This window comes from Methylobacterium sp. D54C (genome assembly GCF_053345595.1).
The window spans coordinates 55485-103651 of sequence record NZ_JBKFAK010000018.1; the positions used below are offsets into that span (position 1 = coordinate 55485).

Sequence of the window (48167 nt, forward strand, 5' to 3'; positions counted from 1 at the left end):
GACGTCGCGGGTGCGGCTCGTGACGAACTCGGCGCGGCTCGCCTTGGTCCGACCGGAGAAGCGCCCGTCGATACCGGCCGGGCCGGGCACTGGGGCCTCGAGATTGCCCGCCATCTCGGGGATGGTCTCGTCGGAGAGCTGGGCCGACCACATGGAGGCGGCCTTGCGGTCGGCGAGCGCCGGCGCCAGCGCCTGGGCGGCCGCCATCATCACCGAGGACCGGCCGACCCAGACCTCCCGGCGCGGGTGCTCGACCGCGTACAGGATCGCGTCGGCGCAGAGCCGCGGGTCGAAGACCGGGTCCGGCGCGTACTGGCGGTGGCCGGTGCGGTTGCGCGCCCAGTTGAATTGCGGCGTGTTGACCGCCGGCAGGTAGATCACGCTGAGGCTGACATTGACCCGGTCGTGCAGCAGCTCGCAGCGCAGGGCGTCGGTGAAGCCCGAGACCGCGAACTTGGCCGCGCAGTAGGGCGCCTGCAGGGGCGCCGCCCGGATCGCGAGGCCCGACGAGACCTGGATGATCGCGCCGCGGTCGCGCCGCTTCATGTAGCGCAGGGCGGCGAGCGTCCCGTAGACCTGGCTGAGATAGGTGGTCTCGGTCACCCGCCGGTACTCGTCCGGGGTGATTCGGTCGGCCGGGTTCACCACCGTCGACATGGCATTGTTCACCCACGCGCGGATCGGGCCGAGCTCGCGCTCGACCCGCTCGGCGGCCGCGTCCACGGCCTCCGGGTCGGCGACGTCGGCGCCGATCGCCAGCACCGGCTGGCCGTAGGCGGCGAGCGCCCGCTCGGCCGCGGAGAGACGGCCGGGATCCCGCGAGATCACCGCGACCGACCAGCCGCGCGCGGCAAATTGATGCGCGGTGGCGAGCCCGATTCCGGCCGTGCCCCCCGTAACGACCGCAACCCGTGCCATACCGACCTCATCCGCGACAGACCGAACCGGCAACACGGTGCGGCGCGCTCGGTTGCGCCGCCCGATTGGGCCGGAACGTCACGGGGATACCGATCGCGATACCGATTTCGCGGACCGGGACGCAACGTCCGACCGCGGCCGCTGTTGACTGCCTGTACCGCGTCATGCCGAACCATCGAGGGTCGCAGCCATGCGCACTGGACGACGCTTCTCCCTCTTCTCGCTCCCGATTGATCCCTGGCCGCAGGCGTCCCTGGCCGAGCGGACCGCCGTCGGGATGGTCCTGACCGGCCTGCTGCTCGTGCCGGCCTGCGCGGTCGGGGCCGCGCTCCTCGTGTTCACGACGCTCGCGGCCCACGTGTACTGGTCCTACGATCTCGGCGCCTCCCTGCACGCGTTCATCGCCCGGCATGCCGGGGCCGCCGTCGCGCGGCGCGGCCGGCTCGTCCCCAAGGCCTGACGCGCGGGAGCGGATCGACGGCCGGGCGGCGTTGAGCCGTGCCGGTTCACACGGCCCGGCCGCGCGGCCCCCGCGATCCCTGTGCGTTCGCCTCGGTCCGATTTGACCTGACGGTCTCTCGTGGGCCAGTCAGGTTCGGAACCGAGAGATCGCCATGTTCCGTACCCTGATGTCTGCGCGGCGCTTCGCGCCGCTGTTCTGGTGCCAGTTCTTCTCGGCGTTCAACGACAATTTCCTGAAGAACGCGCTCGCCTTCCTGATCCTGTTCGGGATCGGCGGCCAGGCGGACGCCCATGCCGGCGTCCTCGTGACGCTCGCGAGCGCCGTGTTCATCGGGCCGTTCTTCATCCTGTCGGGTCTCGGCGGCCAGTGGGCCGACCGCTACGACAAGGCGCTGATGGCGCGGCGGCTCAAGTTCGCCGAGATCTTCGCGGCCGGCACCGCCGTGCTCGGCTTCCTCCTGCACTCGATCCCGGTTCTGTTCGTGGCGCTCGGCCTGTTCGGGACGATCGCGGCGCTGTTCGGCCCGATCAAGTACGGGATCCTGCCGGACCATCTCCGGCGCGAGGAGCTGCCCGCCGGCAACGCCCTCGTGGAGGCGGCGACCTTCCTGGCGATCCTGCTCGGCACGATCGCGGCCGGCGCGGCCTCGGCGATGGGCGGCTCGGGACTCGTGTTCGGCGTCTTGGTGATGGGCTTCGCCGTCCTGTGCTGGCTCTCGGCCCGGATGATCCCGGCGACCGGCGAGGGCGCCCCGGACCTGCGCGTCGACCCGAACGTCGCCCGCTCGACCTACGCGCTGCTGCGCGACCTCTGGGCCGACACGCGGCTGTGGCGCGGCTCGCTCACGGTGAGCTGGTTCTGGCTGGTCGGCGTGGTGGTGCTGTCGCTGCTGCCGGTGCTGGTGCGGGGCGCCTTCAACGGCACCGAGACGGTGATCACGCTGCTGCTCGCGCTGTTCTCGATCGGCATCGCGGTCGGCTCCGGCCTCGCCTCGTGGCTCGCCAGCGGCCGGATCGTGCTGCTGCCGACGCCGGTCGGCGCGGTGCTGATGGGCCTGTTCGGCCTCGACCTCGCCTGGACGGTCGGCCACCTGCCGGCGCCGCCCGCGGAGCCGATCGGCCCCCTCGGCTTCCTGCAGACCGGCCACGGCCTGCGCACCGGGATCGACTTCCTCGGTCTCGCGATCTCCGGCGGCCTCTACATCGTCCCGTCCTTCGCGGCCGTGCAGGCCTGGGCCGAGAAGGCGATGCGCGCCCGGATCATCGGCGCGGTCAACGTCATGACGGCGGCCTTCATGGTCGCCGGCACCCTGGCGCTCGCGGCTCTGCAGGGCGCGGGCCTCACCATCGCGAGCCTCCTCGCGGTGGTGGCGGTGCTGAACCTGATCGTCGGCGCGCTCGTGTTCGCGACCCTGCCGACGAGCCCGTTCCGCGATTTCCTGTCGATCCTGTTCCGGGCCTTCTACCGGCTGGAGGTCCGCGGCTTCGACAACCTCGCGGCGGCCGGCCCGAACGCCATCATCGCCCTCAACCACGTCTCGTTCCTCGACGCGCCGCTCGCGCTGTCGCTCCTCGAGCAGGAGCCGGTCTTCGCCATCGACAGCGGGATCGCGCAGCGCTGGTGGGTGCGCCCGTTCCTGCGCATCACCAAGGCGATGCCGCTCGACCCGACCCGGCCGCTCGCCACCCGGACGCTGATCAACGCGGTCAAGAGCGGCGAGACCCTGATCATCTTCCCCGAGGGCCGGCTCACGGTCACCGGCAGCCTGATGAAGGTCTACGACGGCGCCGGGCTGATCGCCGACAAGTCGGGCGCGATGGTCGTCCCGGTGAAGCTCGACGGCCTGGAGCGCACCGTCTTCTCGCGGCTGTCGCGCGGGCAGGTGCGCCGCCGCTGGTGGCCCAAGGTGACCGTGACGGTGATGCCGCCGGTGCGGCTGACCGTGGACCCCGCGCTCAAGGGCAAGGCGCGGCGGCAGGCGGCGGGCGCCGCCCTCTACGGGATCATGTCGGACCTCGTGTTCCGCACCGCCGACATCGACCGCGGCCTGATGGCGGCGCTGATCGAGGCGGGCGAGCGCCACGGCTGGAGCCGCAACGCCCTGGAGGATCCGGTCGGCGGCCGCCTCAGCTACAGCCGGCTCGTGATGGGCGCCAACATCCTCGGCCGCAAGCTGATGCCGCTGGCGCCCGTGGGCGGCCGGATCGGCGTCATGCTGCCGAACGCCAACGGCGCCGCGGTGACGCTGTTCGCCCTCGCCTCCGCGGGCCGGGTGCCGGCGATGATCAATTTCTCCGCTGGCCCCGCCAACGTGCTCTCGGCCTGCCGGGCCGCGGAGGTCAGCAAGATCCTGACCTCCCGGGCCTTCATCGAGAAGGGGCGGCTGGGGTCGCTCGTGGAGGCGATCCGCGGCTCGGTCGAGTTGATCTACCTGGAGGACGTGCGGGCCGGCATCACGACGGGGGACAAGATCCGCGGCCTCCTGGCGCCGCGCCGCCCCCTGGTGGCGCGCGCCGGCGAGGATCCGGGGGCGGTGCTGTTCACCTCGGGCAGCGAGGGCACGCCGAAGGGCGTGGTGCTCGCCAACCGCTGCATGCTCGCCAACGTGGCGCAGGTGGCGGCCCGGATCGATTTCGGCCCGATGGACAAGGTGTTCAACGTCCTGCCGGTGTTCCACGCCTTCGGGCTCACGGCCGGGCTGGTCCTGCCCCTGGTCTCGGGGGTGCCGGTCTACCTCTACCCGTCGCCGCTGCACTACCGGATCGTGCCGGAGCTGATCTACGGGTCGAACAGCACCGTCCTGTTCGGGACCGACACGTTCCTCACGGGCTACGCCCGGTCGGCCCATTCCTACGACCTGCGCTCCCTGCGCTACGTCGTGGCCGGCGCCGAGGCCGTGAAGGAGACCACCCGGAAGACCTGGGCGGAGAAGTTCGGGCTGCGCATCCTGGAGGGCTACGGCGTCACCGAGTGCGGGCCGGTCGTCGCCCTCAACACGCCGATGTTCAACCGGTTCGGCACGGTCGGGCGGATCCTGCCCGGCATCGAGACCCGCCTCGAGCCGGTGCCGGGAATCGACGAAGGCGGCCGCCTGTCCCTGCGCGGGCCGAACATCATGCTGGGCTACCTGCGCGCCGAGAAGCCCGGCGTGCTGGAGCCGCCGCCGGGCGGCTGGCACGACACCGGCGACATCGTGGCGATCGACCCGATGGGCTTCGTCACCATCAAGGGTCGGGCCAAGCGCTTCGCGAAGATCGCCGGCGAGATGGTGTCGCTCGCCGGCATCGAGACGCTGGCCGCCGAGCTCTGGCCCGACCGTCCGAGCGCGGTGGCGGCGGTGCCGGACGCGCGCAAGGGCGAGCGGCTGATCCTGTTCACGCAGGAGAAGGGCGCGACCCGGGCCGCCTACCAGAGCTTCGCCAAGGGCCGCGGCGCCTCCGACGTCGCGATCCCCGCCGAGGTGGTGGTGCTGGACGCGATCCCGATGCTCGGCACCGGCAAGGTCGACCAAGTGGCCGTCACGAAGCTCGCGCTGGAGCGGGCGAAGGAGAACGCGGCGGCCTGACGGTCGCGGCCGGGCCTCCCGCGTCACCCAAACGGGGGATGCGGGGCTCCCCGGGATCCGCTCGTATCGTGAATACAGCCGTGATTCGAACCGCTTGACGCGTTCGGGGCGCGGGTCTGAGGGGGACTCGGTACGCAACGGCGAGGGACAGATCATGCGGAAGGGCAGGCGAGTTCCGGCTTGGCTGGCGAGGCGGACCTACTTCAAGCGGATCGAGCGCTGGGCGAAGCCCGGCAAGGCGCGCAAGGCGGCGCAGCCCCCCGAGACACCGGCCGCCGCGATGCCCTCCAACGTCGTGCCGTTCCCGATCCGGATGAATCGGCCGGATCGGCCCGCCTTCGAGGACCTGCGGGGCGTCGGCACGGCCTAGAGGCCGGCTCCGCCGGGGGCTTGCCGGGCGCGCGGGAACACGGGATCCTGCGCCGTCGGAGCCGAGACCGGGAGGATGCGTGCCGCACGACGGGTCGGATCCGCGCGCGTCGGCGCCTCCCCGGAAGCGGGCGAGGGGCCTGCGCGCGGCGCTCGGGGCGACGGCGCTCGGTCTCGGCCTCCTGGGGGCCGGCACCGCCGCGCTCTGGCGCTACGCTGACGCGCTGCCGCCCCTCGACCTGGCCGCGGCCGAATCACGCTCGACGGTGGTGCTGGATCGGTCCGGCACGCTGCTGCGCCCCTTCGCGACCGCGGACGGGCGCTGGCGCCTGCCGGTCACCGCGGAGGCGGTCGATCCGCGCTACCGGGCGATGCTGCTCGCCTACGAGGATCGCCGCTTCGCCGCGCATCCCGGCATCGACCCGGCCGCGGTGCTGCGCGCCGCCGGCCAGTGGCTGACGCGCGGCCGCATCGTGTCCGGCGCCTCCACCCTGTCGATGCAGGTGGCGCGCCTCGTCGAGCCGCGGCGCGAGCGGTCGCTCGAGGCCAAGCTCCGCCAGATGGTGCGGGCGGTCGCGCTGGAGCGGCGCCTCGGCAAGGCCGGGTTGCTCGACCTCTACCTGGCGCTGGCCCCCTACGGCGGCCCGCTGGAGGGCGTGCGCGCGGCGAGCGTCGCGTATTTCGGGCGCGAGCCGGTCCGGCTGACCGCCGCGCAGGCGGCCCTGCTCGTCGCCCTGCCGCAATCGCCCGAGACCCGCCGTCCGGACCGGTTCCCCGAGCGCGCCCGCGCCGCCCGCGACCGGGTCCTGGCGGTGGCCGTCGCGCGGGGCATCCTCACGGCGGCGGAGGCCGAGGCCGCCCGGGCCGAGCCGGTGCCGACGACGCGCAAGCCGTTCCCGATGCTCGCGGCGCACGCCGCCGAGGAGGCGGTGGCGGCCGATCCCGGTGCCGCCACGATCCGCCTCGCGATCGACGGGCGCCTGCAGGAGCGGCTGGAAACCCTGGCGGCCGAGCGCGCCGCCGCCGCCGGCCCCGACCTCTCAACCGCGATCCTCGTCCTCGACAACCGCGACGGCCGGGTGCTCGCCCAGGTCGGCAGCGCCGGCTACCTGGACCCCGCCCGGCGCGGCGCCATCGACATGACCCTGGCGGTGCGCTCGCCCGGCTCCGCGCTGAAGCCCTTCGTCTACGCCATGGCCTTCGCGGACGGTCTCGCGCATCCCGAGACCCTGCTGGAGGATCGCCCGGCGCGCTTCTCGGCGAGCTACGCGCCGGAGAATTTCGACCTGACCTTCCAGGGCACGGTCACGGCCCGGCGGGCCCTGCAGCTCTCGCTGAACGTGCCGGCGGTCGAGCTGATGGACGCGGTCGGTCCCGCCCGCTTCATCGCCCGGCTGCGCGCCGCCGGGGCCGGGATCCAGCTCCCGCGGGAGGCGGCCCCGGGGCTGCCGGTCGCGCTGGGCGGTCTCGGCATCACGGTCACCGACCTCGCCCGGCTCTACGCGGGGCTCGCCCGCGGCGGCGCGGTTCCGGACCTGCTGCGCCGCGCCGACGGGGTCGCGGCCGAATCCCGGCACCGCGTCGCCGAGCCCGTGGCGTCCTGGTACGTCGCCGACATCCTGCGCGGGACACCGCCGCCGGAGAACGCCCTGCCGAACCGCATCGCCTACAAGACCGGCACCTCCTACGGGTACCGCGACGCCTGGGCCGCCGGCTTCGACCGCCACGCGACGATCGTCGTCTGGGCCGGGCGCCCGGACGGTGCCGCGGTGCCGGGGCTCGTGGGCCGCACCGTCGCGGCGCCGATCCTGTTCGACGCCTTCGCGCGCCTCGGGATCGAGACCGAGCCGGTCCCCCAGCCGCGGGACGCGCTGGTGGTCGGGACGGCGGGCCTGCCGCCGCCGCTGCGGCACCTGCGGCGCGAGGCGGCCGAGGCGGCGGGACCGGCGCTGCGGATCGCCTATCCGCCGGACGGGGCGCGGATCGATCTCGGCCTCGCGGCGGACCGGCACGGCGCCGCGGCGGGCGGCCCGGGCCTCGCCCTCAAGGCCCTGGGCGGCGTGCCGCCGCTCACCTGGCTGGTCGACGGTCAGCCGGTCGTGCAGACGCCGCGGCGGAAGGCCGAGTGGGCCCCGGGGGGCGCGGGCTTCGCGCGGATCTCGGTCCTGGACGCGACCGGCGCCAGCGACAGCGTGTCCGTCCGCCTCGAGTGAGCCGACGGCGGGTTCCCTCGACTCAGCGGCCGATCCCGAGGCCGCGCTGGGCGCCGGCCGGGCCGCGCACCTCGCAGGATTCCAGCGCCGCGGCGAGGCGCGCCGCGCTGGCCGCGGACCCGTAAGACAGGTTGAGGACAGTGGAGAGGATCCCGACGCTCACGAGCACGCCGAGGGCGGCCGCGCCGAGCAGAACGGCGGTGATCAGCCTGTTGCGCCGCAGGTCCGCCGTCAGCGCCCCGATGAGGTCCCGGTTGTGTTCGGCGAGACCGTTCCGCGCCGCCACCAGCTCGTTGTACATGTTCGTGATGGCGTTGGTGGACATGTACACCAGCAGCAGGTGGACGACGAAGTCGTCGTCCGTCGTGGTGTTGAGGGCGGCCGCGATCCGCACGGCGAGCTGACGCTCCCAGGGCTGGAGATCGCGGCCGTGGACCGACCGGTAGAACCGCTCGAGGTTGGTCACGGCCGGAGGGCATCCCGCCACGCCGTGTGGAAGTTGCGCCGCAGGCGGCGGCCCTCGACCCGCAGGCGCATCGGCGCGCTGTTCGCCAAGGCCTGCCAGGTCGTGTTCTGCACCCGCAGGGCCTCGATCAGCCGCTCGCCGATCCGCTCGATCTCGATGACGCGAAAGTTCGACTGCTTCCGCAGGGATCGCACGAGGTCGGACGATTCGAGATAGTCGAAATTGGTCGCCTGGGCGGTGTTCTTCGCCAGGATCGCCCGGTCGCACTCGATCAGCATGGGCCGGAGCTCGCGCAGGACCTCCAGGGCTGTGGGATCCACCGCGCCGGCCGCGACGACCACGGCGAGGCGGACATTCGCCTCCCGGCAGCTCTCCACGATGATCTCGGTGCAGCGGCGGGTCGTCTCGGTGTCGCCGGCCGGGAAGTCGACTACGACGAGGCGCTCGGCCGCCTCGGTCACGCGCTCGATCAGGTCCTGGCACAGGGTCGGGTCGACGCGGCCCGTGCTGTCCTCGGCGCGCAGCCGCTGCCGGATGGCGGTGATGCCGGGACGGCGCGGGACGAAGTTGTCGCTGCCGGGCGTGGTCTCCTGCATGAGTGCCGTGTGGAAGTGCCGGTTGGCCGGGTCGGTGTCGATCGCCAGGACCGGACCGACCTCCGCGCAGAGATCGGCCACCTGGAGGGCGATGGTTGTCTTGCCGACGCCGCCCTTGCCGCCGAGGCAGAGCACGAGAACCTTCGCGGCGGCGCCCAGGAGATCGCGCTGGATGTCCTGGATCTCGTCCGGGCTGTACCAAGCCGGAACCTTGCTCTGCGTCGTGTCGGTCATGCGGTGTCTCCTTGCTGATACGCGCGGGGTGGGCGCCGGACGCGCGCGCTCCGCGCGCGGCACCGGGCTGCGGGATCTCAGGGGTTCACGGGCTCGGGCCGGGCCGCACGGCCCGCGTGGGCGGGACGCGGCGCGCGCGGGCTCGACGGCGCGCCCGGGATGCCGGTCGCATCACGCGCGGGATCCGGTCGCGCACGGGTCGGCAGAGGCGCGGCCACTCCGTGCTCGAGGCCCGGATGTGGACGGCCGACGCTCGGGTTCCGCGATGACGTCCGTCGCCACGATCTGCACTCCGTTGCTGATCCGCTTCGCCGACGGCCCCGGCCGCAAGTCTTCATCGCCGCGGCCGAGGGCCATGCATGATCATACTCGGACCTAGGGAGGACGCAAGCCGCGAAAAATCGGATCTTTTCTCGACGAATGCTCTAGAATGAGATCGTTAATGAAGATTTATATTTATATAAGGTGCAATTATGAGCGAAGTACGACTATTATATCTGGATGAATACACAACATCCTGGACATCGTCCGCAATTCGATCGATTCGGCCGGCCGGAATCCGCGCGGGTCATCTGGGATGCGGGCCTTGCCCGGCCCTGTCGGCGGTGACCCGGTCGTCACCGCACCGCGGCGAGGGGCGCGAACACGTCGATGAGGCCGTTCACCAGGATCTGGGTCCCGACGCACAGGAGCAGGAAGGCGAAGAGGCGGCCCATCACCCGGGCGCGGGCCGGGCCGATGAAGGCGACGACCCGGTCGGCGGAGGCGTAGAGAACCGCGACCGTGGCGGCGACCGCGAGGGCCGCCAGCGTGACGCCGATGTAGAAGCCGAAGCGCTCCGCGTAGGCCTCCGGCCGGTTGGCCCCCAGGGTGATGGCGACCGCGATCGTCCCCGGCCCGGTGGTGAACGGGAGCGTCAGGGGGAAGAAGGCGATGTCGGAGAGGGGGCCGGGCGCCGGGTCGCCCGGCGGCTCCGCGGGGGCCGGGCCGCGGCCCGCCGACCCGGAGGCCTCGGCCTGCTTGCGCGCCTCCCGGGCCTCGGGCCGGTTCAGCTGGGTCCAGGCCGACGACATGACCACGAGGCCGCCGGCGATGCGCAGCGCGCCCAGGGTGACGCCGAAGAAGTTCAGGATCGGCGTGCCGGCCCAGAGGGCGCCGAGCATCACCAGGGCGGCGTAGACGCCGATCCGGCGCGACAGCAGCACGCGCTCGGCGTGGCTGAAGGCGCCCGCCACCTGCGCGAAGATGAAGGCGCCCCCGACCGGGTTCACGATCGAGAACAGCGCCGACAGGGCGAGCAGGAACTGCTGGGTGGTGAAGTCGAGGCTCATCGGGGTCAGCCCGGGGAGGGGGCCGGCACCAGCACCCGGGCCGGCGCGAGGCGGCGGGCGCGCCGCACCTGCTGGACGGCCACCGGCCGGTACAGCTGCTTCGTCGCGTCGACCACGTGCAGGCCCGCGAAGGGCAGGGACAGGCCGGTGCCGAGCCACTCCCAGGCGGGCCCGGTGCGCAGCATCAGGCGCGAGCGGGCCGGCGGCATGTACAGGGTCTCGGCCCAGCTCACCGGCGAGAACAGCGTGTCGCGCATGAGCCGCCCGAGCTGCGAGCGGCTGTAGGGCTGGCCGTGGCCGAAGGGCGTCGCCTCCCGGCGGGCCCAGACGCCCCGGCGGTTGGGCACCACGAGGATCATGCGGCCGCCCGGCGTCAGGGTGCGCCAGACCTCCTGCAGCAGCTCCGTCGGGCTCTCCACCGATTCGAGGGCGTGGACCAGGATGACCCGGTCGATGGCGGCCTCCGGCAGCGGCATCATGGTGGGGTCGGCGAGCGCCGCGCAGGAGCGCCCGGTGCCCGGCCAGTTCACCACGCCCTGCGAGGCCGGCATGAAGGCGAGGGTGCGCTCGGCGATGCAGTGGACCGGCCCGAGATACGGCGTCGCGTAGCCGATCCCGAGGACGCGCAGCCCCGAGACCGAGCCGAGGAAGTCGTGGAGCGCGCGGCCGACCACGCGGTGCGTCGTGCGGCCCAGAGGGCTGGCGTAGAAGGCCCGCAAGCCGTTGACGTCGAGGCGCATGGAGGGACAGGAGATCGCGGACGGAACGGTCGTCGTAACCAATGGTGAGCCGCGCGCCGCGCGGCAAGCGCCGGAGGAACCTCGCCGGACCATCACCTGTTCACGGCAACAGTTTTCGCGCCGCTTCGCGCCCGTTCGCGTTCTTGGGAGACTCCGTCCGATGGCCGCCGAGACCGAGATTCGCACCTTCCTCTGCCGCAGCGACAACATCGGCGTGCTGATCCGCGATCCGCAGACCGGCGCCTGCGCGGCGATCGACGTGCCGGAGGCCGGACCGGTCCTCCGGGCCCTCGACGAGACCGGCTGGCGGCTGACCGACATCCTCGTGACCCACCGGCACGCCGACCATGTCGAGGGTATCCCGGAGGTGAAGCGGGCGACCGGTGCCCGGGTGGTCGCCCCCGCCAGGGCCGGCGACGCGGTCCCGCAGGTGGACGTGACCGTGCGGGAGGGCGACACGGTCACGGTCGGCAGCCTCGGGGCGCAGGTCTGGGAGACGCCGGGCCACTGCGCCGACCACGTGACCTACTGGTTCGCGGAAGCCGGCCTCGTCTGCGCCGGCGACACCCTGTTCACCCTCGGCTGTGGGCGCGTGATGGAGAGCCCGCCCGAGACCCTCTACCGCTCCCTGCGGCGCTTCGACGACCTGCCCGACGCGACGCGGGTCTTCAGCGGCCACGACTACGTACTCTCCAACGCGCGCTTCGCCCTGGCGGCCGATCCGGACAACCCGGAGCTGAGGAAGCGCCTCGCCGAGGCCGAGCGCGCCCAGGCGGAGGGGCGGTTCCTCATCCCTTCGACCATGGGTGCGGAGCGGGCGACCAACCCGTTCCTGCGCAGCGGGCAGCCGGCCCTGGCGCGATCCGTCGACCTTCCGCCGGAAAGCGATCCCGAGGCGGTGTTCGTCGCCTTACGGGCGTGGAAGAACCGCTTCTGACGCAGGTGATAACGAGAAAAATTTGTTGCCTTCTCAAGGCAAACTGACACATAGGGGTGTTTAAGCGGTCCTAATCCGCTCAGGTAACCGGGCTCCCGGGGGGAAGCCGTAACGTCAACGCGAAGCGCCGGGACGCTTCAGCCGGTATGATGGGGGTCCGTCTCGCCCTACCACCTGTCCACTTCCCGCCTTCCGCTTCCTTTCCTCAAGCCAGAGTCCGACGGGTCCAAGGAGGAGGCGCTCAGCGCCAAGGCCAAGATCACCGTCGCCGACGCCGAATCCGGCACACTCCGCGAGAGCGGTGAGGCGGCCAGTCCCGCCCGCCCGCGGGCGCCGGTCGCGGCCGACGTGCGGCTCCTCGGGATCGCCACCGAGCACCTCTCGCGGCTCGGGCCCAAGCGCGTGACGGTCGTGGCCGTCGCCGCCGAGGCCGGCATGACGCACGCGAACGTGTACCGCTACTTCCCGTCGAAGGACGCGCTCCTCGACGCGGTGGCGGGCCGCTGGCTGCGCGAGGTCGAAGCCCGGCTCGCCGGCATCGCCGACGCGCCCGATCCCGCCGACGACAAGATCGAGCGCCTCCTGACCGCCCTCGCGACGGTCCAGCGGGACGCCCTGTTCGACGAGCCGAACCTGTTCGCGGTCCATCTCGACGCCACCGTCTCGGCACGGCCGATCGCCCGGCGGCACCGCGTGCGGCTGCGCAGCCTCGTCGAGCGCGTGGTCGAGGAGGGCATCACCTCCGGGATCTTCTCGGCCCGGGACCGGGAACGGGCGATCGCCTACATCTTCGACGCGAGCTACCGCTTCACGCATCCGCTAGCGATCCAGCACGATGCCGAGGTGCCGCGCGACCTGATCGAGGCCCGGTTCGGGGCCGTCATCCACGCGATCCAGCGGGTCCTGCGCTCCGGCATCCTCTGATCCGGCGCGCACCCACAGGCTCTCTCGAAGGCCCGGACAGACCGTCCGGGCCTTCGTCGTTCGTGCGCCCTCCCGCGCCGCACGCCGCCCGCCGCGACCCGAAATGACAGGATTTCAGATCTGTCATCACGGCTTCGCGGCCGTCCGGCGCCAGGGTGCACTGCACCTAAAACACTCGCGACGTTGACGTTTCGGAGGCACCGTCGGGACGCCCGAGGGCGATCCGACGGCCCGGACGCGCCGCCCGCGCGGCCCTCATCGGGTTGAAGCCACGGTGCTTTTCGGCCACACAGCCGCGCAGATTTCAGAGTGGCGAATCCGGCCTCGAACCCTGACGGACGAGCGGCTCCGGCCTCGCGCAACGCATCACCAAAGTCGAACGCAGCGGAGACACATCCGACATGGCTCGCAACAAGATCGCGCTCATCGGCGCCGGCCAGATCGGCGGCACCCTGGCCCTTCTGGCCGGCCTCAAGGATCTGGGGGACGTGGTGCTGTTCGACATCGTCGACGGCGTGCCGCAGGGCAAGGCGCTGGACATCGCCGAGGCCGCCCCGGTCGAGGGCTTCGACGCGACCTACGCGGGTGCCAGCGACTACGCCGCCATCAAGGGCGCCGACGTGGTGATCGTGACCGCCGGCGTGCCGCGCAAGCCCGGCATGAGCCGCGACGACCTGATCGGCATCAACCTCAAGGTCATGCAGGCCGTCGGCGAGGGCATCAAGACCCACGCGCCGGACGCCTTCGTGATCTGCATCACCAACCCGCTCGACGCCATGGTGTGGGCGCTGCAGAAGTTCTCGGGCGTCCCGACCAACAAGATCGTCGGCATGGCCGGCGTGCTCGATTCGGCGCGCTTCCGCCACTTCCTCGCCGAGGAGTTCAAGGTGTCGGTGGAGGACGTCACGGCCTTCGTGCTCGGCGGCCACGGCGACGACATGGTGCCGCTGACCCGCTACTCGACGGTGGCGGGCGTGCCGCTGACCGACCTCGTCAAGCTCGGCTGGACCACCCAGGAGAAGCTCGACGCCATGGTCGACCGCACCCGCAAGGGCGGCGGCGAGATCGTCAACCTGCTCAAGACCGGCTCGGCCTTCTACGCGCCCGCCGCCTCCGCCATCGCCATGGCCGAGAGCTACCTGCGCGACAAGAAGCGGGTCCTGCCCTGCGCCGCCTACCTCGACGGCCAGTACGGCGTGAAGGGCATGTTCATCGGCGTGCCGATCGTGATCGGTGCCAACGGCGTGGAGCGCGTGCTCGAGGTGACCTTCGACGCGGCCGAGAAGACCATGTTCGACAAGTCGGTCGCCTCGGTGACGGGACTCATCGAGGCCTGCAAGGGCGTCGACAGCAGCCTCGCCTGACCGGTAAGCGGATACCGGGCAGCGCGTAGCGGTCGGAGATTCGAATCTCGATCACTCGATTTCTCTACGCGCCGCCCGCTGCCACCTATTCGCTCCTCCTTACGAGGCTCCGATGAATATCCACGAATATCAGGCCAAGGCCGTGCTGAAGGAGTTCGGCCTGCCCGTCTCCCGCGGCGTGGCCATCTTCAACCCGTCGGAGGCCGAGGCCGCCGCCAAGGAGCTCGGCGGCCCCGTCTGGGTCGTGAAGAGCCAGATCCACGCGGGCGGCCGCGGCAAGGGCACCTTCAAGGGCGCGCCCGAGGGCGCCAAGGGCGGCGTGCGCGTCACCAAGTCGATCGACGAGGTCAAGCAGTTCGCCGGCGAGATGCTCGGCCAGACGCTGGTGACCATCCAGACCGGCCCGGCCGGCAAGCAGGTCAACCGCCTCTACATCGAGGAGGGCGCCCAGATCGCCGAGGAGTTCTACCTCTCGATGCTGGTCGACCGCGCCACGGGCGGCGTCGCCTTCGTGGTCTCCACCGAGGGTGGCATGGACATCGAGGCGGTCGCCCACGACACGCCCGAGAAGATCCACACGATCGCGGTCGACCCGGCCACCGGCGTGATGCCCCACCACGGCCGCGCCGTCGCCAAGGCGCTGGGCCTGTCGGGCGCCCAGGCCAAGGAAGCGGCCGCGCTGACCGAGAAGCTCTACGCGGCCTTCGTGGCCAAGGACATGAGCCTCCTGGAGATCAACCCGCTGGTGCTGACCGCCGACGGGCACCTCAAGTGCCTCGACGCCAAGATGGCCTTCGATTCGAACGCCCTCTACCGGCACGCGGACATCATGGCGCTCCGCGACGAGACCGAGGAGGACGCCAAGGAGATCGAGGCGTCCAAGTACGACCTCGCCTACATCGCGCTCGACGGCACGATCGGCTGCATGGTCAACGGCGCCGGCCTCGCCATGGCGACGCTCGACATCATCAAGCTCTACGGCGAGGAGCCGGCGAACTTCCTCGATGTCGGCGGCGGCGCCTCGGAGGAGAAGGTCACAGCGGCGTTCAAGATCATCACCGCCGACCCGAACGTGAAGGGGATCCTCGTCAACATCTTCGGCGGGATCATGAAGTGCGACGTGATCGCCAACGGCGTGATCGCGGCCGTGAAGGCGGTGGGCCTGCAGGTGCCGCTGGTGGTGCGCCTCGAGGGCACCAACGTCGAGCAGGGCAAGGCCATCATCCGCAATTCCGGCCTCAACGTCATCCCGGCGGACGACCTCGACGACGCCGCCCAGAAGATCGTCGCCGCCGTGAAGGGAGCCTGATCATGTCGGTGATGATCGACGCCAACACCAAGGTCATCTGCCAGGGCTTCACCGGCAAGAACGGGACCTTCCACTCCGAGCAGGCCATCGCCTACGGCACCAAGATGGTCGGCGGCACGAGCCCAGGTAAGGGCGGCTCCAGCCATCTCGGCCTGCCGGTCTTCGACACGGTCGCGGAGGCGCGCGAGGCCACCGGCGCCGAGGCCTCGGTGGTCTACGTGCCGCCGCCCGGTGCCGCCGACGCGATCTGCGAGGCGATCAGCGCCGAGGTGCCGCTGATCGTCTGCATCACGGAGGGCATCCCGGTGCTCGACATGGTGCGGGTGAAGCGGGCGCTGACGGGCTCGAAGTCGCGCCTCGTCGGGCCGAACTGCCCCGGCATCGTCACCGCCGGCGAGTCGAAGATCGGCATCATGCCGGCCAACATCTTCCGGCCCGGCTCGGTCGGCATCGTGTCCCGCTCGGGCACGCTGACCTACGAGGCGGTGTTCCAGACCTCCAATGCCGGCCTCGGCCAGACCACGGCGGTGGGCATCGGCGGCGACCCGGTGAAGGGCACTGAGTTCATCGACGTGCTGGAGCTGTTCCTCGCCGACCCGAAGACCGAGTCGATCGTGATGATCGGCGAGATCGGCGGCTCGGCCGAGGAGGAGGCGGCCCAGTTCCTCAAGGACGAGGCCAAGCGCGGGCGCAAGAAGCCGATGGTCGGCTTCATCGCCGGCCGCACGGCGCCTCCGGGCCGCCGCATGGGCCATGCCGGCGCGATCATCTCGGGCGGCAAGGGCGGCGCCGAGGACAAGATCGCCGCCATGGAGGCCGCGGGCATCCGCGTGTCGCCGTCGCCGGCCCGGCTGGGCTCGACGCTCGTCGAGGTGCTGAAGGGCTAAAGGCCCGCGCGCCTGCGTCGCGGCCATCGCAGGGCTGCGACGCCCATATCGGGCGTGCAGACGATCTCAGCGGGGCGGTCACCCGCCCCGTTTCGGTTCGAGGGCGCTCCGCCGCGCTGACGGGGAGCCCGGAGGGCAGGGGAGCCTGCCCGCGCGATCAGGATGGACGCACCATGGCACGCCAGGACGTGAACGAAGCGCTCCTCGAAACCTCGTTCCTGTACGGCGCCAACGCCGCCTACATCGAGGAATTGCAGGCGGCCTACGCCCGCAACCCGTCCTCGGTGGATCCGGAGTGGCAGACCTTCTTCAAGGGGCTCGGCGAGGACGAGACCCTGGTCGAGAAGAACGCCGCCGGCGCCTCCTGGGAGAAGCCGCACTGGCCGGTGCCGCTCAACGGCGAGCTGGTCTCGGCGCTCGACGGCAACTGGGGCGCCCTGGAGAAGGCGATCGGCGACAAGATCGTCGCGCGGGAAGCCAAGGAGCCCAAGCCCGGCAAGCCGCAGGACAGCGTCACCGCCACCACCGGCGTGTCGGTGGAGCAGGCGACCAAGGATTCGGTGCGGGCGATCATGCTGATCCGCTCCTACCGGATGCGCGGCCACCTGCACGCCAAGCTGGACCCGCTGGGGCTCGCGCCGCGGGGCGACCACGAGGAGCTGCACCCGCAGCATTACGGCTTCACCGAGGAGGCCGACTGGGACCGTCCGATCTTCCTCGACAACGTCCTCGGCCTGCAGTTCGGCACGGTCCGCGAGATCGTCGGCATCCTGGAGCGGACCTACTGCCAGACGCTCGGCGTCGAGTTCATGCACATCTCGGATCCCGCCGAGAAGGCGTGGATCCAGGAGCGCATCGAGGGCAAGGACAAGGAGATCTCCTTCACCCCCGAGGGGCGCCGCGCGATCCTCAACAAGCTGATCGAGGCCGAGGGCTTCGAGAAGTTCCTCGACCTCAAGTACACCGGCACCAAGCGCTTCGGCCTCGACGGCAGCGAGGCGATGATCCCGGCGCTGGAGCAGATCATCAAGCGCGGCGGCGCGCTCGGCGTGCGCGAGATCGTGCTCGGCATGGCCCATCGCGGCCGGCTCAACGTGCTCACCAACGTGATGGCCAAGCCCTTCCGGGCGGTGTTCCACGAGTTCAAGGGCGGCTCGGCCTCCCCGGCCGAGGTCGAGGGCTCGGGCGACGTGAAGTACCACCTGGGCGCGTCCTCGGACCGCGCCTTCGACGGCAACAACGTCCACCTGTCGCTCACCGCCAACCCGTCCCACCTCGAGATCGTCGACCCGGTGGTGCTCGGAAAGGTCCGCGCCAAGCAGGACCAGTGGGCCAAGCCCAACATCGAGCGCCGCACGGTGCTGCCGCTCCTGATCCACGGCGACGCCGCCTTCGCGGGCCAGGGCGTGGTGGCGGAGTGCTTCGGCCTGTCGGGCCTGAAGGGCCACCGCACCGGCGGCTCGGTCCACTTCATCATCAACAACCAGATCGGCTTCACGACCGATCCGCGCTTCTCCCGCTCCTCGCCCTACCCGTCCGACGTCGCCAAGATGGTCGAGGCGCCGATCTTCCACTGCAACGGCGACGATCCGGAAGCCGTCACCTTCGCCGCCAAGGTCGCGGTGGAGTACCGGCAGAAGTTCGGCAAGCCGGTCGTGATCGACATGCTGTGCTACCGCCGCTTCGGCCACAACGAGGGCGACGAGCCGGCCTTCACCCAGCCGAAGATGTACCAGCGGATCCGCAAGCATCCCTCGGTGCTGGAGAGCTACGGCCGCAAGCTCGTCGAGAACGGCTCGGTGACCCAGGAGGCGCTCGACGCCCGCAAGGCCGAGTTCCGCGGGATGCTCGACAGCGAACTCGACGTCGCCAACAACTACAAGGCGAACAAGGCCGACTGGCTCGACGGCCGCTGGTCCGGCGTGAAGGCCGTGCACGAGGACGTGGACGACCCGCGCCGCGGCCGCACCGCCGTGCCGGCCGGGACCCTGCAGGAGATCGGGCGCAGGATCACGCAGGCGCCGCCCGGCTTCCACCTGCACCGCACGATCCAGCGCTTCATGGACAACCGCGCCAAGGCGGTGGAGACGGGGGTCGGCATCGACTGGGCGACCGCCGAGGCCCTGGCCTTCGGGGCGACGCTCCTCGACGGCAACCGGGTCCGCCTGTCGGGTCAGGACGTGGAGCGCGGCACGTTCTCGCAGCGCCACGCGGTGGTGATCGACCAGGAGAACGAGCAGCGCTTCACGCCGCTCAACGCCATCCGCGAGGGGCAGGCCGCGATCGAGATCATCAACTCGATGCTCTCCGAGGAAGCGGTGCTCGGCTTCGAGTACGGCTACTCGCTCGCCGAGCCGAACGCCCTGGTCCTCTGGGAGGCCCAGTTCGGCGACTTCGCCAACGGCGCCCAGGTGGTGATCGACCAGTTCATCGCGTCCGGCGAGCGCAAGTGGCTGCGCATGTCGGGCCTCGTGCTGCTGCTGCCGCACGGCTACGAGGGCCAGGGGCCCGAGCACTCCTCGGCCCGCCTGGAGCGCTACCTCCAGGCCTGCGCCGAGGACAACATGCAGGTCGCCAACGTCACGACGCCGGCGAACTACTTCCACATCCTGCGCCGGCAGCTGAAGCGCGACTTCCGCAAGCCGCTGGTGCTGATGACGCCGAAGTCGCTGCTGCGCCACAAGCGCGCCGTCTCGAACCTCGACGCGCTCGCCGAGGGCTCGACCTTCCACCGCGTCCTCTGGGACGACGCCGAGGAGGAGGGCGCGCAGAACAAGCTCGTGCGCGACGACAAGATCCGCCGCGTCGTGCTGTGCTCCGGCAAGGTCTACTACGACCTGCTGGAGGAGCGGGAGAAGCGCGGCCTCAACGACATCTACCTGATGCGCGTCGAGCAGCTCTACCCGTTCCCCCTGAAGGCGCTGGCCAACGAGATGGCCCGGTTCCGCAACGCCGACGTGATCTGGTGCCAAGAGGAGCCCAAGAACATGGGCGCCTGGTCCTTCGTCGAGCCCTACCTCGAGTGGGTGCTCGGCCAGGCCGGCTCCGCGGTGAAGCGCGCCCGCTACGTCGGCCGTCCGGCCTCCGCCTCGACGGCGGTCGGCCAGATGTCGAAGCACCAGGCGCAGCTCCAGGCCTTCCTCAACGAGGCCCTGGCGGTCTGATCGTCCGGCCATGGCCTACTTCCTGCTCCGCCTGGAACCGCCCCGCCCGAGCTTCCCGTTCGACGCGACGGAGGCCGAGAAGGCGCTGTTCTCGGCGCATTCCGGCTACTGGATGGAGCAGGCGGCCGCCGGCACCGCCATCGCGGTCGGACCCGTCTTCGAGTCCGGCGGCACCTGGGGCCTGGCCCTGGTCGAGGCCGACGACGCGGCCCGGGCCGAGGCGCTCGGCGAAGCAGATCCCGTCCTGATGGCGCAGGCAGGCTTCCGGTACACCGTCTCGCCCGTTCCATCCCTGATCCTGCGGCGCTGACGTCGCGGCCCGACATCCAGAGGAGGCCCCCCGCGGGGCAGAAGAGAGCATGGCAACCGACATCCTCGTCCCGACCCTCGGCGAATCCGTGAGCGAGGCCACGATCGGCCGCTGGTTCAAGAAGCCCGGCGACACGGTCGCGGCCGACGAGCCGATCGTCGAGCTCGAGACCGACAAGGTCACCCTGGAGGTGAACGCCCCGGCGGCCGGCGAGCTCGGCGAGATCCTGGTCAAGGACGGCGAGACCGTGGAGCCCGGTGCCCTGCTCGGCTCGATCGTCGAGGCCGGAGCCGGCGGCGGCACGGCCAAGAAGGCCGCCCCGAAGGAGAGCGCCGAGACCAAGGCCGAGAGCCGGAGCGAGGCCCCGAAGGCCGCCGCGCCCGCGAAGGCGGAGGCCCCGGCCCAGGAATCGTCCGCCGGCTACGGCAACCACGGCGATGCCGCCGCCCCCGCGGCCCAGCAGCGCCCGGTCGGCGACAACGGCCCGGCGGTGGCCAAGCTCGCCCGGGAATCGGGTGTCGACCCGTCGTCGGTGAGCGGGTCCGGCAAGGACGGACGCGTCACGAAGGGGGACATGCTCGGCGCCATCGCCAAGGGGCCGGCCCCGTCGGCGCCCGCCAAGGAGGCCCGTCCGACCCTGCCGCGCGCCCCCTCGGCGCCGGACGACGCCGCGCGCGAGGAGCGCGTGCGCATGACCAAGCTGCGCCAGACCATCGCGCGCCGCCTGAAGGACGCGCAGGACACCGCGGCGATGCTGACGACGTTCAACGACGTCGACATGTCGGCCGTGATGGCGATGCGCAGCCAGTACAAGGATATCTTCGAGAAGAAGCACGGCACGAAGCTCGGCTTCATGGGCTTCTTCACCAAGGCGGTGATCGGCGCCCTCAAGGACGTGCCGGCGGTCAACGCCGAGATCGACGGGCAGGATCTCGTCTACAAGAACTACTACCACATCGGCATCGCGGTCGGCACCGATAAGGGTCTCGTCGTGCCGGTGGTGCGCGACGCCGACGACCTGTCGATCGCCGGCATCGAGAAGAAGATCGCCGGCTTCGGCAAGAAGGCCCGCGACGGCAAGCTCTCCATCGAGGAGATGCAGGGCGGCACCTTCACGATCACCAACGGCGGCATCTACGGCTCGCTGATGTCGACGCCGATCCTCAACGCGCCGCAGTCGGGCATCCTCGGCATGCACCGCATCGAGGAGCGCCCGGTGGTCCGCGCCGGCAAGATCGAGGCGCGGCCGATGATGTACCTCGCCCTGTCGTACGACCATCGCATCGTCGACGGTAAGGAGGCCGTGACCTTCCTGGTGCGGGTCAAGGAGGCGCTGGAGGATCCGGCGCGCCTCGTGCTAGACCTCTGAGGCAGCCATGTCGAGCGCTGAGAACAGGGTCGCGATCGTCACGGGCGGCAGCCGCGGCATCGGCCGCGCGGTGGCGCTCCTCCTGGCGGAGCGCGGCTACGCCGTCTGCCTGAGCTACGTGTCGGACGCCGCCGCCGCGCAGGGCGTGGTGGACGCGATCGCGGCCAAGGGCGGACGGGCGCTCGCCGTGAAGGGCGACGTCGGCAACGAGGCCGACGTCATCGCCCTGTTCAAGGCGGCCGACGGCCTCGGCCGCCTCGCGGCGCTCGTCAACAATGCCGGCGTGGTCGACGTGAAGTCGGACGTCGCCGACATGAGCGTCGCCCGCCTGCAGCGCATGATGACCACCAACGTGGTCGGCAGCTTCCTGTGCGCGCGGGAGGCGGTGCGGCGCATGTCGATCAAGCGCGGCGGGGCAGGGGGCGCGATCGTCAACCTGTCCTCGGTGGCGGCGCGCCTCGGCGGCCCCGGCCAGTTCGTGGACTACGCGGCCTCCAAGGGCGCCATCGACTCGCTGACGATCGGGCTTTCCCGCGAGGTCGCCGCCGACGGCATCCGCGTCAACGCGGTGGCGCCCGGCATCATCGCCACCGAGATCCACGCCAGCGGCGGCGAGCCGGACCGGGTCGAGCGTCTCGGCCCCGGCGTCCCGATGAAGCGGGCCGGCACCGCCGAGGAGGTGGCCGCACCGATCGTGTGGCTCCTCTCGGACGAGGCCTCCTACACCACGGGCGCCATCCTCGACATCGGCGGCGGCCGCTGAGGCCAAGCCCCACCTGACATTCCCTGCCCGTCTCGCACGCGGCACGACCGAGCGGAAGCGAAGCCTCATGTCCTACGATCTCGTCGTCATCGGCACCGGCCCCGGCGGCTACGTCTGCGCGATCCGCGCGGCGCAGCTCGGCCTGCGGACCGCGGTGGTCGAGAAGCGCGCGACGCACGGCGGCACCTGCCTCAATGTCGGCTGCATCCCGTCCAAGGCCCTTCTGCACGCGTCGGAGGCCTTCGAGGAGGCCAACACGCACTTCGCCGATCTCGGCATCGACGTCGGCACGCCGAAGCTCGACCTCAAGAAGATGATGGCCTTCAAGGCCGAGGGCGTCGCCGGCAACACCAAGGGCGTCGAGTTCCTGCTCAAGAAGAACAAGGTCGACACCTTCCACGGCACCGGCCGGATCGCCGGCGCCGGCCGCGTCGAGGTCATCGCCGAGGACGGCGGCAACCAGATGCTCGAGACGAAGAGCATCGTCATCGCGACCGGCTCGGACGTGGCGCGCCTGCCCGGCGTCACCATCGACGAGAAGGTCGTGGTCTCCTCCACCGGCGCCCTGGAACTCGACCGGGTGCCGAAGAAGCTCCTCGTCATCGGCGCCGGCGTGATCGGGCTGGAGCTGGGTTCCGTCTGGCGCCGGCTCGGCTCCGAGGTGACCGTGGTCGAGTATCTCGACCGGGTGCTGCCGGGCATGGACGGCGAGGTCGGCAAGCAGTTCCAGCGGATCCTGACGAAGCAGGGCATCGCCTTCAGGCTGTCCACCAAGGTGACGGGCGTCGAGGTCGGCAAGAAGGGCGGCGCGACGGTCACGGTCGAGCCGGCCGCGGGCGGCGCGGCGGAGACGCTGCAGGCCGACGTGGTCCTCGTCTGCATCGGCCGGACGCCCTACACGGAGGGCCTCGGCCTCGACACGGTCGGTGTCCAGCGGGACGACAAGGGCCGGATCCTCACCGATTCCCACTACGCCACCAACGTCACCGGCATCTACGCCATCGGCGACGTGATCGCCGGCCCGATGCTCGCCCACAAGGCCGAGGACGAGGGCGTGGCGATCGCCGAGATGCTGGCCGGCCAGTCCGGCCACGTGAATTACGGCGTGATCCCGAACGTGGTCTACACGTTCCCGGAGGTCGCCTCGGTCGGCAAGACCGAGGAGGAGTTGAAGAAGGACGGCGTGGCCTACAACGCCGGCAAATTCCCCTTCACGGCCAATGGCCGGGCCAAGGCGAACGGCACCACCGACGGGTTCGTGAAGGTGCTGGCCGACGCCCAGACCGACCGGGTACTCGGCGTGCACATCGTGGGCGCGGATGCCGGCAACCTGATCGCCGAGGTGGCGGTCGCGATGGAGTTCGGCGCCTCGTCGGAGGACATCGCCCGCACTTGCCACGCGCACCCGACGCTGACCGAGGCCGTCAAGGAAGCCGCGCTGGCGGTCAACAAGCGCGCCATCCACGTCTGACGGGCCAGGCCACGGCTGCGCGGATTGCTACCTCGGCGGGCTCGACCGCCTGCGCGAAGGCCCCCTCTCTCGTGCGGGAAAGGGGGCCTTCGCGTTCCGTCACACACCGCACGCCTCGAACCTGACTGGCCCGCAGAGCGACGACCCGGCGCGGGGTCAGGCGATCTTGCGCCTGGAATTCGGCAGGTCGGCGATCCGCAGCAGCGCGCTCGGCGCGGGCGGGGCCGTCAGGGCGTTCAGCAGATACGGCCGACGCAGGCCCAGCGCGTTGTGCAGGGCGAGGTCGATGTCGCGGGCGTAGAACGGCATCCGCAGCACGGCGTCGACGCCGAAGTAGCGGCCGGCCTGAGCGACGGGCTCCAGCTCGGACGTGGTCAGCAGGGTGATCCGGGTCGGGAGGCCGAGGGGCTGGATCTGGCAGGCCAGTTCGAGCCCGTCGATGCCGCCGAGCTTCACGTCGATGAAGGCGAAGTCGTAGGCGGCGAGCTTCAGCTGCTTGAGGGCGTGGCGGCCGTCATCCGTCTCGTCGAGCTCGATCGCGAACCCGCTGCGCGCCACGACGCGGCTGATGGCCGACCGCCCGGCCGGAGTCGAGCAGGCGAGCAGGGCCCGGGTCGGTGCGCGACGGCGGGCATCCGCGTGGAGCAGCGGCTCGATATGGCTCGGGTCGAGGGGCGTCTTCAGGACTTCGTAGGCGCCGAGGCTCGTGGCGATCTCCTGCCAGTGCGGCAGCACGCGGGTCGCCACCAGTACCAGGCACGGGGGCTCCGCACCCGCCCGGCGCGCGACGGCGACGGCTTCGGGGCCGCTGAGATCGTCGAGCTGCATTCCCACGAAGGCCAGGGTGGGACGGTGGCGGAGGAGGATGTCGCAGAGCGCCTGACCCGAGGTCGCCTCATCGATCACCGCGCTGGGATCGAATCGCAGGACGATCTCTCTCAGGGAGGCGCGGCGGCCCGGATCGCAATCCGCGATTACGACACGTGCCGGCGCCCTCCCATCCTGAAGATCCATGACGCCCGCCCAACCCCATCCCGTTCGTTGCCCATATTGGCTGAAGATCGTGACGAAGCTCTTAAAGAGCGGGATTCTGCACTGGGCGAACCGGAAGACGCGCCTATAGACGATGATGAAGGCTCTCGAAGTCGAAGTTTTTAGCAATCTTGCTCAATGGCCAGCCCGCGGATGGGCCGCTGCGTAGGCACTCATGAGGCGGGCGGCGTCGACCTGCGTGTAGAGCTGCGTCGTGGAGAGCGAGGCGTGGCCCAGGAGTTCCTGGATCGCCCGGAGTTCGCCCTGGCGCGCCAGGAGATGGGTTGCGAAGGAATGCCGCAGGGCGTGCGGTGTGGCGCTCTCGGGCAGGCCCAGAGCGCCGCGGGCGCGCGCGACCGTGTACTGGATGATGCGCGGCGAGAGCGGGCCGCCCCGGGCACCGAGAAACAGCGGTCCCTCCGGCGGCAGCGGCAGGGGACAGGCGGCGACGTAGTCCGCCACGGCCTGCGCCACGACGGGCAGGATCGGCACCATGCGCTGCTTGCCGCCCTTGCCGAGCACGGTGACCTGATCGACCCCGGGCAGGGGTGCGTCACGGCGGGTCAGGCCCAGGGCCTCGGAGATGCGCAGCCCCGCGCCGTAGAGCAGCGCCAGCACGGCGGCGTCCCGGGCGAGGACCCAGGGCTCCCGCTCCTCGCCGGCGCGGATCGCGGTATCGGTCAGCGCCACCGCGGCGGAGACGGGCAGGGGACGGGGAAGCCGCCGCGGAACCTTGGGCGAGCGCACGCCGCCCAGGGCCGAGACGGTGCCGAAGCCCTCGCGCTCGAGGAAGCGGGCGAAGGAGCGCAGGCCTGCCAGCATGCGCATCAGCGAGCGCCCCGAGACCTCGTCGCCCCGGCGCGCGGCCATGAAGCCGCGGATGTCCCGCACCTTGAGCCCGATCAGCATCGGGATCGTCGGTGTCCCCTGACGGGACGCGAGGTGGTGGAGGAACTGGCGAAGGTCGCGCCCGTAGGCCTCGACGGTGTTGGACGACATCCGCCGCTCCCGCGCCAGCGCCTCGATCCAGGCCAGGACGGCGTCGCGAAGGCGGGCGTCACCCGGAAACAGCAGCCGGTCGCCCTGGGTCTCGTGCGTGCTCGCGTGCGTGCTCATGGCGACACTCGACCGGATCCGCGTTGCCGGGAGCTTAATGCCGGTCGCCGTCCGCCCCCAGGGCCGGGCTCGTGCCGCGCGGCGCGCCGTGCCAAGCTGACCCGATGAGCCTCCTCGCCTACGCGGCCGCCGCCCTCGCCGAGATCGCCGGCTGCTTCGCGTTCTGGGCCTGGATGCGGCTCGGACGGTCGGCCTGGTGGACGCTTCCGGGTCTCGCCTCGCTGGCGGCCTTCGCGGCCCTGCTGACCCTCGTGGACAGCCCGGCGGCGGGGCGCACCTTCGCGGCCTACGGCGGCGTCTACGTGGCGGCCTCGGTCCTGTGGCTGTGGCTCGCGGAGGGCCAGCGGCCCGACCGCTGGGACCTCGCGGGCAGCGCGGTCTGCCTCGCCGGAACGGCGCTGATCCTCCTCGGCCGCCGGGGGTGACAGCGGCGCGGCAGCGCACCGTGCCGGGACGGCCACAGGTGGCAACCTCCGCGGCCGGAACCTTGGTGAAACCAAGCGTTCACGATACGTACGGCAGCCTCGGGCCGTTCACCGAGCCGTGGAGCCCCATGACCAGCCCCGTCCGCATTCTCGGCATCGATCCCGGACTCCGCCGCACCGGCTGGGGCCTGATCACCGCGCAGGGTACGAAGCTCACCTACGGCGATTGCGGGGTCGTGACCTCGGACGGGGAGCTTCCGCTGGCACTGCGCCTGCGGGAGCTGTTCGAGGGGATCGGCCGCGTCGTCGAGGCCGTGCGGCCCGACGAGGTCGCCGTGGAGGAGACCTTCGTCAACAAGGACGCCCAGGCGACGCTCAAGCTGGGCCACGCGCGGGCGATGGCGCTGCTCGTGCCGGCCCTCACCGGACTGCCGGTGTTCGAGTACGCCCCCAACCTCATCAAGAAGACCGTCGCGGGCTCCGGCCACGCCGAGAAGGTGCAGATCCAGGCGATGGTCCGCTTCCTCCTGCCGAAGGCCGAATTCCGCGTCGCGGACGCCGCCGACGCGCTGGCCATCGCGATCACCCATGCCAGTCACCGGGACGCCCACGCCCTGCGGCAGGCGCACCTTCCGGGGGGCAAGCGCCGCTCGCTCACCGGTCAGGCGGCCGCGGGACAAGGGCTCGAGGGGAAGGGCTTCTCGGCCGCCGCGGCCGCGCGCATCGAGGCCGCGCTGGCGAAACAAGGCTGACGGGATCGGGAAGAACTTGGTGGGGGAAGTAGGACTCGAACCTACGAAGCTTACGCAGCGGATTTACAGTCCGCCCCCTTTGCCGCTCGGGACATTCCCCCAAGGCGGGCATCGCCCGCGGCGCCCTTATGGTGAGGGGTGGGCCGGGTGTCAACGCTTATGGTGGACCGATCCGCCTCGCCGGACGCGGCAATCGTGGAGAGCGGGACGGTTTCGCTCGGCGTCGCCGCGATCCGGGCGGCCGCGCTTGCCGAGTCGACCCACTTCCGGCCTCGCGGTGCCCGCGGCTCCGCCATTGGGACGAAAACGCGAACGTTCCGCGACTCCGGGGATTCACAAAGGAATCCGGATCGGCCACGGTGTGCCGATGTCGCCCTGCTTCGCCGGCCCTTGACCCGTCCCGCCCCGTCCCTGCGGTCGCACCAGCGCACGCTGATGGCCCTGGTCGCGGCCATGGCGAGCGGGGAGGCGGCCCATGTCCGGAAGATCCTGGCGGCGGTCACGCCGGGCGGGGGCAAGTCGCTGCTGCCGGTCATCGCCGCGCACCGGCTGATCGAGGCGGGGCTCGTCGAGCGCGTGGTCTGGGTGGTGCCGCGGGATTCCCTGCGGCTGCAGGCCGAGGAAGCCTTCGCCGACCCGCTGTGGCGCGCGGCCTTCGGGCACGCCCTCAGCGTCCGGGCCGCCGACAACGAGCGCGATCCGGCGCGCGGTCTGGCCGGCTACGTCACCACCTATCAGGCGGTCGCCGCCGCCCCGGCGCTCCACCTCGCGGAGGCGCGGGCGCACCGCACCCTGCTGGTGGTCGACGAGGTTCATCACCTGCCGGTCCCCGGTCGCCCGGGCGCCGACGAAGCCTCCGCGGAGGATGCCGAGGCGGGGGCGTGGTCCCGCGCGATGCTGCCCGTCATGGAGGCGGCGACCGTGCGCCTGTACCTGTCCGGGACGCTGGAGCGGGCGGACGGGCGGCGGATTCTCGGACTGCCCTACCAGCCCGCCGCGCCCGGCCGCGGACCGGAACTCGATCTCGACGCGACCGGCCTCGCGGTCATCGGCTACTCGCGGGCGCAGGCGCTGGCCGAGCGGGCGGTGCTGCCGGTGACGTTCGGCGCCCTCGACGGCGAGGCGAGCTGGCTGGAGGGCGGCCGGATCGCCGGCGACAGCCCGCGCGTCGGGCCGCACCGACTCGGCGCGGGCGCGGTCCGGATCACCACCCGGCCGGCGCTGTTCACTGCCCTGCGGACCGGCTTCGCCCGCGACCTTCTGAGCGAGGCGTTCTTCGCCACGAAGCGCCTGCGCGCCCGGCGCCGGGCGGAGCGCGATCTCCCGCCCGGCGAACCGGCCCGGGGGCTCGGCAAGCTCCTCGTGGTGGCGCCCGATCAGGCGAGCGCGCGGGCCTATCTCGCGACCCTGCGCGACTGGATGCCGGCCGGGCAGGGCGCGCGCGATGTCCGTCTCGCGACCTCCGGCCAGGGCGACGCCCACGCGGCTCTGGCAGCGTTCCGGCTCACGCCGGAACCGGCCGTGCTGGTGACGGTGGCGATGGCGTACGAGGGGCTCGACGCCCCGGAGGTCGCGGTGGTCGCGGCCCTGACCCATATCCGCTCCCGGCCCTGGCTCGAGCAGATGCTCGCCCGGGCCACCCGGGTCGATCCCCATGCCGGCCCCTACGACGGGCAGCAGGCAGTGATCTTCCACCCGGACGACCCGCTCTTCGCCCGGTTCCGACTGGAACTCGAGACTGAGCAGGGCAGCAGCGTCCGGCCGCCCCGCGAGCGGCCGGCCAGCGCCGTCGTGCCGGAGCGGACCCGCTGGCGCGACGACGAGCCGGGCGGGATCACGCCCCTGGAGAGCAACGCGATCGGGATGCGCTACGCCCTGCTGCGCCCGCGCCTCCCCGAACCGGTCGCCGCGGCGCCCGCGCCCGAACCGCCCTCCGTCACCGAGCGGACCCTGCGCCAGCGGCTCGCCGCCGCGGTGGCCGCCCAGGCGGTCGAGGACGAGACCTCGCTGCGCGTGCCCCGCGGCGGCAATCTCGCCCACCGCTACAACGCCGTTCTCAAGCGCGTGCTCGGCAAGGGCCGCGCGACCATGACCCTCCCGGAGCTGGAGGCGGCCCTGTCGTGGCTCGAGCGCAACCGCCTCTCCGACCATCTCGACCGCCTCGACGGCGATGCCCGCTACGCGTGGTCGGCCCGGCAGCGCCGCGGGCGCTGGCAGCCGGAGCGCGCCGCCGGCCGCTGAAACGCCCGGGAAGGAGACAGCCGTGACCGAGAGCCTCCCCGCCGCCTTCGCCGCGACACTCGCCGCGTCCGAGCCGCCGAGCGTCTGGGACGCCCCGCTCGCCGCGCTCTGGTGGCTCGCCCGGGACGCGTCCGGCCCGGCCTCCGCCGCCTGGGAGCGGGCGCACCGCCTCGTCCAGGACGCCGGCGGGTCCGACGCGGCCTGGGTCCACGCCCATCTCCACCGGGTCGAGGGCGACGACGGCAACGCGCGCTACTGGTACGCCCGCGCGGGCCGCCCGGTCCCGGACGGCACGCTCGCGGAGGAGCGGGCCGCGCTCGTCCTCGCCCTCTGGCCGAGGTCGTGATCGCTCCGGGCCGCGCCGCGCCGACCGTCCCGAGCCTGCCGAATCGCGGAACGCCAAGGCTCACAGCCAGTTGAATGGCCGCCCGACGCGGAGATCGGGCCTCGATTATCGGAGCGGATCCATGAGCCTCCTCGGCAGCATCGTCAGCAAGATCCTCCATCCGTTCGGTGGCGGCACCGCGGACGCCGCGCCCGCGCCCAACGCCGGCTCCGGCGGCCAGGCCGGCACGAGCACGCCCTCCACGTCGGCCCCCGGCTCGGCCGGCGGCAGCGAGCCCGTGGACGTCGCGGCGGTGCTCACCGGCCTCGCCGAGAAGAACCCGCAGACGCTCGACTGGCGGCACTCGATCGTCGACCTGATGAAGCTGCTGGGCCTCGATTCCGGCCTCGCCGCGCGCAAGCAGCTCGCCGACGAGCTCCACTACACCGGCGACAAGGACGATTCGGCCAGCATGAACATCTGGCTGCACAAGCAGGTCATGCAGAAGCTCGCCGAGAACGGCGGCAAGGTTCCGGACGATCTGAAGCACTAGGTCATCGATTCCGGGATCGACGAGGCTCGCCGCGGACGGTCTCGACCGGCGCCGCGGCGAGATCGTTTCTTGACCACGTCGTGCGCCGGCGGTGCGCATCGGCGGCGACACTTGCGGAGGGGGCCTTGCGGCGCCTCCGTGTTTATCGGTCACATGACCCGCGTCACGCAGCGCCGAATCAGGCGACGCCGAGGAGCGAACGGTCATGGAGACCCCGACCGGGGACCACAGCGGCGCCTTCGAGGCGTCCCCGCTCGCCGCGATCGCCGCGGCGGTCGCCCGCGGTGACGTCGCGCGCATCGCCGCGCTGGCGCCCGGCCTGGATCTCTCCGTCCGCGGCGGCCGGAACCTCACCCTGCTCGAATGGGCGATCTGGAACGCGCGGCCGCGCGCGCTGTCGGCCCTGCTCGACGCGGGGGCGGACCCGTCTGTGCCGGGGCTCGATCAGGAGACCGCGCTGCACATGGCGGCGATGGTCGAGGATCCGACCTACCTGGAGATCCTGCTGCGCCACGGCGCGCCGGTCGACCCGGTGAGCCCGCGCGGTCAGTGGACGCCGCTGTTCCGCGCCGTACAGAACCGGCGCGAGGCGCAGATCGCGCTGCTGCTGCGGGCCGGTGCGGACCCGAACCGGGTCGACGCCACCGGCAACTCGCTGCTCCACGTGGCGGCACAGGTCGGCGCGGCCAATCCCTGGGTGCTGAGGCTGCTCGAGGCCGGGATCGACCCGACCCTGCGCAACGCGCAGCGAAAGACCTTCCAGCCGTACTTCTTCACCACCCCCGAGCGCCTGCTGAACGATTCCGGGCGCGAGACCCGCGCTGCGGTCCGCGCGTGGCTCGCCCGCAGCGGCGTGCCGGCGGATCCGGAAGGCTGACGGCCCTCTCCGACGCCGATCCGCGTCAGCGCCCGGTGCGGACCCGGGTCCAGAGGCGGGTGACGAAGCGCTGGGTGCGGTCGTCCCAGGCGGTGTTGATGGACAGGCGCTGCATCGTCGCCTCGTCCGGGTAGATGCCGGGATTGCTCAGGATCTCGGGCTTCACGAACTTCTTCGCCGCGAGGTTGCCGCTGGCGTAGGAGACGAAGTTGGTGTTGGCCGCCGCCACCTCGGGCCGCATCATGTAGTCGATGAAGGCCAGCGCCTCGGCCGGATGGGCGGCATCCTTCGGGATCGCGAAGGTGTCGAACCACATCAGGGCGCCTTCCTTGGGCACGACGTAGGCGATGTCGATCCCGTTCTTGGCCTCCTCGGCCCGGCGCTTGGCCTGCATGATGTCGCCCGAATAGCCGACGGCCAGGCAGATATCGCCGTTGGCCAGCGCCTGGATGTATTCCGACGAGTGGAACTTCCGCACGGCGCCGCGCACCTTGTAGAGGGCGTCGGTCACCAGGGTCATGTCGTCCCAGCGCTTGGAATCCGCCTTCGCGCCGAAGGCCGGGAGCATGCTGGGGATCAGGTCCTCGGGGCTGTCGAGCACCATGATCCCGCACTCCTTCAGCTTGTTGGCCGAAGCGGGATTGAGGACGACGGACCACGAATTCACGGCCGCGCCGGCGCCCAGGCGCTCGCGCACCGCGGCGACGTTGTAGCCGATGCCGGTCGTGCCCCACATGTAGTCGACGGCGTAGGTGTTGCCGGGATCGTAGGCCGCCAGCCGGCTGGTCACCTCGGGCCAGAGGTTGCCGAGGTTCTTCAGCTTCGACTTGTCGAGGGGCAGGAACGCGCCGGCCCGGATCAGCCGCTGCAGGTACGGTCCCGACGGCACGACGATGTCGTAGCCCGACCGGCCGGCGAGCAGCTTGGTCTCCAAGATCTCGTTGTTGTCGTAGGTGTCGTAGACGACCTTGATCCCGGTCTCGCGGGTGAAGGCCTCGAGCACCTGCGGGTCGATATAGTCCGACCAGTTGTAGATGTTGACGACCCGCTCCTCGGCGGCCGGTGCCGGCCGCACGAGGGGCAGGACCGCCAGGAGCCCTCCCGCGAGGACGGCCGCGGCCGCCGCCAGGACGGTCCGGCGCGGGCCGATCACCGGCTCCTCGCGGCCACGATCACGATCTCGACCAGGTACTCCGGCGCGGCGAGCTTGGCCTCGACGGTGGCGCGGGCCGGCGCGTTCTCCGGAGACACCCAGGCGTCCCAGGCGGCGTTCATCTCCGCGAACGTCGCGATGTCGGCGAGGTAGATGGTGGCCGAGAGGATCCGCGCCTTGTCGCTGCCGGCCGCGGCGAGCAGCCGGTCGATCTCCGACAGGATCTGCTGGGTCTGGATCGTGACCCCGGTGCCGACCGTGTCGGACGCGACCTGCCCGGCGAGGTAGACCATGTCGCCGAAGGTGACGGCCTGCGACATCCGCTTGCCTGGCTCGATCCGCTGAATGTCCATACCCGTCTCCACATCCTCGAGAACCGGCGTATCTGCCGCCGCACCGGCCCGGCCGTAAAGGGCCGCGCGCGCACGCGCCGCGGGAACCCGAGGAAAATCGTCATCGGCGGCCGGGGTGCGGGCAACCGTCGCGGGCCTCGAAGCGTTCTGCCGCCATCGACAATCACGCCTTGGGGTCAGTCATGGGCATTCTCTGGACCATCATCATCGGGTTTCTCGCCGGCGTCATCGCCAAGTTCATCATGCCGGGCCCGAACGAGCCCGCCGGCTTCATCCTAACCACGATCCTCGGCATCGTCGGCGCCTTCGTGGCGACCTTCCTGGGACAGGCCATCGGCTGGTACGGGCCCAACCAGGGCGCGGGCTTCATCGGCGCCATCGTGGGCGCCGTGGTGGTGCTGTTCATCTACGGCATGATCGCCGGCCGCCGCACCACCACCTACTGACCCGTCCGGCAGGTCCGGATACGACGAGGGGCGCCCCGCGGGGCGCCCCTTTTTTTGACCGACGCATTCCGGTGGCGGGTCTCAACACAGCGCTCTCCGTCATAACGAGCGCAGCGACATGACCCAGGGCAGCGCGACGACGTCGAACGTCGCGCTGCCTGGAATGCTTCGCTGCGCTCGCAAAGACGGAGGCGCCGAAGCCCTCCGAGGGCTGAGGCTCAGAGATGCTCGGACGCGGCCTTCACGGCGCAGTGGCCGGTCGCGCCCCGGACCGCCAGCCCGACGCCGACCACGAGCGCCAGCAGGCTCAGGAGCTTGTTGGGACGGGGCTGCGCGGCGGCGGCGGCGATGCCGAGGCCTAGCGCCACCGAGACGGCGCGCTCCGTCGTCGACAGGTTCGGCTGCCCGCTGAAGATGTCGTGCATCATGTCGTTGGCCATGAGGGTCTCCGATTGGGAAGTCGCGGGGGAACGCGGCATCCGGCGCCCCGTTCCCGGCCGACGACCGGTGTGACCCGACCTCGACGGGGCAACAAAAAGGGCGCGGCCCCGGAGGACCGCGCCCGTCTGAGACATCCCCGCCGACCGAGGCCGGCGCGGGCGTCCCGCGTGCTTACTCGCCGGCCTCGCGGCGGCGCTCGCCACGATGGCGGCCGCCTTCGCGGGGCTCGCGCGGCTCGTCGCCGCGCTCGGCCCGGTCGGCGTCGCGCTGAGCCTTCACCTTCTCGGTGATGTCCTCGCCGGTCTGCTGGTCGACGACCTTCATGGACAGGCGGATCTTGCCGCGGTCGTCCTGACCGAGGAACTTCACCTTGACCTTGTCGCCTTCCTTGACGACGTCCGTCACCTTGGCGACCCGGTTCGCGGCGAGCTCCGAGATGTGGACCAGGCCGTCCTTGGCGCCGAAGAAGTTCACGAAGGCGCCGAACTCCATGCACTTCACGATCGTGCCGTCGTAGATCACGCCGACCTCCGGCTCCGCCACGATCGAGCGGATCCAGTTGTAGGCCGCCTTGATCGCCTTGCCGTCGGCCGAGGCGATCTTCACGACGCCGGTATCCTCGATGTTGATCTTGGCGCCGGTCTTCTCGACGATCTCGCGGATCACCTTGCCGCCGGTGCCGATCACGTCGCGGATCTTGTCCGTCGGGATCTGCATCGTCTCGATGCGCGGGGCGTACTCGCCGAGCTCCGGACGGGCCGCCGTCAGGGCCTTGGCCATCTCGGCCAGGATGTGGGCGCGGCCGTCCTTCGCCTGGGCGAGGGCGATCTTCATGATCTCCTCGGTGATGCCGGCGATCTTGATGTCCATCTGGAGCGAGGTCACGCCCTCGTCCGTGCCGGCCACCTTAAAGTCCATGTCGCCGAGGTGATCCTCGTCGCCGAGGATGTCGGACAGGACCGCGAAGCGCTCACCCTCGAGGATGAGGCCCATGGCGATCCCCGCCACCGGACGGCGCAGCGGCACGCCGGCATCCATCAGCGACAGCGAGCCGCCGCAGACCGAGGCCATCGAGGACGAGCCGTTGGACTCGGTGATCTCCGACACGACGCGGATCGTGTACGGGAACTCGTGGGCCGGCGGCAGGACCGGGCGGATCGCCCGCCAGGCGAGCTTGCCGTGGCCGATCTCGCGGCGGCCCGGCGAGCCCATCCGACCGGTCTCGCCGACGCTGTAGGGAGGGAAGTTGTAGTGGAGCAGGAAGCGCTCCTTGTAGGTGCCTTCCAGCGCGTCGATGAACTGCTCATCCTCGCCGGTGCCGAGGGTGGCGACCACGAGGGCCTGGGTCTCGCCGCGGGTGAACAGGGCCGAGCCGTGGGCGCGGGGCAGCACGCCGACCTCGGAGAGGATCGAGCGGACCGTCTTCACGTCGCGGCCGTCGATGCGGGCGCCGCTGTCGAGGATGTTCCAGCGGACCACCTTCGACTGGGCCTCCTTGAAGGCGGCCTTGACCTTCTCGGCCGGGAACTTCTCAGCGCCCTCGGGGCAGAGGGCGGCCATCACCTTCGCCTTCACGGCGTCGACGGCGGCGTAGCGCTCCTGCTTGACGGTCTTGGTGTAGGCGGCGCGGAGCTCCGCCTCGCAGACCTCCAGGACGGCCTTCTCGACGTCGGCGTTCTCGGGGGCCTTGAAGTCGCGCGGCTCCTTGGCGGCCTTCTCGGCGAGGCGGATGATCGCCTCGATCACCGGCTGGAAGTGCTTGTGGCCGAACATCACGGCGCCGAGCATCACCTCCTCGGAGAGCTCCTTGGCCTCCGACTCGACCATCAGCACCGCGTCCTGCGTGCCGGCGACGACGAGGTCGAGGCTCGACTCTTCCTTGGTCTCGGTGACCAGCGGGTTCAGCCGGTAGCCGCCGTTGATGTAGCCGACGCGGGCGCCGCCGATCGGGCCCATGAACGGCACGCCCGAGATGGTCAGGGCCGCGGAGGCCGCGACCATCGCGACGATGTCGGGATCGTTCTCGAGATCGTGGGTCAGGACGGTGACGACGACCTGCGTGTCGTTGCGCCAGCCGTCGATGAAGAGCGGGCGGATCGGGCGGTCGATGAGGCGGGAGACCAAGGTCTCCTTCTCGGAGGGACGGCCCTCGCGCTTGAAGTAGCCGCCCGGGATGCGGCCGGCGGCGTAGGCGCGCTCCTGGTAGTTCACGGTGAGCGGCATGAAGTCGATGCCGGGCTTCGGCTCCTTGGCGGCGACCACGGTCGCGAGCACCGAGGTCTCACCGTAGGTGGCGATGACGGCGCCGTCGGCCTGGCGCGCGACCTTGCCGGTCTCCAGGACGAGCTTGCGGTCGCCCCACATCAGCTCTTCGCGTTGAACGTCGAACATTCTCAATCTCTTCCTTGCCTGCGGCGGGCCCAAGCCCGGCGCCGCCCGGGGGCAAGACGGCGAGACACTGCGCCCGATAACGCTCGGCGAAGTGTCTCGCGATCCTGCCCCGACGCTGGCGCCTCGAAGCGGCCCGTTTGTCGGGAGGCCGGACCCATTCCGGCAGCCCGCGATGGTGAAACGCGGCCCCGGGCCGGGCCCGGAACCGCGCGAGACGTGCCTTAGCGGCGGATGCCGAGACGCTCGATGAGGGCGCGGTAGCGGGCCTCGTCCTTGCGCTTGACGTAGTCGAGCAGCGAGCGGCGCTGCGAGACCAGCTTCAGGAGGCCGCGGCGGGAATGGTTGTCCTTGCCGTGGGTCTTGAAGTGGCCGGTGAGGTTGGTGATCCGCTCGGTGAGGATCGCCACCTGGACCTCGGGGGACCCGGTGTCCTTGGCGTCCTTGCGGTGTTCCTTGATGAGCGCGGTCTTGCGCTCTGCCGTGATCGACATCGCGTGCCTTTCGGGTTGTGCTGGTCGGATGCGGCGCCCCAAACGGGCGCGCGCGGGCTCGGCGTTCGGCCGGTGCCGGGATGTCGTCCAGCACGGTCACAGCGCCAAGCGGCTCAAGCCCCGCCCGGCAACCCGGGTCGAGGCCGCGCGATCCATACACGAAACCGACGGTTATGCCAGTCCCGAGCCGGGCGGGCCGCAGCGGTGGCGCGTCGCGGCTGTCAGGGCTGGTCCAAAGAACGGTTAACGCCGCCGTGCTACCCGGAACCGCTCACGCGACGCGGCCCGGCGATGAACGGCACCTTCTCGGATGCGTGCGGCGTCGCCGTCGCGACGCTGCTCGGTATCCCCCTCGTTCTCCTGCCGGGCTATGCCCTGGGCGGCCTGACCGGCATCCTCGGGTTCCGCTCGCTCGCGCCCGGCGACCGCCTCCTGTGCGGGGCGCTCCTCGGGATCGGGCTGCTGCCGGCCCTCGACAGCCTGCTGATCCAGGCGGGCGGCGTCCCGGTCGCGGCCCTCGCGACCGGCGCCCTCGGGCTCGCCGCACTGCGGCCAGTCTTGCGGAGCCTGCGCGAGTCCCTCGACCGGGCGGCGCTCGCCCTCGCGCTGCTCTGGCTCGGCGTCGTGGCCTACGCACTGATCGACGTCGATACCGGCACCGCCCTCTACCGGCCCGTGACGATCATCGACCTCGTCAAGCACGCCGCCCTGACCCGCGCGATCGTCGAGCACGGATTACCGCCGGTGGACCCGTTCTTCGCCCGGCCCGAGCGGGCGGGCTACTATTACGGCTTCTACACGCTCACCGCCCTGGTCGACTGGGCGGGCGGACGGCTGGTCGACGGGCGGACCGCCTTCGCGGGCATGGCCTTCTGGACCGGCCTCGCGCTCCTCGGCCTGATCGACCGTCTGCTCGCGGCGACCGGACTCGTCGCGGACGCCGTGCCCCGGCTCGTGCGCCGCGCGGTGCTGATGCTGCTGCCGGCCGGAAGCCTCGACATCCTGCTGGTCCTCGCCGACCGAGCGACGTCCGGGACCTGGCTGCCGGTCCCGGAATGGCTGAACGAGCAGGTCCTCAACTGGCCGGCCTCGCTGGTCTGGGTGCCGCACCACGTCGCCGGCGCCCTGGCCGGGTGGCTCGGACTCCTGGCCCTGGCGGAGGTCGCGGACCGGACACGGCCGGACAGGCGCGCGGAGACGGCGGCGATCGGCGTCGCGGCACTCGCCTTCGCGGCCTGCGCGGGCCTGTCCGTCTGGGTCTGCCTCGGCACGGCGGGAGCGGCCGGTGCCTGGCTGGTGCTGCTCGGCCTAGAGCGCCGCTGGCGCGCCGCGGCCCGGCTGGCGGTTGCCGGCCTGCTCAGCTCCGCACTGGCCGCCCCCTACCTGCTGAGCGTCCTGGCCAACCGGACGGACGGCGGCGCGCCGGTCCGGTTCTCGATCCGACGATTCGGGCCGCTCGACGGCCTCGTCGACGAGCCGGCCCTGAGCGCGCTCCGCCTGATCCTTCTGCCCCTGAACTACTACACGGCCCTGGGGGTCTGCGCCGCCGGTGCGCTGCTGTTCTGGCGCCTTGTGCCGCGTCGGGAGGCGCACGGGCGCGAGGCCGGGCGCCTGCTCACGCTCTGCGCCGCGGCGAGCCTGTTCCTCGGCGGTTTCCTGCGCTCGGCGATCCTCAACAACGACCTCGGTGCGCGCGTGGTCCTGCTCGCGCAGGTCGCGGCCCTGGTCTGGACCGTGGTGGCCCTGACCCGCCTGAGCGAGGCGCGGCGGCTCCGGCTCCCCGGCCTCCTCGCCGCACTGCTGATCCTCGGCTACGCGACGACCCTCTACGGCTTCGTCGGGATGCGCGCCTATCCCGCCTCGGACCGGCCCGCCTTCGCCCGCCTCGCCGGCCGTCCCGATATCGACCGGGCGCTGCGCGCGGCCTACGCCTGGGCGGGCACGCACCTGCCCCGGGACCTGGTGCTGCAGCAATCGCCGGTGCCGCACCGGGTGTTCGATTTCGGGCTCTACGGCCTCCAGCCGACGGGCGTGGCCGACGCGGAGGCGCGCCTGTTCGGCGCCCCGCCGGACGCCGTGACGTCGCGGCTCGCCGACGTCGCGCCGGTCTTCCGCGACCGCCTGGACGGCGCCGAGGTGCGGCGGCGCGCCGAAGCGGCCGGGATCGGCGCCCTGGTCGTCACCGCGCAGGACGCCCCCTGGAGCAGCCCGGATTCCTGGGTCTGGCGCAGCCCCGCGGTCTACGCCGATCCGCTCGTCCGGATCCTGCGGGTCCAGGATCTCCGTGGAGGATCTCCGTGACTGAACCCAGTCCCACGGCACCCACCCGCCCGCGCGCCGGGCAGGCCCTGCGCTGGCTCTGCGCCCAGGCGCTGCTGCAGGCCGGCGCCGTCGTCGTCGGCTTCGCCTGCTTCGTGCTGCTGTTCCAGACGGATCTGTGGTCCGGCGTGACGATCCTGTTCTACCGCGGACTGATCCTGCTCGCGGTGGCCTTCCTGCTGACCCTGGCGGTCACGGCGGCCCTGGCCGGGCTCGGCCGGGCCTGGGGATTGCGCCGACGGGACGCCCTCGGCGCCTGCGTCCTGTCGCTGTCCCTGAACCTCAGCGCCTTCGTGATCCTGCCGGTGACGGTCGACCGGTCGATCAGCGTGTTCCTGCTCGGGCAGATGGCCGCCCATCCCGGGGAGCGCTTCACGCCTGAGCGGGCGCGGGCGGTGTTCGAGCGGGTCTATCTCGGCGAGTTCCGGCAGATGGAGCGGCGCTTGGCCGAGCAGCAGGCCTCCGGCAACGTCGCGCGAGCGGGTGACGGCTACGTCATCACCCCGCAGGGCAGCGCCTTCATCCGCTTCTGCGGCCTCGTCGCCCGGGCGTTCCGGACCGACACCCGGATGATCGCCGCCGCACCGTCCCCGCCCGGCGGGGGCGACCCGGAAGCGCGCGGCGGCGCCCCTGAACCCGATCCCGCGGGCGCGGTGCGGCGGTAGGCTGTATCGACTCGGGATGAGGACGGTGCGGCGCCGGTCCGGGCGGTTCCGCGGAGGCCGCCGTCCGGGCATGAAAAGTGCCGGATGACGATCCGGGCGAGGGAGAACGGACGCGATGGCGGAGTCCGCGGTGACCACGGGTGAACGGGCGGGCGCGGGGCGCGGACTCGCCCGGAGCCTCACCGCGCCGGGCCTCGTCGCCATCGGCCTCGGCGCCACGATCGGCGCCGGCATCTTCGTGCTCACCGGGACGGCGGCGGCGCAGTACGCGGGCCCGGCGCTCAGCCTCTCCTTCGTGATCGGCGGCATCGCCTGCGGCCTCGTCGGCCTGTGCTACGCCGAGCTGGCCGCCATGATCCCCGAGCCGGGATCGACCTACACCTACACCCGCGCGAGCCTCGGGCGGCTTCCCGCCTGGATCATCGGCTGGGACCTCGTCCTCGAGTTCGCCGTGGCGGCGGCGACCGTGGCGGTGGGCTGGTCGGGCTACGCGCAGTCCCTCGCGGCGGAGTTCGGCCTGCGCCTGCCGCCGGCCCTGGCCGGGGCGCCCGGCGCCGGCGGCCTCGTCAACCTCCCGGCGGCCGGGATCGTGCTGCTGCTCAGCGCCCTGCTGATGCGCGCCACCGCCGAGGCGTCCCTGGTCAACGGCCTGCTGGTCGCCTGCAAGGTCGCGATCATCCTGGCCTTCGTGGGCGTCGGCGTGGCCCATCTGCGGCCCGAACTCTGGCACCCGTTCGTGCCGGAGAATGCCGGAACGTTCGGCGCCTACGGCTGGAGCGGCGTGTTCCGCGGCGCCGCGGTGGTGTTCTTCGCCTTCGTGGGCTTCGAGACCGTGGCGACGGCCGCGGGCGAGTGCCGGGCGCCGCAGCGCGACGCGCCGGTCGGCCTGATCGGGTCGCTGCTGATCACCACGATCCTGTACGTGTCCATGGCGGCCGTCCTCACGGGACTCGTGCCCTATCGCGACCTGGACGTCGCCGACCCGGTGGCCAAGGCGGTCGACGTGATCGGCCTGACGGGCTTCGCCACGATCATCAAGGCCGGCGCCCTGATCGGCCTGACCACCTCGGCACTGACCGCCCTCTACGGGCAGAGCCGGATCTTCTTCGCCATCGCCCGCGACGGGCTCCTCCCGGGGATCTTCTGCCGGGTCCATCCGGTGACGCGGGTGCCCGTGGCGAGCCAGCTGGTGATCGGCCTGTTCACGGCGGCCGTGGCGGGGCTCGTGCCCATCGACGTCCTGGGCGAGATCGTCAGTATCGGCACGCTCCTGGCCTTCTGCCTCGTCTGCGCGACGGTGCTGATCCTGCGCCGGACCGCTCCGGACCGGGCGCGCCCGTTCCGCGTGCCGGCGGTGACCCTCATCGCCGGACTGGGGATCCTGTCCTGCGTCACGCTGATGGCCTCGCTCCCGGCCGACACCTGGATCCGCCTCGCGGTCTGGCTGGCGATCGGCCTCGCGATCTACGCCGGCTACGGCCGGCGGCACGGCCGGCTCAGCTGATCAGGTTGATGGTGGCCTGCGCGAGCGTCTTGATCGAGGCCGAGGCGCTCAGGCTCAATTCGTAGTTCCGGACCACCCGCTGGAGGTCGGCCGATTCGACCGCGACGTTGACGTTCGGCAGACGGACATAGCCGTTCGGGTCGGCCCCGGGATTGGTCGGGTCGTAGCGGGTGCGGAAGCCGGTGGTGTCGCGGACGATCCGGCCGACCGGGTCGCGGGGGCTGTCGGCCGCCACCGGGGCGAACACCGCGATCTTGCGGGCGTAGGGGGCACCGCCCGGGGTGGTCGGGACCGAATCGGCGTTGGCGAGGTTCTCGGAGATCGCGCGGATCCGCCCGCTCTGCACCTGCCGGCCGGCGGCCAGGGCGCCAGCGGCCGAGTTGAGGGCGCTGGTATCCGGCATGCGCGGGCCCTGTCGACGGCGAGGATCTGACCGAATCCTTTCCGAACAGCCTTAACCGGTGGTTAAGGCGCCCGCGCGGAGAGGCTCAGCGCGTCCCGAAGATCCTGCCCGTCGGTCAGGCGAAGGCCGCGGCGGCGCAGCGCGGCCAGCATCGCGCGGTCGGGGAACGGGCAGTACGGCAGAACCGGCGCGGTCCGCCCCTCCGGCAGGGTTCCGCTCCGGGTGACGTCCTCGAGCAACCGGTCGAGCATCCCGCGCCCGTGGGCGTGGAGCGCCACCGAGGCCCGGGTCGCGGTGGTACCCTCGGGAAGCGCCAGCGCCTCCTGGGCGAGGATCGCGCCGGTGTCGATCGTGGCGGCCAGCCGGTGCAGGGTCATGCCGAACTGCCCGGGCCCGTCGGCCAGGGCGTGGATCGTCGGCACCGGGCCCCGGTGGCGCGGCAGCAGGCCGGGATGCCCGTTGATGCCGCCGAGCCGCGCCAAGCCGATGATCTCGGGCTTCAGGATCTGGTCGAAGTGGTAGGTGAGGATCAGGTCCGGCGCCGCGTCCCGCAGCGCCCGCGCGACCTCTGGACCGTTGACGTCGTCGACCGTCAGGGTCGGGACGCCGAGGCGGCGGCACAGGGTCCTGAGCGGCGTCGCCTCCGGCGCGTCGCCGCTTCCGGACGCCGCCTGGGTCAGGGGCGCCAGGGGCCGCAGCAGGTCCGGCAGGCCGAAATTGGCCGCGAGGTAGGGCAGGATCCCGGCGCCCGAGCGCGCGAGGTGCCGGCGGACCTGTCCCGTGAGGCCGCCACTCGACGGCCGCTCGGCGTTCGAGAGCCCGACCAGCACGATGTCGGTCCGGAGATCGGCGACGAGCCGGCGCACCGCGCGGGCGTTCGGCAGCGCCTCCAGGACGAACAGCGCGATCCGGGGACGCGCCATCAGCGCCGCTTCCGGCGCTGGAAACGGAAGGCGTAGAGGCCGGCCTTGCGGACGCTCTCGGGCAGGAGCAGCACGGTGCGGGCGAGCGCCGTGAGGATGTACGGGAAGGCGATCACGTCGCGGTTGGCCGCGATGCCCTTGGCGATCCGCACGGCCGCCTCCTCGGCGCTGATCTCCAGCGGCCGCCAGCCCTTGAGCTCGCCGCCCATCGGCGTCTTCACGTAGCCCGGGGTGACGACGTTGACCTTCACGCCCCGGGGCGCGACCTTCTGGCGCAGGGCGAGGCCGTGTGCGACGAGGGCCGCCTTGGCGCCGCTATAGGCCGGCGCGTCCTGGAGCGGCGCGTAGGCCGCGAGCGACGACAGCAGCACGATCTGGCCGCGCCCGCGCTGGAGCATCAGCGTCAGGGCGGGCAGGATCACGTTGAGCGTGCCGGTGTAATTGATGTCGGCGGTCTCGAAGGCCACGTCCTCGGCCTCCACCTGCCCTTCCTGGTTGCCGCCGTTCACCGCCGCGTTGGCGATGACGAGGTCGAGGGGGGCCTCGGCATCCGACCGGTGGACCAGCGCCACGGTGGCGGCCCGGTCGCGGGTGTCGAGGCGGGCGGTCTCGACGGCGGCGCCGCTGGCGCGGCAGTCCCGGGCGACCGCCTCCAGCCGCTCGGCGTTGCGGCCGACGAGGATGAGGCTCGCGCCGGTTTGCGCGTAGTGGCGCGCCAGCGCGGCGCCGATGCCGCTCGACGCGCCGGTGATCAGAATGCGGGGCATGGGGCGGGTTACGCCGCCGCGCGGGGAAAGATCAAGGCCGGGAACGGCTCACCGGCGGTTAAACGCGCTTCAAAGGCCGCCGAATGGCGACGGCCCGGGAGCCGGGCGAGCCCGGTCAGTAGACCGGCGCGAGCTCGCCGTCGCGCTCGGCCGCCTCACTCACCGCCCGCGCCGCCGCCAGCATCGCGTCGGGGAGGGCGGCCTCCATCCGCGGTACCGAGCCGGCCACCGCGCGGTCGATCGCCTCCTTGGAGAAGAAGCCGCCGTTGACCTGGGTCCGGTGCAGGACCACGCGGCGGAAATCCGCCATCAAGTCCGTCTCCGGCGGCGTCGGATTCTTCCAGAAGCTGTCGAGGTCGCCCTGATGGGTCAGGCCGGCCATGTTGTAGATCGCGGTGCCGACCGCGTGGGTCGGGCAGCCCATCTCCAGGGACAGCATCCCTACCGTCGAGTTGACGATGACCACCCCGCGCGCGCCCTTGATCAGGGCCGGCAGGTCGCCGCCGTCGATGAAGTCGAGCCGGTCGCTGACGCCGTGGCGGCGGGCGGAGGCGCGAGCGAACTTGCGCCAGTTGATCAGGCCGCTGTCGAGCGGGTGCAGCTTCACCAGCAGCCGGGTCGGCGCCGACGAGCCGTCCGCGAACGACTTGATCACCCGGTCCATGAATCCCTCGACGCCGAGGAACGGCGAGTGGACCCGGATCTGGTAGTCGCTGTCGAGCTGCAGCGGCAGCAGGAAGTAGTCGCAGCCGACCGCGCGGTAGATCTCGTCGCAGCGCGCCGCCTCGCGGCGGGTATGGGCGCGGCGGGCGAACTTCTTGATCCAGCCGGCATACTCGGCCGCGATATGGGTCGGCCGGTGGCTGCGGAAATGGGGGAAGAGGTAGGGGAACAGGACGTTGGCGAGGTTGTAGCCGACGTCCCAGACGCTGCGCCGGGCCATGTCGCCCGTGGAGGGCATCGCCCGGCCGGGCTGCGGCAGGCGCCGCGCCAGGGCGCGGATCTCGGCGGCCGTCCGGGGGAGGGACGAGAAGCCGTTCACGCCGCCCAGCTCGCAGGTGATCCAGTTCGGGCGGATATAGCCCTCCTCGAACACGTGCACCCGCAGGCCGCGATACTCGGCGATCATGCGGGCCGCCTTGTGGAACGGCCGGCAATCGCCGAACAGCACGATGTCGGTCACGCCCTCGCGGTCGAGATAGGCGTCGAGATACTCGCCCCAGGCCTCGCGGCGACCGCGGTAATTGTCGGCCTCGCCGCTCCAGAACAGCCAGTCGCCGGGGCAGAGATTGATGCGCCGGACGGAGTGTCCCCGCGCGCGCAGCGCCTGTCCGAGATCGGAGAAGAACGGCGTCGCGATGCCCTGCAGGAAGAGGAAGGTCGCGGGGCGGTCGCGGAGGGCGTCGAGGGCGGGCTGTTGCATTCCGCGGCGCTTCTGTCCTTGACCCTGGGCCGGATGAACCGAACCGGCGAGAGACTCTTGAGGTGGCACGGTGCCCGGCGAGCCCGCAATCCGAAGCCATGCCGCGGCATGGCGTTTCCGCGCCGGCGTGGCCCGTCTGCAACGGTCCCGCGTCTGCGGCCTAGCCTCCGGAATAGGCGGGCAATCGCGGCGACGATATGTCCAAATCCTTTCCAGGACGTGGCGACGGCGACGCGCGCTCAGGTTGTCCCCGCGTTGCATCACCATCCCATGCCGGCGAAAATGCGCTACAGGCCTGTTCCGCACCTCACCCGACCGGAGCCGGACGCACCGACCATGCCCGCTGACCCGATCCCGTCGCTCTACGCGACCGGCCGCACGATCCGCCGCCTGCGGGCGGAGATCGAGGCCGCGACGGGCCTCGCCTTCGGTCCGGCGCGCCCCGGCGCCGTCGGCGCGACCTGGGGCGCGGGGAGCCTCGCCGGGCGCCTGCTGGCGCTGACGGGGCGGCGCCGGCTCGTGGTCGCGCCCGGGCCGCTCCTGAGCCCCTACGACTCGCCGGAGTCCGGCTTCGCATCCCTGCGGATCACCCTCGACGGGGCGCCTCTCGGCGGGGAGGGCGGCGTCCATTACCTCGACCCCTGGACCGGGGCGCCGATCGACCGCGCGACCTGCGCCGAGCGGGTGGCGTGGCTCGCCACGCGCTTCGCCGAGAACGACCGGCGGGTGGTCTATGTCGGGATGTCGCGCTGGAAGCGGCCCGCCCTCGACGTCCTGGGCGCGGGCCCCGCCGGACGGCCGATCCACACCATGACCACCGAGGCCGCGATCGCCGCGGGACAGCGCCACGGCGGCCGCCTCCTCGCCTGGGCGACGCGGGCGCCCGGTCAGCTCGAGGAAGCCTGCGCGCGGGCCGGCCTGCCGCTGGCCCGCGTGGAGGACGGGTTCCTGCGCTCCGTGGGGCTCGGCGCCAGCCTGCAGCCCGGCGCCTCCATCGTGGTGGACGACCTCGGCATCTACTACGACCCGCGCCGGGAGAGCCGCCTGCAGCGGCTGCTCGCCGAAGCCGACTTCACCCCGGACCTCGTCGCCCGGGCGCGGCGCCTGCGCGAGGAGGTCGTGGCGCGCCGGCTCAGCAAGTACAATGTCGGCCTCGACGCCGCCGCGCTCGACTGGCCGGCCGGCCGGCGGATCGTCCTCGTGCCCGGCCAGGTGGAGGACGACGCCTCGGTGCGCCACGGCTCGCCGCTGGTCCGCTCGAACCGGGCGCTGCTGGAGGCGGCGCGGCGGCGCAACCCGGACGCGTTCCTGCTCTACAAGCCGCATCCCGACGTGGAGGCCGGCTTCCGGCCCGGCCTCATCCCGGAGGCGGAGGCCCTGACCCTGGCCGACCGGATCGTGGGCGGCATCAGCATCGTCGACCTCCTCGACCGGGTGCATCACGTCGAGACCATGACGTCCCTCGCCGGGTTCGAGGCCCTGATCCGCGGCCTCACCGTGGCGACCCACGGCCGGCCGTTCTACTCCGGCTGGGGCCTGTCGGAGGATCTCGCGCCGGGCGCCGACCGCGGCCGCCGGCTGAGCCTCGACGAGCTGGTGGCCGGCGCCATGATCCTCTACGCGCGCTACCTCGACCCGGTGGCGATGAAGCCGTGCACGCCGGAACAGCTCCTCGACCGCCTCAGCGCGGCCCGGGCGGCGGCGCCGCGCAACGCCCTCTCCCTCGGCCGGACGGCCCACCTGGTGATGCGTGCCCGCTACGGCCTCCTCAATCCCGTCGTGCGGGCCCTGCGCAGCCGGCGCGGCGTCGGCCGCGAGGCCGGCGGCGGACCGCGCTAGGGCGGGGCGCGCGGCGCGAATCCGGTTCCGCGAGACCCTGATGTGATACCAAAGCGATAGCGCGCGCTGCTAGAGTCCGCCCGCAACCGCCCGCCCCGGGACCGTTTCCGATCATTCCGGATCAGGAACGGCTCGCAAGCCCCTGCTCCCGCGCGCTGTTTCCTGCCGGACCGGATGCCGGCGGCGAGCAGGCCCGCCCCACGCCGAGTGCCCGTGTCTTGACGACGTTCCTCATCGCCACCGGTCTCGCGCTCGCCGTGTGCCTCGCCCTGGAGGTGTTCGCGGGCGACTCGATCACCCGAGCGAGCCTCGCGCCCCGGGATCTCGGCCTGCGGCTGCTCGGCTACCTGCTGATCCTGCTGTTCTGGTTCGAGTTCTCCTGGCGGCCCTGGCTCGCGGGGCTGACCTGCGTGATCACCGTGGCGATCCTGATCGTCGTCAGCCGCGCGAAGCGCTCGGTGATCGGCGAGCCGCTGCTGTTCAGCGATTTCGCCCTGCTGCCCCAGGTGCCGCGGCATCCGCAGCTCTACTACATCCCGCCCCTGTGGGACCCGCGCATCGCCGTGCCGGTCCTGCTCACCGCGGCGTTCACCGCGCTGTGGTACTGGATCGAGCCGAGCGTGCTGCCCGCCGCGACCCTGCCGCGGGTGCTGGCGATGCTCGGCCTGCCGCTCGCGCTCTGGCTGCTGGTCAAGGCCGCCCCGCGGCCGCCGCTCGCCCGGCTGATCGCCCGCTGGTTCCCCGAGCCCGACCTGGAGGCCGACGTGACCCGGGTCGGCCTCCCGGCGAGCCTCCTCGGCTACACCGCCCGCGCGATGGCGGGCGGCGTGCCGGTGCCCGCGGCGCCGACGCTGCCGGAGGGCCCGGGCGACGATGTCGTCGTGGTGATCCAGCTCGAATCCTTCGTCGATCCGGAGCGGCTCGGCGGCGCGAAACTGCCGGCGATGGACCTGTTCCGAACCCGGGCCGCGCAGTACGGGCGCCTGCGGGTTCCGGCGCACGGCGCCTACACGATGCGCAGCGAGCACGCGGTGCTCACAGGCCGTCCGTCCGAGAGCCTCGGCTTCGGCCGCTACGACCCCTACACGTCCCGCAGCGGCGACGAGCCGACGAGCCTCGCCCGGCTCGCCGGGAGTCGGGGCTACGGGACCCTGTTCCTGCACCCGTTCCACCGCGACTTCTTCCGCCGGGCGCGGGTGATGGAGGCCTTCGGCTTCGCCGATCTCGTGATGGGCGAGGCGTTCGCGGAGGCGCCGCGCGTCGGGCCCTATGTCGGGGACGTCGCCCTCGGCGTGCGCCTCCTCGCGGAGGTCCGGGCCCGGCGCGCGCCGCTGTTCCTGTTCTGCGTGACCATGGAGAACCACGGCCCCTGGAAGCCCGGGCGGCTGCCGGGCATCAACGATCCGCAGGCGCAGTACCTCCATCACGTCGCCAATACCGGGCGGATGGTCGAGGATCTCGTCGCGGGCCTGGACGCCGTCGCCCGCGAGCGCGGCCAGACCATCACGCTCTGCGTGTTCGGCGACCACGCACCGTCGCTGCCGAGCTGCAAGCCGGGCTTCGGCGGGCGAACGACCGAGTACGCCCTGTTCCGCTTCGGCCGCCCGCAGGCGGTCCCGCGCCGCGCCGACATCGCCGCCGACGAGCTCGGTCGGGCGCTCCGCGGGGCCCTCGCGACGGCACCTGCGGACATCGCCGCGGGGACATGATACGGTTAAGCTTGCGCGGCATAAGCGTGGCCGTGCCACGCTGGTGACGCATTGCCCGCGGATAGCGCGACCGTCCGCACGGCGGCCGCCGCACCGGCGCGGTCGTTAAAGCGATCGCAGCGTTTGGCGGTCAAACTGGGTATCCCGGCCCGGGCCAGCGATGGCGCGGGCTCGGCGAGGAGAAATCTTTGTGATGCTGCGTAAGACGGCGTGCACCGCCCTGATGGCCGCCCTCGCGGCTGGATCTGCCGGCGGCTGCACGTACATGCCCGCGGCGGGTCCGACGGCGGGCGCGATCCAGGCCGGGGCCGAGGTCGCCACGGCCGACGGCGGGATCCTTGCCCGCTACGAGATCATCGACGTCACCCCCTCCGTGGTCGAGGCCCTGCGCGGCCGCCCCCTCGACAGCCTGCTCGCCTCCTTCGGCGACCATCGCCCCTCCTCCGAGCCGGTGATCGGCATCGGCGACATGGTCTCGGTCTCCGTCTGGGAAGCCGGATCCGGCGGCCTGTTCTCCGGACCCCTCGTCGCCGACCGCTTCTCCGCCGGATCCAAGTCCGCCCTCATCCCCGAGCAGCCCGTCGGGCGCGACGGCGCCATCTCGGTGCCCTATGCCGGCCGCATCA

The 48167-nt window shown here is 71.9% G+C and carries 42 protein-coding genes, 1 tRNA gene and 1 pseudogene (1 of these 44 only partly in view); 27 read left to right on the forward strand and 17 right to left on the reverse strand.

Annotation, left to right across the window (positions count from 1 at the left end; all coding sequences use genetic code 11):
- A protein-coding gene (locus ACLBYB_RS24900; protein ID WP_447700387.1) for an SDR family oxidoreductase crosses the window boundary here: on the reverse strand, positions 1 to 918 show its 5' portion. It extends 93 nt beyond the left edge of the window; only the first 918 of its 1011 coding nucleotides appear in the window; its start codon is at positions 916 to 918; its stop codon lies beyond the left edge, outside the window.
- Positions 919 to 1108: 190 nt separating this feature from the next.
- Here ACLBYB_RS24900 and ACLBYB_RS24905 point away from each other — a divergent pair, with 190 nt between their 5' ends.
- The 4 genes from ACLBYB_RS24905 (at position 1109) to pbpC (ending at position 7528) form a co-directional block, all read left to right on the forward strand.
- Positions 1109 to 1378 carry a hypothetical protein gene (locus tag ACLBYB_RS24905; protein WP_447700388.1) on the forward strand — a complete coding sequence of 90 codons (270 nt, stop codon included), beginning with the start codon at positions 1109 to 1111 and terminating at the stop codon, positions 1376 to 1378.
- 154 nt (positions 1379 to 1532) lie between these two features.
- Complete coding sequence (locus ACLBYB_RS24910) at positions 1533 to 4946, forward strand: acyl-[ACP]--phospholipid O-acyltransferase (protein ID WP_447700389.1); 3414 nt, start codon at positions 1533 to 1535, stop codon at positions 4944 to 4946.
- A 154-nt stretch (positions 4947 to 5100) separates the two neighbouring features.
- Positions 5101 to 5316 carry a hypothetical protein gene (locus ACLBYB_RS24915; protein WP_020093718.1) on the forward strand — a complete coding sequence of 72 codons (216 nt, stop codon included), beginning with the start codon at positions 5101 to 5103 and terminating at the stop codon, positions 5314 to 5316.
- Positions 5317 to 5395: 79 nt separating this feature from the next.
- Entirely contained in the window at positions 5396 to 7528 is a 2133-nt protein-coding gene (gene pbpC / locus ACLBYB_RS24920; protein ID WP_447700390.1) for a penicillin-binding protein 1C, read from the forward strand.
- 22 nt (positions 7529 to 7550) lie between these two features.
- Here the strand turns inward: pbpC and ACLBYB_RS24925 are convergent, their stop codons facing one another.
- The 4 genes from ACLBYB_RS24925 to ACLBYB_RS24940 all read right to left on the reverse strand — a co-directional run bounded on the left by ACLBYB_RS24925 (position 7551) and on the right by ACLBYB_RS24940 (position 10895).
- Positions 7551 to 7994, reverse strand: coding sequence for a hypothetical protein (locus ACLBYB_RS24925; RefSeq protein ID WP_447700391.1), 444 nt, complete (start codon positions 7992 to 7994; stop codon positions 7551 to 7553).
- Positions 7991 to 8824 (reverse strand): nucleotide-binding protein, encoded by an 834-nt coding sequence (locus ACLBYB_RS24930; RefSeq protein WP_091979515.1) that lies wholly within the window; start codon positions 8822 to 8824, stop codon positions 7991 to 7993. Before ACLBYB_RS24930 ends, ACLBYB_RS24925 begins: the two co-directional genes overlap by 4 nt.
- A gap of 617 nt (positions 8825 to 9441) precedes the next feature.
- Positions 9442 to 10155 (reverse strand): MarC family protein, encoded by a 714-nt coding sequence (locus ACLBYB_RS24935; RefSeq protein ID WP_447700392.1) that lies wholly within the window; start codon positions 10153 to 10155, stop codon positions 9442 to 9444.
- 5 nt (positions 10156 to 10160) lie between these two features.
- On the reverse strand, positions 10161 to 10895 hold the full coding sequence (locus ACLBYB_RS24940; RefSeq protein ID WP_042671901.1) for a class I SAM-dependent methyltransferase: 735 nt from the start codon (positions 10893 to 10895) through the stop codon (positions 10161 to 10163).
- A gap of 160 nt (positions 10896 to 11055) precedes the next feature.
- On the opposite strand from ACLBYB_RS24940, the gene gloB reads away from it, so the two are divergent.
- The 10 genes from gloB to lpdA all read left to right on the forward strand — a co-directional run bounded on the left by gloB (position 11056) and on the right by lpdA (position 23393).
- Positions 11056 to 11832 carry a hydroxyacylglutathione hydrolase gene (gene gloB, locus ACLBYB_RS24945; RefSeq protein ID WP_447700393.1) on the forward strand — a complete coding sequence of 259 codons (777 nt, stop codon included), beginning with the start codon at positions 11056 to 11058 and terminating at the stop codon, positions 11830 to 11832.
- A 348-nt stretch (positions 11833 to 12180) separates the two neighbouring features.
- Positions 12181 to 12756, forward strand: a complete 576-nt coding sequence (locus tag ACLBYB_RS24950) for a TetR family transcriptional regulator (RefSeq protein ID WP_012317921.1) — start codon at positions 12181 to 12183, stop codon at positions 12754 to 12756.
- 401 nt (positions 12757 to 13157) lie between these two features.
- Positions 13158 to 14120 carry a malate dehydrogenase gene (gene mdh / locus ACLBYB_RS24955; protein WP_042671902.1) on the forward strand — a complete coding sequence of 321 codons (963 nt, stop codon included), beginning with the start codon at positions 13158 to 13160 and terminating at the stop codon, positions 14118 to 14120.
- A gap of 112 nt (positions 14121 to 14232) precedes the next feature.
- Positions 14233 to 15429, forward strand: coding sequence for an ADP-forming succinate--CoA ligase subunit beta (sucC, locus tag ACLBYB_RS24960; protein WP_020093726.1), 1197 nt, complete (start codon positions 14233 to 14235; stop codon positions 15427 to 15429).
- A gap of 2 nt (positions 15430 to 15431) precedes the next feature.
- Positions 15432 to 16316, forward strand: a complete 885-nt coding sequence (gene sucD / locus ACLBYB_RS24965; protein ID WP_010685286.1) for a succinate--CoA ligase subunit alpha — start codon at positions 15432 to 15434, stop codon at positions 16314 to 16316.
- Between the two features lie 173 nt (positions 16317 to 16489).
- Entirely contained in the window at positions 16490 to 19480 is a 2991-nt protein-coding gene (locus tag ACLBYB_RS24970; protein ID WP_447693107.1) for a 2-oxoglutarate dehydrogenase E1 component, read from the forward strand.
- Between the two features lie 10 nt (positions 19481 to 19490).
- Positions 19491 to 19790 (forward strand): YciI family protein, encoded by a 300-nt coding sequence (locus tag ACLBYB_RS24975; protein WP_042671905.1) that lies wholly within the window; start codon positions 19491 to 19493, stop codon positions 19788 to 19790.
- A 49-nt stretch (positions 19791 to 19839) separates the two neighbouring features.
- A complete protein-coding gene (gene odhB / locus ACLBYB_RS24980; protein ID WP_020093729.1) occupies positions 19840 to 21159 on the forward strand; it encodes a 2-oxoglutarate dehydrogenase complex dihydrolipoyllysine-residue succinyltransferase in 1320 nt (439 codons plus the stop codon).
- A gap of 7 nt (positions 21160 to 21166) precedes the next feature.
- Entirely contained in the window at positions 21167 to 21922 is a 756-nt protein-coding gene (locus ACLBYB_RS24985; RefSeq protein WP_020093730.1) for an SDR family oxidoreductase, read from the forward strand.
- Between the two features lie 67 nt (positions 21923 to 21989).
- The gene (lpdA, locus tag ACLBYB_RS24990; protein ID WP_091681247.1) at positions 21990 to 23393 is read left to right on the forward strand and encodes a dihydrolipoyl dehydrogenase; all 1404 of its coding nucleotides are present in this window, start codon (positions 21990 to 21992) and stop codon (positions 23391 to 23393) included.
- 156 nt (positions 23394 to 23549) lie between these two features.
- On the opposite strand, the gene ACLBYB_RS24995 is transcribed toward lpdA, so the two are convergent.
- Positions 23550 to 24299 (reverse strand): response regulator, encoded by a 750-nt coding sequence (locus tag ACLBYB_RS24995; protein WP_020093732.1) that lies wholly within the window; start codon positions 24297 to 24299, stop codon positions 23550 to 23552.
- A gap of 261 nt (positions 24300 to 24560) precedes the next feature.
- Positions 24561 to 25541, reverse strand: coding sequence for a tyrosine recombinase XerC (locus tag ACLBYB_RS25000; RefSeq protein WP_447700394.1), 981 nt, complete (start codon positions 25539 to 25541; stop codon positions 24561 to 24563).
- Positions 25542 to 25645: 104 nt separating this feature from the next.
- On the opposite strand from ACLBYB_RS25000, the gene ACLBYB_RS25005 reads away from it, so the two are divergent.
- Both ACLBYB_RS25005 and ruvC read left to right on the forward strand, forming a co-directional pair.
- Complete coding sequence (locus ACLBYB_RS25005; protein ID WP_012317932.1) at positions 25646 to 25966, forward strand: YnfA family protein; 321 nt, start codon at positions 25646 to 25648, stop codon at positions 25964 to 25966.
- A 128-nt stretch (positions 25967 to 26094) separates the two neighbouring features.
- Entirely contained in the window at positions 26095 to 26718 is a 624-nt protein-coding gene (ruvC, locus tag ACLBYB_RS25010) for a crossover junction endodeoxyribonuclease RuvC (RefSeq protein ID WP_447700395.1), read from the forward strand.
- Positions 26719 to 26735: 17 nt separating this feature from the next.
- Here the strand turns inward: ruvC and ACLBYB_RS25015 are convergent.
- Positions 26736 to 26819, reverse strand: a tRNA-Tyr gene (locus ACLBYB_RS25015).
- 289 nt (positions 26820 to 27108) lie between these two features.
- On the opposite strand from ACLBYB_RS25015, the gene ACLBYB_RS25020 reads away from it, so the two are divergent.
- The 4 genes from ACLBYB_RS25020 (at position 27109) to ACLBYB_RS25035 (ending at position 30714) form a co-directional block, all read left to right on the forward strand.
- Complete coding sequence (locus ACLBYB_RS25020; RefSeq protein WP_447700396.1) at positions 27109 to 28959, forward strand: DEAD/DEAH box helicase; 1851 nt, start codon at positions 27109 to 27111, stop codon at positions 28957 to 28959.
- A 22-nt stretch (positions 28960 to 28981) separates the two neighbouring features.
- A complete protein-coding gene (locus tag ACLBYB_RS25025; RefSeq protein ID WP_042671911.1) occupies positions 28982 to 29305 on the forward strand; it encodes a hypothetical protein in 324 nt (107 codons plus the stop codon).
- A gap of 121 nt (positions 29306 to 29426) precedes the next feature.
- Complete coding sequence (locus ACLBYB_RS25030; RefSeq protein WP_091681242.1) at positions 29427 to 29837, forward strand: DUF3597 domain-containing protein; 411 nt, start codon at positions 29427 to 29429, stop codon at positions 29835 to 29837.
- Between the two features lie 205 nt (positions 29838 to 30042).
- Positions 30043 to 30714, forward strand: a complete 672-nt coding sequence (locus ACLBYB_RS25035; RefSeq protein ID WP_447700397.1) for an ankyrin repeat domain-containing protein — start codon at positions 30043 to 30045, stop codon at positions 30712 to 30714.
- Between the two features lie 25 nt (positions 30715 to 30739).
- Here the strand turns inward: ACLBYB_RS25035 and ACLBYB_RS25040 are convergent, their stop codons facing one another.
- On the reverse strand, positions 30740 to 31867 hold the full coding sequence (locus ACLBYB_RS25040) for a polyamine ABC transporter substrate-binding protein (RefSeq protein WP_020093740.1): 1128 nt from the start codon (positions 31865 to 31867) through the stop codon (positions 30740 to 30742).
- Positions 31864 to 32220 (reverse strand): RidA family protein, encoded by a 357-nt coding sequence (locus ACLBYB_RS25045; RefSeq protein WP_020093741.1) that lies wholly within the window; start codon positions 32218 to 32220, stop codon positions 31864 to 31866. The genes ACLBYB_RS25040 and ACLBYB_RS25045 overlap by 4 nt, the downstream gene beginning before the upstream one ends.
- A gap of 182 nt (positions 32221 to 32402) precedes the next feature.
- On the opposite strand from ACLBYB_RS25045, the gene ACLBYB_RS25050 reads away from it, so the two are divergent.
- The gene (locus ACLBYB_RS25050) at positions 32403 to 32666 is read left to right on the forward strand and encodes a GlsB/YeaQ/YmgE family stress response membrane protein (RefSeq protein ID WP_010685302.1); all 264 of its coding nucleotides are present in this window, start codon (positions 32403 to 32405) and stop codon (positions 32664 to 32666) included.
- Positions 32667 to 32884: 218 nt separating this feature from the next.
- On the opposite strand, the gene ACLBYB_RS25055 is transcribed toward ACLBYB_RS25050, so the two are convergent.
- From ACLBYB_RS25055 to rpsO, 3 genes are all read right to left on the reverse strand, one after another.
- Positions 32885 to 33106: a YgaP-like transmembrane domain gene (locus ACLBYB_RS25055; RefSeq protein ID WP_020093742.1), complete on the reverse strand. Its 222-nt coding sequence runs from the start codon at positions 33104 to 33106 to the stop codon at positions 32885 to 32887.
- A gap of 172 nt (positions 33107 to 33278) precedes the next feature.
- The gene (gene pnp, locus ACLBYB_RS25060; protein ID WP_056525668.1) at positions 33279 to 35498 is read right to left on the reverse strand and encodes a polyribonucleotide nucleotidyltransferase; all 2220 of its coding nucleotides are present in this window, start codon (positions 35496 to 35498) and stop codon (positions 33279 to 33281) included.
- Between the two features lie 221 nt (positions 35499 to 35719).
- Positions 35720 to 35989 (reverse strand): 30S ribosomal protein S15, encoded by a 270-nt coding sequence (gene rpsO, locus ACLBYB_RS25065; RefSeq protein ID WP_012317943.1) that lies wholly within the window; start codon positions 35987 to 35989, stop codon positions 35720 to 35722.
- 291 nt (positions 35990 to 36280) lie between these two features.
- On the opposite strand from rpsO, the gene ACLBYB_RS25070 reads away from it, so the two are divergent.
- The 3 genes from ACLBYB_RS25070 (at position 36281) to ACLBYB_RS25080 (ending at position 40477) form a co-directional block, all read left to right on the forward strand.
- On the forward strand, positions 36281 to 38290 hold the full coding sequence (locus ACLBYB_RS25070; protein ID WP_447700398.1) for a hypothetical protein: 2010 nt from the start codon (positions 36281 to 36283) through the stop codon (positions 38288 to 38290).
- Positions 38287 to 38973, forward strand: a complete 687-nt coding sequence (locus ACLBYB_RS25075; protein WP_447700399.1) for a hypothetical protein — start codon at positions 38287 to 38289, stop codon at positions 38971 to 38973. Before ACLBYB_RS25070 ends, ACLBYB_RS25075 begins: the two co-directional genes overlap by 4 nt.
- A 115-nt stretch (positions 38974 to 39088) precedes the next feature.
- Positions 39089 to 40477, forward strand: coding sequence for an amino acid permease (locus ACLBYB_RS25080; RefSeq protein ID WP_447700400.1), 1389 nt, complete (start codon positions 39089 to 39091; stop codon positions 40475 to 40477).
- On the opposite strand, the gene ACLBYB_RS25085 is transcribed toward ACLBYB_RS25080, so the two are convergent.
- The 4 genes from ACLBYB_RS25085 to ACLBYB_RS25100 all read right to left on the reverse strand — a co-directional run bounded on the left by ACLBYB_RS25085 (position 40470) and on the right by ACLBYB_RS25100 (position 43993).
- A complete protein-coding gene (locus ACLBYB_RS25085; RefSeq protein WP_447700401.1) occupies positions 40470 to 40880 on the reverse strand; it encodes a flagellar biosynthesis protein FlgC in 411 nt (136 codons plus the stop codon). The two genes, ACLBYB_RS25080 and ACLBYB_RS25085, sit on opposite strands and share 8 nt — an antisense overlap.
- Positions 40881 to 40942: 62 nt before the next feature.
- Positions 40943 to 41803: a formyltransferase family protein gene (locus tag ACLBYB_RS25090; protein WP_447700402.1), complete on the reverse strand. Its 861-nt coding sequence runs from the start codon at positions 41801 to 41803 to the stop codon at positions 40943 to 40945.
- The gene (locus tag ACLBYB_RS25095) at positions 41803 to 42570 is read right to left on the reverse strand and encodes an SDR family NAD(P)-dependent oxidoreductase (protein ID WP_447700403.1); all 768 of its coding nucleotides are present in this window, start codon (positions 42568 to 42570) and stop codon (positions 41803 to 41805) included. The genes ACLBYB_RS25090 and ACLBYB_RS25095 overlap by 1 nt, the downstream gene beginning before the upstream one ends.
- 115 nt (positions 42571 to 42685) lie before the next feature.
- On the reverse strand, positions 42686 to 43993 hold the full coding sequence (locus tag ACLBYB_RS25100; protein WP_447700404.1) for a capsule biosynthesis protein: 1308 nt from the start codon (positions 43991 to 43993) through the stop codon (positions 42686 to 42688).
- 336 nt (positions 43994 to 44329) lie between these two features.
- On the opposite strand from ACLBYB_RS25100, the gene ACLBYB_RS25105 reads away from it, so the two are divergent.
- From ACLBYB_RS25105 to ACLBYB_RS25115, 3 genes and pseudogenes are all read left to right on the forward strand, one after another.
- Positions 44330 to 45832: a capsular polysaccharide export protein, LipB/KpsS family gene (locus ACLBYB_RS25105; RefSeq protein WP_447700405.1), complete on the forward strand. Its 1503-nt coding sequence runs from the start codon at positions 44330 to 44332 to the stop codon at positions 45830 to 45832.
- Positions 45833 to 46050: 218 nt separating this feature from the next.
- Positions 46051 to 47541 carry an LTA synthase family protein gene (locus ACLBYB_RS25110; RefSeq protein WP_447700406.1) on the forward strand — a complete coding sequence of 497 codons (1491 nt, stop codon included), beginning with the start codon at positions 46051 to 46053 and terminating at the stop codon, positions 47539 to 47541.
- A gap of 193 nt (positions 47542 to 47734) precedes the next feature.
- Positions 47735 to 48167: pseudogene (locus tag ACLBYB_RS25115) on the forward strand (polysaccharide biosynthesis/export family protein); the annotation flags it as partial.

What these genes read in the sequence shown, in the direction of transcription:
- ACLBYB_RS25085 (WP_447700401.1), bottom strand. Translation starts at nt 40,880, where the DNA reads ATGCCGGATACCAGCGCCCTCAACTCGGCCGCTGGCGCCCTGGCCGCC.
- ACLBYB_RS24905 (WP_447700388.1), top strand. Translation starts at nt 1,109, where the DNA reads ATGCGCACTGGACGACGCTTCTCCCTCTTCTCGCTCCCGATTGATCCC.
- rpsO (WP_012317943.1), bottom strand. Translation starts at nt 35,989, where the DNA reads ATGTCGATCACGGCAGAGCGCAAGACCGCGCTCATCAAGGAACACCGC.
- ACLBYB_RS24970 (WP_447693107.1), top strand. Translation starts at nt 16,490, where the DNA reads ATGGCACGCCAGGACGTGAACGAAGCGCTCCTCGAAACCTCGTTCCTG.
- ACLBYB_RS25080 (WP_447700400.1), top strand. Translation starts at nt 39,089, where the DNA reads ATGGCGGAGTCCGCGGTGACCACGGGTGAACGGGCGGGCGCGGGGCGC.
- mdh (WP_042671902.1), top strand. Translation starts at nt 13,158, where the DNA reads ATGGCTCGCAACAAGATCGCGCTCATCGGCGCCGGCCAGATCGGCGGC.
- ACLBYB_RS25005 (WP_012317932.1), top strand. Translation starts at nt 25,646, where the DNA reads ATGAGCCTCCTCGCCTACGCGGCCGCCGCCCTCGCCGAGATCGCCGGC.
- ACLBYB_RS25100 (WP_447700404.1), bottom strand. Translation starts at nt 43,993, where the DNA reads ATGCAACAGCCCGCCCTCGACGCCCTCCGCGACCGCCCCGCGACCTTC.
- sucC (WP_020093726.1), top strand. Translation starts at nt 14,233, where the DNA reads ATGAATATCCACGAATATCAGGCCAAGGCCGTGCTGAAGGAGTTCGGC.
- lpdA (WP_091681247.1), top strand. Translation starts at nt 21,990, where the DNA reads ATGTCCTACGATCTCGTCGTCATCGGCACCGGCCCCGGCGGCTACGTC.
- ACLBYB_RS24930 (WP_091979515.1), bottom strand. Translation starts at nt 8,824, where the DNA reads ATGACCGACACGACGCAGAGCAAGGTTCCGGCTTGGTACAGCCCGGAC.
- ACLBYB_RS25055 (WP_020093742.1), bottom strand. Translation starts at nt 33,106, where the DNA reads ATGGCCAACGACATGATGCACGACATCTTCAGCGGGCAGCCGAACCTG.
- ACLBYB_RS25095 (WP_447700403.1), bottom strand. Translation starts at nt 42,570, where the DNA reads ATGCCCCGCATTCTGATCACCGGCGCGTCGAGCGGCATCGGCGCCGCG.
- ACLBYB_RS25050 (WP_010685302.1), top strand. Translation starts at nt 32,403, where the DNA reads ATGGGCATTCTCTGGACCATCATCATCGGGTTTCTCGCCGGCGTCATC.
- ACLBYB_RS25035 (WP_447700397.1), top strand. Translation starts at nt 30,043, where the DNA reads ATGGAGACCCCGACCGGGGACCACAGCGGCGCCTTCGAGGCGTCCCCG.
- odhB (WP_020093729.1), top strand. Translation starts at nt 19,840, where the DNA reads ATGGCAACCGACATCCTCGTCCCGACCCTCGGCGAATCCGTGAGCGAG.
- ACLBYB_RS24940 (WP_042671901.1), bottom strand. Translation starts at nt 10,895, where the DNA reads ATGCGCCTCGACGTCAACGGCTTGCGGGCCTTCTACGCCAGCCCTCTG.
- ACLBYB_RS25090 (WP_447700402.1), bottom strand. Translation starts at nt 41,803, where the DNA reads ATGGCGCGTCCCCGGATCGCGCTGTTCGTCCTGGAGGCGCTGCCGAAC.
- pnp (WP_056525668.1), bottom strand. Translation starts at nt 35,498, where the DNA reads ATGTTCGACGTTCAACGCGAAGAGCTGATGTGGGGCGACCGCAAGCTC.
- ACLBYB_RS25000 (WP_447700394.1), bottom strand. Translation starts at nt 25,541, where the DNA reads ATGAGCACGCACGCGAGCACGCACGAGACCCAGGGCGACCGGCTGCTG.
- ACLBYB_RS24975 (WP_042671905.1), top strand. Translation starts at nt 19,491, where the DNA reads ATGGCCTACTTCCTGCTCCGCCTGGAACCGCCCCGCCCGAGCTTCCCG.
- ACLBYB_RS24985 (WP_020093730.1), top strand. Translation starts at nt 21,167, where the DNA reads ATGTCGAGCGCTGAGAACAGGGTCGCGATCGTCACGGGCGGCAGCCGC.
- ACLBYB_RS25045 (WP_020093741.1), bottom strand. Translation starts at nt 32,220, where the DNA reads ATGGACATTCAGCGGATCGAGCCAGGCAAGCGGATGTCGCAGGCCGTC.
- ACLBYB_RS24915 (WP_020093718.1), top strand. Translation starts at nt 5,101, where the DNA reads ATGCGGAAGGGCAGGCGAGTTCCGGCTTGGCTGGCGAGGCGGACCTAC.
- ACLBYB_RS24910 (WP_447700389.1), top strand. Translation starts at nt 1,533, where the DNA reads ATGTTCCGTACCCTGATGTCTGCGCGGCGCTTCGCGCCGCTGTTCTGG.
- ACLBYB_RS25030 (WP_091681242.1), top strand. Translation starts at nt 29,427, where the DNA reads ATGAGCCTCCTCGGCAGCATCGTCAGCAAGATCCTCCATCCGTTCGGT.
- sucD (WP_010685286.1), top strand. Translation starts at nt 15,432, where the DNA reads ATGTCGGTGATGATCGACGCCAACACCAAGGTCATCTGCCAGGGCTTC.
- gloB (WP_447700393.1), top strand. Translation starts at nt 11,056, where the DNA reads ATGGCCGCCGAGACCGAGATTCGCACCTTCCTCTGCCGCAGCGACAAC.
- ACLBYB_RS25105 (WP_447700405.1), top strand. Translation starts at nt 44,330, where the DNA reads ATGCCCGCTGACCCGATCCCGTCGCTCTACGCGACCGGCCGCACGATC.
- ACLBYB_RS25070 (WP_447700398.1), top strand. Translation starts at nt 36,281, where the DNA reads ATGAACGGCACCTTCTCGGATGCGTGCGGCGTCGCCGTCGCGACGCTG.
- ruvC (WP_447700395.1), top strand. Translation starts at nt 26,095, where the DNA reads ATGACCAGCCCCGTCCGCATTCTCGGCATCGATCCCGGACTCCGCCGC.
- ACLBYB_RS24935 (WP_447700392.1), bottom strand. Translation starts at nt 10,155, where the DNA reads ATGAGCCTCGACTTCACCACCCAGCAGTTCCTGCTCGCCCTGTCGGCG.